The organism is Pseudomonas fulva NBRC 16637 = DSM 17717 (assembly GCF_000730565.1).
GTDB lineage: Bacteria > Pseudomonadota > Gammaproteobacteria > Pseudomonadales > Pseudomonadaceae > Aquipseudomonas > Aquipseudomonas fulva.
In genome coordinates this window covers 1-43,528 of record NZ_BBIQ01000029.1, presented here as the reverse complement: position 1 = coordinate 43,528, position 43,528 = coordinate 1, and the positions used below count along the sequence as shown (strand labels likewise).

At 63.8% G+C, this 43,528-nt stretch carries 26 protein-coding genes; 14 read left to right on the top strand and 12 right to left on the bottom strand.

The window, feature by feature from the left end; translation table 11 throughout:
- Positions 1-85: 85 nt before the first annotated feature.
- Complete coding sequence (locus PFU01S_RS20875) at positions 86-310, bottom strand: DUF3820 family protein (RefSeq protein ID WP_027916579.1); 225 nt, start codon at positions 308-310, stop codon at positions 86-88.
- A gap of 191 nt (positions 311-501) precedes the next feature.
- Here PFU01S_RS20875 and PFU01S_RS20870 point away from each other — a divergent pair, with 191 nt between their 5' ends.
- Positions 502-978, top strand: coding sequence for a PA2169 family four-helix-bundle protein (locus tag PFU01S_RS20870; RefSeq protein ID WP_028688224.1), 477 nt, complete (start codon positions 502-504; stop codon positions 976-978).
- Here the strand turns inward: PFU01S_RS20870 and PFU01S_RS20865 are convergent.
- From PFU01S_RS20865 to norR, 11 genes are all read right to left on the bottom strand, one after another.
- Complete coding sequence (locus PFU01S_RS20865) at positions 975-2,471, bottom strand: sensor domain-containing diguanylate cyclase (RefSeq protein WP_028688223.1); 1,497 nt, start codon at positions 2,469-2,471, stop codon at positions 975-977. The genes PFU01S_RS20870 and PFU01S_RS20865 overlap by 4 nt on opposite strands.
- Positions 2,472-2,607: 136 nt before the next feature.
- Positions 2,608-3,942 (bottom strand): OprD family porin, encoded by a 1,335-nt coding sequence (locus tag PFU01S_RS20860; RefSeq protein WP_028688222.1) that lies wholly within the window; start codon positions 3,940-3,942, stop codon positions 2,608-2,610.
- 196 nt (positions 3,943-4,138) lie between these two features.
- Entirely contained in the window at positions 4,139-4,363 is a 225-nt protein-coding gene (locus PFU01S_RS20855; protein ID WP_028688221.1) for a hypothetical protein, read from the bottom strand.
- A 351-nt stretch (positions 4,364-4,714) separates the two neighbouring features.
- On the bottom strand, positions 4,715-5,449 hold the full coding sequence (locus PFU01S_RS20850) for a YkgJ family cysteine cluster protein (RefSeq protein WP_028688220.1): 735 nt from the start codon (positions 5,447-5,449) through the stop codon (positions 4,715-4,717).
- Positions 5,446-5,757: a hypothetical protein gene (locus PFU01S_RS20845; RefSeq protein ID WP_028688219.1), complete on the bottom strand. Its 312-nt coding sequence runs from the start codon at positions 5,755-5,757 to the stop codon at positions 5,446-5,448. Before PFU01S_RS20845 ends, PFU01S_RS20850 begins: the two co-directional genes overlap by 4 nt.
- A gap of 85 nt (positions 5,758-5,842) precedes the next feature.
- Positions 5,843-6,742 (bottom strand): chemotaxis protein, encoded by a 900-nt coding sequence (locus tag PFU01S_RS20840; RefSeq protein WP_027916572.1) that lies wholly within the window; start codon positions 6,740-6,742, stop codon positions 5,843-5,845.
- Between the two features lie 72 nt (positions 6,743-6,814).
- Entirely contained in the window at positions 6,815-7,999 is a 1,185-nt protein-coding gene (locus PFU01S_RS20835; protein ID WP_023534727.1) for an HlyD family type I secretion periplasmic adaptor subunit, read from the bottom strand.
- Positions 7,996-10,164, bottom strand: a complete 2,169-nt coding sequence (locus tag PFU01S_RS20830; RefSeq protein ID WP_028688218.1) for a type I secretion system permease/ATPase — start codon at positions 10,162-10,164, stop codon at positions 7,996-7,998. The genes PFU01S_RS20835 and PFU01S_RS20830 overlap by 4 nt, the downstream gene beginning before the upstream one ends.
- Complete coding sequence (locus PFU01S_RS20825; RefSeq protein ID WP_028688217.1) at positions 10,161-11,597, bottom strand: TolC family outer membrane protein; 1,437 nt, start codon at positions 11,595-11,597, stop codon at positions 10,161-10,163. Before PFU01S_RS20825 ends, PFU01S_RS20830 begins: the two co-directional genes overlap by 4 nt.
- Positions 11,598-11,663: 66 nt before the next feature.
- On the bottom strand, positions 11,664-28,829 hold the full coding sequence (locus PFU01S_RS20820; RefSeq protein ID WP_042139893.1) for a BapA/Bap/LapF family large adhesin: 17,166 nt from the start codon (positions 28,827-28,829) through the stop codon (positions 11,664-11,666).
- A gap of 186 nt (positions 28,830-29,015) precedes the next feature.
- Positions 29,016-30,569: a nitric oxide reductase transcriptional regulator NorR gene (gene norR, locus PFU01S_RS20815; protein WP_028688216.1), complete on the bottom strand. Its 1,554-nt coding sequence runs from the start codon at positions 30,567-30,569 to the stop codon at positions 29,016-29,018.
- 153 nt (positions 30,570-30,722) lie between these two features.
- Here norR and hmpA point away from each other — a divergent pair, with 153 nt between their 5' ends.
- From hmpA to PFU01S_RS20750, 13 genes are all read left to right on the top strand, one after another.
- Positions 30,723-31,901 carry an NO-inducible flavohemoprotein gene (gene hmpA, locus PFU01S_RS20810; protein ID WP_028688215.1) on the top strand — a complete coding sequence of 393 codons (1,179 nt, stop codon included), beginning with the start codon at positions 30,723-30,725 and terminating at the stop codon, positions 31,899-31,901.
- Positions 31,902-32,281: 380 nt separating this feature from the next.
- Entirely contained in the window at positions 32,282-32,788 is a 507-nt protein-coding gene (locus tag PFU01S_RS20805) for a disulfide bond formation protein B (protein WP_027916567.1), read from the top strand.
- Between the two features lie 555 nt (positions 32,789-33,343).
- Complete coding sequence (cyoA, locus tag PFU01S_RS20800) at positions 33,344-34,288, top strand: ubiquinol oxidase subunit II (RefSeq protein WP_023533467.1); 945 nt, start codon at positions 33,344-33,346, stop codon at positions 34,286-34,288.
- A 3-nt stretch (positions 34,289-34,291) separates the two neighbouring features.
- Positions 34,292-36,310 carry a cytochrome o ubiquinol oxidase subunit I gene (gene cyoB, locus PFU01S_RS20795; protein WP_023533473.1) on the top strand — a complete coding sequence of 673 codons (2,019 nt, stop codon included), beginning with the start codon at positions 34,292-34,294 and terminating at the stop codon, positions 36,308-36,310.
- A gap of 3 nt (positions 36,311-36,313) precedes the next feature.
- Positions 36,314-36,934 carry a cytochrome o ubiquinol oxidase subunit III gene (gene cyoC, locus PFU01S_RS20790; RefSeq protein WP_023533465.1) on the top strand — a complete coding sequence of 207 codons (621 nt, stop codon included), beginning with the start codon at positions 36,314-36,316 and terminating at the stop codon, positions 36,932-36,934.
- Complete coding sequence (gene cyoD / locus PFU01S_RS20785; RefSeq protein ID WP_023533459.1) at positions 36,934-37,266, top strand: cytochrome o ubiquinol oxidase subunit IV; 333 nt, start codon at positions 36,934-36,936, stop codon at positions 37,264-37,266. The genes cyoC and cyoD overlap by 1 nt, the downstream gene beginning before the upstream one ends.
- Before the next feature lie 11 nt (positions 37,267-37,277).
- Positions 37,278-38,165 carry a heme o synthase gene (cyoE, locus tag PFU01S_RS20780; RefSeq protein ID WP_023533464.1) on the top strand — a complete coding sequence of 296 codons (888 nt, stop codon included), beginning with the start codon at positions 37,278-37,280 and terminating at the stop codon, positions 38,163-38,165.
- Between the two features lie 308 nt (positions 38,166-38,473).
- Positions 38,474-39,682 carry an alanine transaminase gene (gene alaC, locus PFU01S_RS20775; protein WP_028688214.1) on the top strand — a complete coding sequence of 403 codons (1,209 nt, stop codon included), beginning with the start codon at positions 38,474-38,476 and terminating at the stop codon, positions 39,680-39,682.
- A gap of 131 nt (positions 39,683-39,813) precedes the next feature.
- The gene (locus tag PFU01S_RS20770; RefSeq protein ID WP_028688213.1) at positions 39,814-40,941 is read left to right on the top strand and encodes a hypothetical protein; all 1,128 of its coding nucleotides are present in this window, start codon (positions 39,814-39,816) and stop codon (positions 40,939-40,941) included.
- A 147-nt stretch (positions 40,942-41,088) separates the two neighbouring features.
- Positions 41,089-41,472 carry a YkgJ family cysteine cluster protein gene (locus tag PFU01S_RS20765; RefSeq protein WP_027916564.1) on the top strand — a complete coding sequence of 128 codons (384 nt, stop codon included), beginning with the start codon at positions 41,089-41,091 and terminating at the stop codon, positions 41,470-41,472.
- 207 nt (positions 41,473-41,679) lie between these two features.
- The gene (locus tag PFU01S_RS20760; RefSeq protein WP_028688212.1) at positions 41,680-42,243 is read left to right on the top strand and encodes a GNAT family N-acetyltransferase; all 564 of its coding nucleotides are present in this window, start codon (positions 41,680-41,682) and stop codon (positions 42,241-42,243) included.
- A 79-nt stretch (positions 42,244-42,322) separates the two neighbouring features.
- Positions 42,323-42,862 carry a hypothetical protein gene (locus tag PFU01S_RS20755; protein ID WP_027916562.1) on the top strand — a complete coding sequence of 180 codons (540 nt, stop codon included), beginning with the start codon at positions 42,323-42,325 and terminating at the stop codon, positions 42,860-42,862.
- Positions 42,863-42,880: 18 nt separating this feature from the next.
- Complete coding sequence (locus PFU01S_RS20750; protein ID WP_028688211.1) at positions 42,881-43,267, top strand: lysozyme inhibitor LprI family protein; 387 nt, start codon at positions 42,881-42,883, stop codon at positions 43,265-43,267.
- Positions 43,268-43,528: the final 261 nt, after the last annotated feature.

The following is a 43,528-nucleotide window of genomic DNA, read 5'->3' as shown; positions in this document are numbered from 1 at the left end:
AAGCGGCCTTGCCGGGGCGCTCCTACAGGGAGCGGAGTCAGCGCTACACCGTGCCGTCCCGTGAGGGCGCGGTCGGCCAACCCGCTCAACAGCCATGCTTGCGCCGCAACGGCGCCAGCAGGTCAGCCAGGCCGTTATGGTCGACCTCATGCATCAACGCCAGCAACTCCCCTAGCTCTCCCGTGGGAAAGCCCTTGCGCGCAAACCACGCCAGGTAATCGCCCGGCAGGTCGGCAATGATCCTGCCTTGGTATTTGCCGAACGGCATGCTGCGGGTCACCAGCAGTTCGAGACGTTCCGGGTTGAACATTTTCGTACTCGTCATAAAGACGCCCACCATACTGCAAACTGCACGACCCACCTAAGCGGATCATGCAGAACGCGATGCATAGCAATTTGCCTTTATCTTTTAAGGTAATGATTTACAAGGGTTTATTTTTTTTGGAAAGCTGGCACGAAGGCTGCTCCTGTCTACTCATCAACCCTCAAGGAGTTTGAGTCATGAGCGATACCAACAAAGACGTGATCGATATTCTCAACGACCTGATCGAATACAGCAAAGACGGCCAGAAAGGCTTTCTGAAATCGGCAGAAGACGTCAAGAATCAATACCTCAAAGGCTTCCTGACCGAGCGCGCCACTGGTTGCGGCGAAGCTGTTAAGGAGCTTCAGGACGAGGTCCGTAAATTGGGCGGTGACCCGGAGACGTCCACCAGCTTCACCGGTGACCTGCACCGTGCCTGGATCGAACTTAAGACAGCCTTCACCAGCCATGATGACGAGGCGGTGATGAACGAGACCGAGCGTGGCCAGGACTATGCCCTGAAGGCGTACCGTCAAGCCCGTGAAAAGCTCGTCAAGCTCAACGTCCCTGCCGCAGCAAGCAGCCTGGAACTGGTCGATCGTCAGCTCCAAGGCGTGCAGAAAAATCATGATGAAGTAAAGGAGCTGCGTGACAAGGTCCGCGCTCAGTCCTAAGTGACCGGGCCTTCTACCCGGTTGCGGCCGTTGGCCTTGGCCCGGTAGAGCGCTTCATCCGCCCCACCCAGCATGGCTGCAAGGTCTTGCTGGGTGTGTGCGTTGAGGCTGCCAATACCGATGCTCACCGTGACCGGTTGGGTATCGTCACCAAAAGGTGCGAGTCGTGCGACGCTGCGGCATATTCGTTCCGCCAGCATCCGTGCCCCTTCCACGTCGGTTTCCGGCAGTACCACCTGAAATTCCTCCCCGCCATACCGGGCGGCCAGATCGGCCGGCCGACGGATACAGGCCTCGATGGCCTTGGCCACTTCGCGCAGTACATGGTCACCGCCCGCATGGCCGTGGCGCTGATTGAACGCCTTGAAATGATCCACATCCACCATCAGCACCGTCAGTGGTTGGCGCGTACGCTGTGCACGTGCCCATTCAAGGCGCAGCACTTGGTCCAGGTGCCGACGGTTGGCCAGGCCGGTCAGGCTGTCGGTCGCGGCCAAGGTCGCCAGGCGCTGTTCAGCCTGGAAGCGGCGACGCAGCTCGCGACTGAGCAGCCAGGTCAACCAGATGATGCCCGCACACAGCAGCCCGGTGGCAACGCTGACCAGCAGTGCCGTACGGCGCCATGACGCGAACACCTCGTCGGTGGCATGCACCACCAGCACGATCAGCGGCAAGTCGCCCACGCGGGCAAAGGTATACATGCGCTCGCCGTCATCCCCGGCGGAGGCCGCGACGAAGCTGCCACTCTGCTGCCCGAGTATTCGCTGGAAATTGGGTTTGCCGGCATGCTGGCTACCGACCGATGGATCGGAGGGGCCCATGGGCTGGCGGGCCAGAAGCTGGCCTTCGACGTTGAGCAGGTTCACGCTGCTGTTGGCGCCGATATCCAGGCGTTTGAACAGATCGGTAACGTAGCCAAGGCGCAGCGCGCCAGCCGCGATGCCTGCGAAATCACCGTTCGGGTCGGTGATGCGCCGGCTGAAACTGATGCACCAGTCCAGGTCGCCCAATCGGGCCTTGAACGGCGGCCCCACCAGCAGGGTGGTGTTGGGGTTGTGCAAATGGGTCTGGAACACGCCTGTGTCCCGGAAGTTGGCCTTGCGCGGTACGCTGCTGGTCGAATCGCCTACCACGTCACCGTTGCTGTTCAGCCACAGTACATCCCCACGCTTGCGGTCGGCGAAGGTGTCATCGAACAGCAGCCGCTGGCGCAGGGGGCCGGGTACGGAGGGCAGCTCCTTGCGGCCTACCGCCCAGATCAGCCTTTGCAGGGCCTGATCGTAAAGCTCGACATTGCGCAAAATGTCACTTTCGATCAATTGCACGATGTTGTTGGCCGAGCGTACGGCCGATTGCTCCACGCTTTCACGCTCGCGCATCAGCAAGTAGCTGACGATGGCCACGATGGCGAACACGGCCAGGCAACTGCCCAGCACGAGAGCAAGTTCGGGGTGCGACCGGGAGGGGGGGAGGCGTAACGGTGAGGTAGGCATGGTCGCGACTGCTGGGGGCCATTTGCGGCGGCGACATTCTAGGCAAGTGAAGATTGTCGGACAAGTTCGTCCGACGGAATTACCGTGCGGCAGGGGTTCCCCTGCCGCGCTGATCAGCCAGTGATTGCAGTGACTGTCAGAACACGTTCAAGGGATAGTCGACAATCACGCGCATCTCGTCGTTGTTGCTGTTGCCGTCAATCGAGGCGTAGCCCTGGCCGCCGCGGTGCGTGGCATACCGTACCAGTACCGAGAGGTCTTTGAGGTCGCCTTCCTGGAACACGTACTTGATGTCCAGGTCGCGTTCCCAGTGCTGGGCATCCTTGCCATCGGCCCGGTAGTAATCGTAGTGGCTGTTGCCCTGGGCGGCCTTGGTCAGGTCGGCCTTGCCCCGCGAGTAAGACAGCGATGCGCTCAAGCCGGGCAAGTCGAGGCCGGCGAAGTCGTACCCGTACTGAAGTTTCCAGGACCGCTCGTTCGGCGCGTTGAAGTCCGAATACATGCGCGAGTTGTCCAGGTAGACGCTGTCACCGAGGTTGATGTAGTCGAACGGGGTATCGCCGTTGACCCGCTGATAGGCGGCCGTCACGGTATGGGCGCCCGCATTGAGTGTCAGGTGAAGGCTGTAGGTATTGTTGTCGATGCTGCCCAGCAAGGCCCGGCCTGTGTCTTGCGTGTGATAAAAGTGGGCGCCAGGGTTGAGGCTGACCTGCTCGTTGACCACGTAGGTGTAGTCGAAGTCGGCGTAGTACTGGTTCCAGATATCCTTCAGTTCGGCCGCATACACGCTGGTAGTGATGTTGGGTGTACCGCTCCAGGCTGCGCCCGCCCAGCTCAGGTGCTTGCTCTTGCCGCGCTCATCCAGCGAGCCATAGTAGGTATCGATACGGCGGTGGCCGCTTTGGTTGTAGGGCTTGGTGAAACTGACCTTGCCACCCTCAAGCAGCAGCCCCTCGACGCTGGTGTTGATCAGGCTGATACCCCGGAACGTTTGCGGCAGCATGCGGGTTTCGCCACCGGCGATCACGGGGTTGGTCAAGAACAGGTCGCCGGCCTTGAACTCGGTGTCCAGCGCCTTGAGCTTGAGCGCCGCGCCTGCTGTGGAAAACGAATGCGGGGCAGCGCCCAGTTCGCCGTCGCCTTTCACATGTGTAGGCAGAATGCTGGTGCCTGCATGACCACCGCCACCGTCCAGCTTAACCCCCAGCATGGCGTGCGCGTCGAGACCGAAACCGACGATGCCTGGCGTGTAACCGGATTCGAAGCGCGCCACTGCCCCTTGACCCCATTCCCGCGTATCGCGTGCACCCTGATTGTGGGAGTCGCGGTTGAAATAAGCATTGCGCAGGTGCAGGTTCAACGATGAACCCGCTACAAAACCTTCGGCATTGTCATCGGTGGCCTGGGCCGTGACGGGAATACTTGCACTGAGCGCAATGAAAAGCGGGGTGAAGCGAAACGCGAAAGACACCGGTATTGACTCCTTGATCGGTAGGCGGGGCAGTGCTTGTTGTAGGAGATGGTCATGCTTGCTGCATGACGAATCTGCCAGGGGAAAACCCAGCGCATACGAAAAAAAGCCGCTGATAGGGCAGCGGCTTTTTAGAGGCTAACATATTGAAACAGATGAATCCCATGGCGGATGTTGAACGCGCCGAGGCGTAGGCTCAGCTGTCGGCGTCGGTATCGACAACCGCTTTGGACGCTGTCTGCTGCGAGGCTTTGACCGTCTCGGCATGCTGGGCGGCCACTGTTTCGCGGGCGTCCTGATGGGCCGCTGCGAACTCGGCGTTGCGGGCCACGAATGCGGGCGACTCTTCGGCCATGGCCAGGGGGGACAACAACAGGGACGACAGGACGAACACGCTGGCAATACCCATACTGTTGGACATTTCTAACTACCTTCTTGCGGTGCAAGTGCTAATGAGGACAGGGGTAAAGTTAGTCGTGTGAAGGCAGTTTAAACAGAGCGAAGTTGGATAAGCACTGTTGCGTAAAAGGTAAGTATCGGGGCTGGAATGGCGCAGATTGTCGTTGAAATGCCCGGTTTAGAGCCTTGTAGCGTGACGAAAGACAAGGCGCTCAGTGGGCGGTGTGAACACACCCTGTGAAAGGATCACCGAACCTTGTGAGTCGCGAAGCTGCGTGGCACGGCCACTGCGTAGGCCACTACAGCCGCAGCGGCGCCCCTGACCGGGTAAAACGGGCTGACGGTGTTCAAGCCAACATCACCCGTCCTGCCCCTAGAACCCGATAAAGGCGTAATAAACCGGTGGCTGGTCAGTCACCTGCACCCCAAGTGCCTGTAACTGGGCCTGCAATACAGCGTCTTCGACATGCAGAGCCCAAGACCCCCCTGTGTCCTGAGGATGCTCTGCAAGGGCTGTGGCAAATGCCTGCATGTCAGGCAGGTAGGCCGTGAAGCCGTTGCCCTTGAGCGCGCTGGTGGTCATGCCCAGTGCTTGGCAGACCGCCACCTTGGCCGCAATGTCTTCCCTGTCTGCCTGCCGAGAGGCCTGCACCAGCGCCTGCAACTCGGCATCGACCAGCTGTGTGCCGTGAATCAGCTCAGGCCCCTGTTGCCAGGCCTCGGGTGGGCAATCCTTGCTCTCGGGCCGCAAGGGAATGTGCGGGTTGATTTCAACCGGATAGATCCTGCACACCAGTGGGCGCTGGTCGTAAATGGCGCACAGGTCGTTGTCGTCCAGGTAGCGGCAACGGCCAGGGTTGAAGGCCGCGAAGGTCACCGACACCCGAACCTGGCCGTCGGCACTGGGCACGGCATGAGAGCGCAACAGCACATGTTCGCGTTGCTCAGGGGGCATGCCAGGGCCGTCCACCACGAATGCCTCTATCAGCACTATCACCTGCCCGCCGTCACGGGCCCAGCGCTGCGACTCGGCCAGGGTCAGGGGCACATGGTGGCCGCTGCAGCACTTGCCGCAGCCGGTGCAGGCGAAACGCAGGCTATCGCTCACTTGGTTTGCGGGCTCCATTCACTCACATACGCCCGCTGTTGCTTGCGGTCATACAGGCACAACTCGGTACCGGTTCGCTGCTTCATGTGCTTTTGCGGGTACAGGCCTTCGACCAGCAGGGCGCTCATGCCGGTCTGGTCGTCGAATTCGGCGGGCTTGCTACGGGCATAGGCGTTCTTGAACTGGCTGGCAGCCAGGCAGGCCTTGAGCATTTGCTGGCGGTGCTCGTTCCAGGCCTGGCTGCTGGAAGCCTGGACGAGGCCGCTGAACAGGGCGCAACTGATCAGGATGAGGCTGATACGTTTCATGCGTGGCTTCCTGTTGGTTGCGAAAGGGGGTATGGAAGTATGCCCCAGTCAGTCCGAGGGGCAAACCCGCCGCCGTGTGGGCAGGTCAGCGCTCGGCGAAGACCACCGCCCGCGCCGCCACCACCAGGCAGTCGGTCAACTCCGGGGACGAGAACTTGGTCAAGATGGCATTGGCCCCGGCCTGGGTCGCCTTTTCGCTGCTCATGGCGCTGTCCAGCGAGGTGTGCAGCAGCACATACACGTGCTGGAAATCCGGGCTTTCGCGCAGGCTGCGGGTGAAGGCATAGCCGTCCATCTCGCTCATCTCGATGTCCGAGACGATGACATTGATCTCCTGCGCCGTGCCTTGCAGCTCCAGCAGAATGCCGATGGCGTCCTTGGCACTGCGGGCGGTGCGGCATTCGATCCCCAGGTTGCGCAGGGTATGCACCGACTGTTGCAGGGCGACGTTGCTGTCGTCGACCACCAGGATGTTGGCGGCAGCCAGCAGGCTGGCGTCCTCGACGCTCAGGCCACTGGCGGGCAATTCGACGGGGGGCGGGGCGATGCCGTGAATGACCTTCTCGATGTCGAGCACCTGCACCAGGGTGTTGTCCACGCGGGTGACGCCCGTGATGAACGACTGTTTGCCCGCACCGTACGGCGGCGGTTTGATGTCGGTGCTCAGGCAGTGCACGATGCGGCTGACCGCTTGCACGTGCAGGCCCTGGCGTGAGCGGCTGATCTCGGTGACGATCAAACACCCGCCGTTGGGGTCGGCCAGCGGTTGCTCGCCAATGGCGCGGGACAGGTCGATCACCGACAGCGGATGCCCGCGCAAGGTCGCCACGCCTTTGACATGCGGGTGGGACTCGGGAAGCTTGGTCAGCGCCGGGCACGGAATGATTTCGCTGACCTTGAGCAGGTTGATTGCCATCAGCTTGCCGCTGCGCAGGGTGAACAACAGCAGGGACAACGCGTCCGCGCGGGCATTTTGCTTGGCCATGGTGACCTTCGGTGGGGAACAGGGGATGACAGGTTATCGGCCTGTTCCGTAAAGGCTTTAGGGGCGCTTGCGCTAACGCTCGCGCAAGGCTTCCTTGGCTCGGTTCAGGGGTTTGATGAGGTAGTCGAGTATCGTCTTCTCCCCGGTGCGAATATCCACCGTGGCGATCATCCCTGGCACGATTGCAAACTGCTTGCCGGCCTTGTTCTGCAGGCTGTCCTGTTCGGTGCGAATGAACACCCGGTAATAGTAGATTTCAGGTTTGACCTCGTCTTGCAGAGTATCCGGCGAAATCCCCACCACCTTGCCGTCCAAGCCGCCATACACCGAGTAGTCGTAGGCGCTGATCTTCACTTTGGCGGCCTGATCGGGGTGAATGAAGGCAATGTCCCGTGGCGCGATGCGGGTCTCGATCAGCAGGCGCTCATCCATCGGCACGATCTTCATCACCTGGCCACCTGGCTGCACCACACCGCCCAGGGTGTTGACCTCGATGTCCTTGACGATACCCCGCACCGGCGAGCGCAAGGTCAGGCGCGTCAATGAGTCGCTGCGGCCACGGATTACCTCCGACAGGCTGTCGGCCTCGGCACTGGCCTTGGCCAGTTCCTCCCTGGCCCGCACCAGATACTCCGAGCGTGCCTCGGTGGCCTTGAGCTCCAGTTCCGAGCGCTGGCGGTTCAGGCGGATGACCTCGACGCGGCTGGAAGCGCCCATCTTCGCCAGGTTTTCGGTGATCTTGAGCTCGCTGCGCACCAGCCGCAGCGAGTCCTCGATACCGGCCAGCGTCTGCTCAAGACCACGGCGGCGGGTGGTGTACAGCGCCGTCTCCGCCTCGATCAGCTCGGGCGACTCGCGCAGGCTGGCCGGGAATTTCAACGGCTTGCCCGTGACCTCTGCCTGCAGGCGCGCCTGGCTGGCCTTGGCGGCGCGGTACTTGGCTTCGCTTTCGCCCACGCTTGATGATGTCTTGGTCGGATCGAGCTGGGCCAGGACCTGGCCGCGCTCGACCAGATCTCCTTCGGCCACGCTCATCTGCGCGACGATCCCACCTTCGAACGACTGGATCACCTGCTCACGGGAGCTGGGGATGACCTTGCCCGTGCCGGTGGACACCTCGGTCACCTCGAACCAGGCCGCCCAGGCCAGGAATGCCGCCAGCATCACCGCGCACAGGGTGATCAGGCGCCCAGCCCGAAACACCGCCTGGTCATCCTGACCATCGAGGTAAGAGGCGGGAAGTTCATGGTTGCTCATGCCTGCGCTCCTTGCAGTTTGGCCAACGCGGCGTCGCGTGCGTCGTCGATCACGATACGGCCGCCGTCGAGCACCAGGATGCGGTCCACCCGTTGCAGCACGCTCAACCGGTGGGTGGCGATCACCAAGGTGCGGCCCTGGCAGAAGCGATCCAGGTTATCCAGCAACCGGCGCTCGGTGATGTCATCGAGCGAAGCGGTGGGCTCGTCCAGCAGCAGCACCTGCGGCTGACGCACCAGCAGCCGCGACAGCACCAGGGCCTGGCGCTGCCCACCGGACAGGCCCAGGCCGCCTTCGAGGATCAGGTGATCCATGCCTTTGGGCAGGCGACGCACGAAGTCCAGCGCACCGGTGGCCGACAGCGCCGCCACCAGCTCCTGATCGCTGGCCTGGCCGGCGCCCAGGGTCAGGTTCTCGCGCAGGGTGCCGTGGAACAGCCTGGCGTACTGGGACAGCAAGCCCACGTCACGGCGCAGGTCGGCCGGGTCCAGGTGCGCCATGGCGATACCGTCCAGGCTCACCTCCCCCTGCATCAGGTCCATGCTACCGGCCAGCGCCTGCAGCAAGGTCGACTTGCCAGCGCCGTTGCGGCCGAGCACGGCAATGCGCTCGCCCGGGCGAATGTCCAGCTGCGCGATGTTGAGCACAGGCGGCGCCTCTTCGCTGTAGCGGAAGGTGGCCTGGCGCAAGCGGTATTCACCACGCAGGGCAGGCATGTGCACCCGTGCCTCGCCTTCGGGGTGGTCCACTGGCGACTGCATCAGCTTGTCCAGCCCTTGCAGGGCCACCTTGGCCTGCTGCCAGCGGGTCAGTACATGGGTCAGTTGGGCCAGCGGCGCCATCATGCGCGAGGCCAGCATGGAGGCGGCCACCAGGCTGCCGGTGGTCAGGTCGCCGGCGATCACCATGGGCGCGCCGATCACGATGACCACGGCGAACACGGCCCCTTGCACATTCTGCGTCCAGGCCACCAGCCCGTTGGTGAGGGTGCGCAGGCGCAGGTTGGTGTGGGCGCAGGCGGCGTTGTACTGGTTCCATTGCCGCTCGAAACGCGCTTCGGCTTGCAGGGCCTTGATCTCGTCCAGGCCCTGGATGCTCTCGACCAGCATGGCATTGCGCAACGAGGACTCACGCATCGAGGCATTGGCCAACCGTGCCAGGCGCCGCTGCGCGAGCAAGCCCGGCACCACCATCGCCACCAGGGCCACGATCGGCACGAACACCAGCACGCCGCCGATCAGCCAGAACACGAACAGGAACAGCAGGAAGAAGGGCAGGTCGGCCAGTGCCGTCGCGGTGCTGGAGGTGATCAGGTCGCGGATCGACTCCAGCTCGCGCAACTGCGAAATGAACGAGCCGGTGGACTTGGGCCGCACCGAGTTGCGCAGGCGCAGGGCGTGGCCATAGACCAGGTCGCTGACGCGCAGGTCGGCACGCTTGCCCAACAGGTCGGTGACCTTGAGACGCAGCAGGCGCATGCTGAAGTCGAACACCAACGCCAGCACCACGCCGCCAAACAGCACATACAAGGTCGGCAGTGATTCAGCCGGAATCACGCGGTCGTAGACCTGCATCGAGAACAGCACCCCGGCCAGCGCCAGTACGTTGGCGACCAGTGAGGCGATCATCACTTGCCCGTACGGGCGCAGATCGCGCAGTACGATACGGGCGAACCAGTGCCGGTCGTACGGGGCGGTGTAGTCATCGGTGCGCACATCGCGCAGTGGCCGTGCGGGGCGCAGCAGTGCAACGCGGGTGATCCTGCCTTGCAGCGCATCGCGGGGCAGGCGCGAGGTCAACCCTTGATCGCCTGCGAAGACCACCGCCAGGTCGTCCTCCTGGGTCACCGACTCGACCACCGCCAGTTGGCCGTCATCGAGCTCCAACACCAGCGGCGTGCGCCATTGCCGCAAACCTTTTGCGTCGAAACGCACGAAGCGCAAGGCCAGGCCGGCTTGGCGGGCCATGTGGCGCAGGATTTCGTCCAGGGGCCGGGCATCCTCATCGGCGGCCAGGCGGATGCGCTGGGGTGACACGTCCAGACGATAATGGTGCGCGACCTGCAGCATCACCTCCAGCCAAGGGCCGAGGTCAGCGCGCGCGCTGGTGGCAGGCGCCGGGGCCTGGGCCGGTTCGGGCAGCGTCACATTGACCGGATCGCTCATGGCTGAATCTCCACACCTTGCAGGTTACGCCCCTCGAGGCCGAAGGCCGCCCGCAGGGCGCCCGTGTTGTAGAGGCAGTCCACGTCCAGACGCAGCAGGTCGGAACGGGTGCCGGCCAGTTCGAAGCGCGACTGGTAGATTTCCTGCTCGGCATTGAGCAAGTCGAGCAGGGGGCGCGTGCCCAGGTCCAGGTACTGGCGGCCATAAAGCATTCGCGCTTCCTGGATGCTGTCCTGGCGGGCCTCGAGCGAGTTCAGGCGGCGCCCCAGGCCCGCTGTTTGTGCGGTGGCCTCGGCCAGGCCGCGACGGGCCTGCAGGCGCGCGGCATCCTCGGCCGAATCGGCGGCCGTCAGGGCATAGCCGGCCGCGCGGCTGCGGGCACTGATGGAGCCGCCCTGGTAGATGGGTACCTCCACGTTGAGGTAGATACCGGCCTGGGTACGGTCCAGGCGCGAGTTGTCACGGTTGTAGTCGTTGTCCAGGTAATGGTTGACCTGCGGCTGCAACGACACGGTGGGGTAGGCCTCGGCCTTTGCCTGGGCCAGTTCGGCCTGGCCCTGGGCACGTTGGGCAAGCGCCATCAGTACCGCTGGCAGGCGCTCGTCGCCCTGGCTCGGGCGCTTGCAGGCCTGGGCCAGTTCCCGAGGCGTTCGTTCGTCCAGAGAGACCGGCGTGGCGCGTCCGAGCAAGGCCGCCAGGGTCGAGCGCCAGCGTTCGTACTGGGCGCTGTATTCCTCCAGCACGGCGCGGGCGCTTTGTACCCGCGATTCGGCCTGGACCACGTCAGAGCGGGTGCTGGCGCCCATGTCGCTGCGCTGGCGAGCCATGTTGGCAATGTCGCCCACCCCGCGGATCTGGTCACGGGCAATGCCGATCAGCTGCTCATAGCGGCGCGTTTCGATCCAGGCATAGGCCGTGTCCCGGGCCAGGTCATCGACCACCAGCAAAATATTGGCCTGGGCCCGGGCGGCTGCGGCCTGGGCAGCGCTGACCGCATGATCGACCTTGCCGAAGTCGTACAGCATCTGCTTGAGCGACAGGTTGATGGCCTGGCTGCTGCGGTCACCGCCGTACCCGGTGTCATAGCCGGTACGCAGGCCACCGGAGATCTGCGGGTAATAACCTGCACGGGCGACGTTGATACCTTCGCCTTGCTTGTACAGGTTACCGATGGCCTCGGCGATGCTGGGGTGCCATTGCGCGGCTTGCAACACGGCCTCGGACAGCCCCAAGGCCTGCGCGCCGGCTACCGGCGCCATGCCCACGGCAGGCCTTGCCGGTACCGCTTCAGGCGCGTCCCTGAGCAGGGACGGCCCGATCTGGCGTAATGCGGGGTCTATGTCATCGGCGGCCTGGGCCGCCGGTTGAAAATTCAAGACCAGGAGCCCGAAGGCTCCCAGCAACCACGGTGACAGCGTACTGCTTGGTTTCACAGAGTGTCCTTACTGCTGGTCATCGTCCTTGCCCCCGGGGATGTACCCGGCGGGTTTGCAGCGGCCTCAGACCACATGGATACCGCTTTGCACCCACAAGTGGTGACTCGGATCCTCCTGAGCCGTGTACTGGTTATAGTCGATACCGTCGGCAGTTTGGTTCCCCACCTTGCTCCAGGTGTCGGTCATGTGAACCGAGTCACTGTCATCCCCCTTGATGATCAGCGTGTCGCTGGCGCTGTCGGTAACCGCCACCACGTCGGCCAGGGTCAATGTGAGAGTCACTGCGCTGGTGTCGTTGAGGTCGATGGTGTCGATCTCGTGCACCCGACCGACCAGGTTGCCCAGGTCGATGCTGGCATCACCGCCATTCCAGAGCAGCGTGTCGCTACCGCTTCCCCCGTTGATGCTGGCAAAGCCCTGGTCGCTGATCACCAGGGTATCGTTACCGGCGCCCCCGTCGAGCGTGACCGCGCTACCGGCGCTGGCCACCAGCGTGTCATCGCCATCGGTGCCGGCGATCACCTCACTGGCAGCGACCGTGGCGACACCGGCCAGCGCCGCGCCCTCGTCACCGGTGTCCGCCATGATCGCAGCGGTGGCGGCAAAGCCTGTGACCGGGTCGAGGTTGATGGTGAGCGTGGCGGTGTCGGTAGTGCCGTTGGGGTGGGTCAGCTCGTAAGTGAACACCTCTTGTTGCCCGATCACCGACGAACTGAGGCCGGCATCAAGGGTATAGGCGTAGCTGCCATCGGCCTGCACCACCAAGGTCCCGTAGCTGCCCTGGACGATGGCCCCGTTGTAGCCCGGGATGGTGAAGGTGTTCGCCGCCGTCAGCACGCTCAGCACCGTCAGGGGCGAGCCCAGGTTGTCGGCGCCCGCGCCGTCGGTCAGCAGGTTGCCGGTGACCGGCGTATAGCTGCCTACCACGAACTCATTGAGGTGAGTGGCCGTGGCATTGACCGTGGTGGTCAGCGAGCTGAGTAGTCCAATGCCGCCTGCGGTGACCCGCACGTGGTAGGTGCCGGCGCCCTGGTTCTGGAAGGTGTAGCCCGCTCCCCCGCCCAGCAGAGTGACCAGTGAACCACCGCCGACGGTCTGCACCGTCACGTACTGCCCTGTGGCCGGGTTGAGCTTGAGCAGCTCGAGCGTGGTGCCGTTGAGCAGGGTCAGCAGGTTGGCAGAATTGAGCACTACCTGTACATCAGCGGTGGTGTTGGCTGCCACGGTAGTGGTGTACGTGGCCGAGCGGGTACCGAGCACCGGCAAGGACAGCGGTGAGAACGTGGTGGTGCTGCTGGTTTGCAGGTTCACCAGGCTGATGTTGGTGTTGTCGACGTCATTCACCGCGTCCACTACGGTGGCGGGCGCTGCATAGTTGGTGTTGCTCCACACCTCGGTGGCTTGTGGGCTGTCGATGCGCACGTACAGGTTGGCCGTGTCGGACTTGCCGTTCGGATGCACCAGCTGATAGCTGAACACATCCACCTTGCCGACGCTGCTCGGGCTGCCGTTGGGGGTATAGGTGTAGCTGCCATCGCCCCGTATTACCAGGGTCCCGTACTGGCCCTGCACGGTGGTAGCGCTGCCAGCGGTCACGTAGCTCCCGCCCTTGAGCACTTGCAGCACCGCGTCGCTGTCCGGCCCACGCGCATCGGTCGTGCCGTCGATACCCACATCGGTGACGACGTTGCCGGACGTCGCTGCGCCCGTACCGGTGAACTGGGTCAGGCTGGTGGTATCGACCTGCAACGTGGTGTTGACCGTGGTCAGCAGGCCGATACCGCCGCTGCCCACGGTCAGCCGGTAGTCACCGGCACGCAGCTCGCCGATGTCCACGCGCAGGCCTTGGCCCAGCGGCAGCAATACCAGGTCGAGCAAGCCCTGGCTGTTACCGGTCGCCAGCGTCACCCAGGTGCCGCTGGCATTTTTCACCTGCAAGGTGAAGGTGGCGTTGTCCAGCAGGGCCAGGGCACTGCCCGTGTTGAGCGTCAGCGTTGGATCCGCCGTTGTGCCTGCTCCCACTGTCCAGGTAAAGGTCTTGCTGAAGCCCGCCAGCAGGGTGCTGAACGAGTCCTGGTAGGTACGGCTGCTGACGACGGGCGCAAGGTTGACCACGGCGGTTGCCAGGTTGTCGCTGGCGATGACCGGCGCATCGGCGTCCACATCGGGCGCGGTGACGGTGACGTTGCCCGACACGTTGCCGCGTGGGTCGCTCAGGGTGATCGACAGCAGCTGGCCATTGTCCTGTGGTGGGTTCAAGGCCACGGTGAAGCTGCCGTTAGGCTGCACGGTACCGGTTTGCAGCACCGTGCCGGTTGCGCTGCGCACGGTGACGGTGGCGCCGGGCTCGCCGGTACCGGTCAGGCTGGTGCCGTCGGCATTGACCTGCAGGTTGCCGGCGACCGCTGGCGGGGTGAAGTCCGGCGCGGTCAACGCGGTGGGCGTCGAAACGTTGCCTGCTGCGTCCGTGAGCGTGACCGACAACGCCTGGTTGTCGATCTGCGCGGCCGCCAGGCTGACCACGAACAGGCCGTTGCTGCCGACCGTGGCGGTGCCCAGCACCGTACCGGCGCCGTTGCGCACTTGTACCGTGCTGCCGACCTGGCCCGAGCCGCTGACGGCGGTGCCGGTGGGGTTGATGGTGGCAATCGGCGCGGCAGGCGGCGTGGTATCGGGTGCGAACACACTGGCGCTGCCGGACAGGTTGCCGGCGGCATCGGTCTGGCGCACCACCAGCAGTTGCCCATCGTTCTGCGGCGAGGTCAGGGCGATGGTGAAGGTGCCGTTGGCCTGCACCACACCGGTACCGACCTGGCCACCTGGGCCTTGCACGGTAACGGTAGCGCCTGCTTCGCCGTTGCCGGTCAGCACGGTGCCTGCACCGTTGACCGTCACGTTGGTCGGCGCAGCCGGTGGTTGGAGGTCAGGCGCGGTGAAGGCCGTGCTGCCAGAGGCGTTGCCCGCCCCGTCGGTCTGGCTGACGTTCAGCACCTGGCCATTCAACTGCGGTGCATTGAGGTTGATGCTGAACTCGCCTGCGGCGTTGACCTGCCCGGTGCCCAGCACCGCATTGCCGGCGCTGCGCACGGTCACGGTTGCGCCCGCTTCGCCGGTGCCGGTCAGTACCAGGCCATTGGTCGACAGCGCGGCGATGACAGGGTTTGCAGGCGGGGTGATGTCTGCCGCCACCACGAAGGTCGGCTGCGATTCGCCGCCAACCAAGGCAACGGCCGTGACGGTCAGTTGCTGCCCGTTGAGCTGTGCAGTCGTCAGTTGCAGGCTGAACGTACCGTTCAAGGTGGCGCCGCCGACACCAATCTGATTGCCTGCCGCGTCATATACCCGAATGCCTGTTCCCGAAGGCGCATTGCCCGACAAAGTCAGGCCATCGCTGGCCAGCACGACATTGGTAGGTGGTACAGGAGGGGGTGCCAACGGCGTGACAAAGGTGATGCTGGCAGACGTATTGGCCGCCGCATCGGTCTGGTAGACCACCAGCGACGCCACCGAGCCGGCAGGCGGACTGGTGACGATCTGGAAGGTCCCGGCCTCGCTGACTTCACCGGTACCGATCACCGTCCCGTTTTTGCTGATGGTAACGGTTGCGCCTGGCTCGCCACGGCCCGTGATCACGGTGAAGGTGTTGTCCACCGCCAGGTCTGTGACGGCATCGGGCGGCGAGGTATCCCGGGCCAGCAAGGTGGCCGGGAGTGAGGTGTTGCCTGCTGCGTCGATGGAGACGACGGTCAGAAGCTGGCCGTTGTCCTGGGCTGGATCCAGGGCGATCGTGAAGGCACCGCCCGCCGCCACCTGCACAGTGCCGACTTCGACACCGTCCGGCCCGCGCACGCTGATGGTGGTGCCGGCTTCGGCCGTGCCGGTGAGGGTCTGGCCGGTGGCATCGAGCACCAGGTCGCCCGGCTGCACCGGTGGGGTGAGGTCAGGCGCTTGCAATTGCACCCCCGGCGATGGGTTGCCGGTGGCGTCCTGGGCGATGAGGGTCAGCACTTCACCGTTGATCTGTGCCGGCGTCAGTGCCACCACGAAACGGCCGTCAGCGGCGACGACAACCTGGCCTACCAGATCGCCCTGGCTGTTGAGCACCGTCACGCGCGCCCCGACTTCGGCTGTGCCGACCAATTGGGTGCCGCTGCTGTTGATGGTCGCCACCACTGCTTCAGGGGGCGTGATGTCCAGTGCGGTCAGGGTGCTGACCGGCGAGACGTTCTGGGCAGCATCGGTCAGGGTCACCTGCAAGCGCTCGCCATTGAGCTGCGGGGTTTGCAGGGCGATGGTGAAGGTGCCTGCGGCGCTCACCACACCCGTGCCGATCTGTGTCGTGCCCACGAACACCCGCACGGTGGCGCCCACTTCACCGACGCCACCGAGGGTGTCGCCGGCCGCATTGAGCCGCAACTCGGTCGCCGCTGCTGGCGGCGTCAGGTCTGGCGCCTGCACCGTGACCGCCTCGCTGACGTTGCCGGGTGGGTCGGCCTGCAGCACGGAAAGCACTTGGTTATCGATCTGAGCCGGCGACAGGTCCACACGGAAGCTGCCGTCGGCCAGGACCGTGCCCGTACCCAGCGTCACGCCCGCTGCATCCCTGACGGTTACCGTTGATCCCGACTCACCAAAGCCGGTGACCACGCTGCCATCGGCGTTGATCACTACCTGCGTCAATGGCTCTGGTGGGGTGAAATCAGGCGTTTGCAAGGTGGCGACCGGCGAGACATTACCGGCCGCATCGGCCTGGGTGAAGCTCAGCACTTCGGCGTTGGTGAGCGGCGGGTCGAGGGTCAGCGTGAAGTTGCCGCTGGCATCGACAATGGCGCTGCCGATGTCCTCACCCGCTGCATTGGTGACGGTCACTGCTGCGCCGGCTTCGCCGCGCCCTGTGATGGTGACGCCGTCACTGGAAACCGCCAGCTCTGCCGGTGCGGTTGGCGGCGTGGTATCGGGCGCGGTGATGACGCTGGCGCCCGATTGGTTGCCGGCGGCGTCGGTCAGCAGCACCTGCACCTGTTGCCCGTTGGCCTGAGGCGCAGAGAGGTTGACCTGGAAGGTGCCATCGACACGCACGGTGTCGGTGCCCAGCACACTGCCGTCGGCAGCGATCACCCGCACGGTGACGCCTGGCTCGCCTGTCCCGTTGAGCAGGCTGCCACCGCCAGCGAAGGCCAAGTCCTGTGCAGGTGTTGGCGCGGTGCGGTCTGGCGCGGTAAGGCTGACGCTGTTCGATTCGTTACCGGCCACATCGGCCTGGCTGGCATTGAGCAGCTCGCCGTCCAGTTGTGCCGTGGCCAGCGTGGCGCTGAAGTTGCCAGCGGCATCGACCACGGCGGTGCCGAGTTCGACACCACCTTCGCCAGTGATGGTCACGGTAGCGCCCGGTTCGCCGCGGCCGGTCACGACCAGGCCGTCGCCAGACAGCACCAGGCCGGTGAGCAGCAGCGGCGCCGTGGTATCCGGCGCCTGCAGCGTGGCAGGTAGCGATACCGCGCCGTCGGTGCCAGTAGCGGCGATCAGCAGCACTTCGCCGTTGGCCTGCGGGCTGCCAAGGTTGACCGTGAAACTGCCGTCATTGGCCACCGGGCTGCTGCCCAGGAGTTGCCCATTGGTGCCGTACACGTTGACGGTGGTGCCGCTGGCTGCCGTTCCCGAGACCGACAGGCCGTCGGCGGCCAGGACCAAGTCTGCCGGGGTTGCCGGTGCCAAAGGCCCAGGGGCGTTGATCGATTGGGCAGGCGAGACGTTCTGTGCTGCGTCGGCTTGCACCACGCTCAAGGTTTCACCCACCAGTGCCGCAGGGCTGAGGCTGACGTTGAAGCGACCGTCGGCTGCGACCACTGCTGTGCCCAACAGGCTGCCATCGGCTGCACTGACGCGCACTGTGGCACCGGCCTCACCGCTACCCACCAGGCTTGCGCCGTCGGCGGACACGGCCAGGTTGCTGACGGCGGCTGGCGGCGTGGTGTCCGCTGCGGTATAGGGCGCAGCGGTCGAAACGTTGCCGGCAGCGTCGGTGGCGGTCACCTGCAGGGCCTGCCCGTTGGTTTGGGGCGCGTTGAGGGTTACCTGGAAGGTACCATTGGCGGCGGCGACTGCCGTGCCCAGCACGTTGCCGGCGTTGTCACGCACGGTCACCGTGCTGTTTGCTTCGGCGCTGCCGGTCATCTGCAGGCCCGACGGGGCGAGCAGCAGGTTGACCGGCGCGTCGGGGGCGGTGAAGTCCGGCGCAGTCACGGCAACCGCCACCGATGTGTTGTTGCCCGCATCGGTCTGGGTGACGCTCAGGCGCTGCGCGTTGAGCTGGGCGCTGTTCAGGGTCAGGGTAAAGCTGCCATTGGCCGCGACCAGTCCTGTACCGAGGATAGTGCCGTCGACCCCGCGCACGCTGACGGTGGCGCCTGCTTCGCCCAAGCCGGTCAGGGTCAGGCCGTTGTTGTTAAGCACCACGTTGGTCAGGGCGGCAGGGGGCGTGAGGTCTGGCGTGGTGAGGTTGACGGCGACCGAGGTATTGCCGGCGGCATCGACCTGGGTGACGCCGATGGCCTGGCCATTGGCCTGGGGCGTATCGAACACCACGGTAAAGCGGCCATCCACACCCACCGTCGCGGTTCCCAGCACGGTGCCGGAAGCGTTGCGCACCTGCACGGTGGCGCCGGGTTCACCGCTGCCGGACAGCTGCCGGCCATCGCCGCTCAACTGCGCGTCGATCACTGCCGCTGGCGGTGTGCGGTCTGGGGTCGCGAGGCTGGCCGGCGCCGACACGTTGCCGGCTGCGTCGCTGAGGGTGACCTGCAGCGCGCTGCCGGTGGTCTGGGCACTGGGCAGGGTGATCTGGAACTGGCCACTCTGGTTGACGGTGCCGGTGGCCAGTACCGCGCCGCTGGCATCGCGAATCGTCACCAGCGCCCCGGCTTCACCCTGGCCGCTGACGACCGTGGCTGCGTTGTTCAAGCTCAGGTTGTTGGCAGCCAGAGGCGCCTGCAGATCGGGGGCCTGCAAGGTCGCAGCCAATGACACATTACCGGCCGCGTCCGCCTGGGTCACGATGAGGTTCTGGGCGTTGGCCACTGCCGGGACGAAGTTGACCGTGAACAAGCCATTGCTGCCTACGGTCGCGCTGCCCAGGAAGTTGCCCAAGCTATCGCTGACACGCACGGTAGCGCCCACTTCGCCCTGGCCGGTCAAGGTGCTGCCGATACGGTCGATGGCCACGCCTGTCGGTGCATCAGGCGGCGTGGTGTCTTCGGCAACCACGGTGGCTGGCACCGAGGGTTGGCCGCCTGCCGTGGCTCGCGCGGTGACCTGCAATTTCTGCGCATTGAGCTGGGCATTGAGGAAGAACACGCGGAAGATGCCGTCGGTGCCAACCGTCGCCGTGCCCAATGTGGTACCGGCGGATGTCACGGTAATCAAGGTACCGACGGTGCCCTGGCCGGTCAGGAGGAAGCCGTCTTCGCTGATCGCCAGGTTGCTTGGGGCCGCCACTTCGTTACCGGTCGGGCCCTGCAGCTGCACGTCGGTGGAGGCGTTGCCGGACGGGTCGATCACGACCACGTCGACCGTTTCGCCCGTGCTCAGGGGCGGGTCGACCGGGATCACGAAGGTGCCGTCCGGGCCGGCCGTATCACTGCCGCGCTCGGAGCCATCCGGGTTGCGGATGACCACCGTGCTGCCAGGTTCGGCCGTGCCGCCGACCGTCGTACCATCGGGGCTCACGCTGACATTGGTAGCTGGCAGCGGATCGGTGTTGTCCGGTGCTGTCACGCTGATCGGCACCGATGCATTGCCGGTCGGGTCGGTGACCACGACGGTGACGGTCTCCCCATTGTTTTGCGCGGTGGGCAGCGTCACGCTGAAGCCGCCGTCGGCGTCTACCGGGACAGTGACTTCACCGCCGGCACTGTCGCGTACCGTGACGGTCTGGGCGCCAGGCGCGTTACCGGTCACAGTGGTGCCGTCTTCGCTGACCACCACGCCGGTGGGTTGCGCAGGTGGGGTGATGTCCGGCGCGGTGACCCGTCCTGGCGAGGAGGCGTTGCCGGCGCCGTCGATCAGTACGACATCCAGCACCTGGCCATCGAGCTGCGCAGGTGACACGGGTACGGTGAAATTACCACCCTCAGGCACCACGATACTGCCCAGCACGGCGCCGCCAGCGCCCCGTACTTCCACCGTGGCGCCGGGCTCGCCAACGCCCTGGATGGCAGTGCCGCCCGGGGTGATGACAAGACCCGTAGCGGTTGCCGGTGGTGTGCTGTCGTCAGCCGTGAGCGTGGTTGCAGGCGACAGGTTGCCCTGTGCGTCGATGAGGATCACCGACAGCACTTCGCCATTGGTTTGCGCTGGGGTGAGAGGGACTTCGAAGTTGCCATCTACCCCTACTTCGACGCTGCCCAGCACATTGCCAGCGGCATCGCGCACCTCGACAGTGGTCCCGGCCTCACCTTGACCGCTCAGTACGTTCCCGGCGTCATTGAGCGAGAGGCCAACAGCCGCCAGAGGCGGTGCGAGGTCGGGCGCCGTCACGGTGCCCGCCGGGGACGGGTTGCCGGCAGGGTCGGTCTGTATGATCGACAGGTCCTGGCCACCGAGCTGCGCGGGTACCAGGGTGACGCTGAAATTGCCATCGGCTTGAACCTCGGCAGTGCCCAGCACGATGCCAGCCACACCGGTCACCGTGACTTGTGCGCCAGGCTCGCCCGTGCCGGTCACGAGGGTGCCATCGGCTGATACCAGCAGGGTGCCGGGTAGGGCAGGCGGTTCGTTGTCCGGTGCAGTCAGATCGACGGCTTGGGACAGGTTGCCGGCAGCATCACGCTGTTCGACACTCAGCACTTGGCCATTGGTCTGCGCGGGGTCGAGCGTGACCGAGAAGGCGCCATTGCTGCCTACCTGGGCGAAGCCCAGCACGGCGCCGTTCGGCGCGCGTACGGTCACCGTGGCGCCGGCTTCGCCAGTACCGCTCACCACGCTGCCTGCGCCGTTGATGACCGCATCGGTAACCTGCTGAGGTGGCGTGGTATCCGGCGCCGTGAAGGGTACAGGCCCTGCGCTGTTGCCCAGGTTGTCGGTGGCTTCCACGCTCAAGCTTTCGCCGTTGCGCTGGGCAGCGGACAGGGTGACGTCGAAGCGTCCGTCAGCGCCCACGGTTGCGCTGCCCAACACAGCGCCGCCTGCGTCGCGGACGGTGATGATCGAGCCGACCTGACCCACGCCGGTGAGGTGGATACCCGCCGTGTCGATGGCCAACGCAGAAGGCTGCAGCGGGCCGTCCAGATCAGGCGCCGTGAGGGTGGAGCTGGAGGTGTTGCCGGCGCCATCGCGCACGGTGACTTCCAGGGTCTGGCCATCGGTTTGTGGTGGCGTCAGCTGCACGCTGATAACGCCGTTGGCACCGATTTGAGCCGTGCCGAGCACGTTGCCATCGGCATCGGTGACCTGCACCGTGGCCCCTGCCTCGCCCCGTCCGGTCAATACGCTGCCATTGGTGTTCAACTGCAGATCGGTAGGTTCATTGGGGGCCGTGATGTCGGGAGCGACGATCTGCACGGGCAGCGAGGGGGTGCCGTCGCCGTCGACGGCGACCACATCCAGGGTTTCGCCGTTCGCCTGGGCCGGTGTGAGCCCCACGGTGAAGCTGCCGTCAGGGTTGGCCTGAACGGTGCCGATGACATTGCCCTGGGCATCGCGTACTTCAACCTGAGCGTTGCCCGGTGCGGTGCCACTGACCGAGGTGCCGTCCCCAGCCACCACGATATCGGTCGGGCTGGCCGGTACAGGGGCTTGCGAAACGGTGACGTCTATCACCGTGGAGGTATTGCCAGCTGCGTCGGTCTGCACCAGCGAGATGGCCTGGCCGGCCGCCAGCGGCGCATCGAGGTTGACGACGAAGGTGCCGTTGACCGCGACAGTCCCCGTGCCGATGACCAAGCCCTCATCATTGCGCACCTGTACGGTGGCGCCCGGTTCACCCCTGCCTGCGACGGCGAGGCTTCCCGCACCTGCTTGCACGTTGCTGACCGGCACTGGCGGCGTGATGTCGGGGGCGACATAGCCCAGCGGCACCGAGCTGTTACCCGCAGCGTCGGTCACGGTCACGGACAGGGCCTGACCGTTGGCCTGCGGCGGGTCGAGTGTGAGGTTGAAGGTGCCGCCGGGCTGGGCGATGGCGCTACCGATCAGGGTGCCAGCGGCGTCGCGCACTTCAACGCGCGCGCCGGCCTCGGCAGTACCGCTCAAGGTCACGCCGTTTTCCAGCGCCAGATTGGCAGGCTGCAGCGGCGCCACCTGGTCAGGCGCGGCCAGCGAGCTTGGCGCCGAGACGTTGCCCGCTGCATCGGTAAGGGTGACCTGGAGCGCCGAGCCGTCAATCACCGGCGTCTGCAACTGCACCACGAAGGTGCCGTCGGCTTGTACCGTGCCGCTTGCCAGCAGCTGCCCCTGATCATTGCGCACTTGCACGGTGGTGCCGACTTCGCCGCGCCCGGAAACGGTGGCGCCATTGGCACTGATCACAAGGTCGGTGGCAGGTTGTGGCGGCGTGGTGTCGCCCCCGTTGTCAATCACAGGCGCAGTGACCGAGCCTGGCAACGAGGCATTGCCGGCGGCATCGGTGGCATTGACCTGCAAGACCTCGCCGTCGACCTGTGGCGGATTCAGGGTGATGCTGAAGACACCGGTTGCACCCACCACGGCTGACCCCAGCACAGTGACCCCGTCAGCGGCCAGCACACGCACGGTGCTGCCTGCTTCGGCGCGCCCCGTGACCACGCTGCCGTCGCCATTGACCTGCAACTCGCCGGGGATGGCTGGTGGCGTGATGTCCGGCGCCGTCACCTGCACGGGCAGGGAGGCGTTTGCTGCGCCATCGATGGCCACCACGTCGAGCAGTTCGCCGTTGGCCTGAGCCGGGTTGAGCACCACGGTGAACGTGCCACCGGCACCTACCACCACACTGCCGACTACGTTGCCATTGGCATCACGTACCTGCACCTGGCTGCCTGCCGGGGCCGTGCCGCTGATGCTGGTGCCGTCGTCGGCCACCACCAGACCGCTCGGGCTGGCCGGGGCCGGAACAAGGGGGACGTCGAACAGCAGCGGTTCGGACGCATTGCCGCTGGGGTCGGTCTGCACGAGATTCAGGCGTGCGCCGGGCTGGGCGGGTGGGGTGAGTTCGAGCAGGAAGGTCCCGTTGCCACTCACGGTGCCGCTGCCGATCACAGTGCCGGTCGCATCGCGCACTTCCACGCGCGCGCCCGCTTCGCCTCGACCGGCCACGGTCAAGCCGGCGTTACCCACCACGACATTGCTTACCGCAGCCGGAGGCGTGATGTCCGGTGCTTCGAACTGCAGCGGGGTCGAGGCGTTGCCGGCGGCGTCCACCAGGCGTACATCGAGTGCTTCGCCGTTGGCCTGCGCGGGTGCCAGGGTGAGACTGAAGTTGCCGTTTGCATCCACCAGGCCGGTGCCGATCACGGCCCCACCAGCGGTGCGTACTTGCACCGTTGCGCCAGGCTCGCCACGACCGGTAAGCGTGATGCCGCCTTCAAGGGCAAGCTCGGTTGGCTGGGCGGGCGCCAGCAGGTCGGGGCTGACCACGGTGGCGGGGGTGGAGGCGTTGCCGGCGGCATCGGTGAGCACGACTTGCAGGGTGCTGCCGTCCTTGACCGCAGGGTCCAGGTTGACCTGGAAGGTGCCGTCGGCATTGACGGTTCCGCTGGCCAGCAGATTGCCTTGGCCATCGCGTACCTGCACCGTAGCGCCAGCTTCACCGCGCCCGTTCAGTTGCGCGCCGGCAAGGTTGATGGCCAGGCCCGTGGCAGGTGCAGGCGGGGTGTTGTCCACGGCATCGATATCCGGCGCGGTGACATTACCCCCAGCAGAGGTGTTGCCCGCTGCGTCGGTGGCCGTGACCTGCAAGACCTCGCCGTCGACCTGTGGCGGGTTCAATGTGATGCTGAAGCGGCCAGTGGCGCCGACCACTGCGCTGCCCAATACCGTGGTGCCATCGGCAGCCAGCACACGCACGGTGCTGCCGGGCTCGCCACGTCCGCTGAGCCCCGTGCCGTCGGCATTGATGGCCAGTTCGCTTGGCGTTGCAGGCGCAGTGATGTCCGGGGCGATGATCTGGGTGGGCAGGGAAGAAAGCCCTGCACTGTCGATCGCGACCACATCGAGCAATTCGCCGTTGGCTTGTGCGGGTGCCAGCTCGACGGTGAAGCTGCCGTCAGGGCCTGCGACTGCGCTGCCAAGCAACGCACCGTCCGCCCCGCGCACTTCCACCCGAGTGCCTGCCGGGGCGGTGCCGGTGAGGGTGGTACCGTCTTCGGACAGTGCCAGCTCAGCAGGGCTGGCGGGTGGATTGGTCGCCGGCACCGCGATTGTCACGGGGATAGAAGCATTGCCGCTGGGGTCTACCTGAATCAGCCTCAGTTGCTCACCGGCCTGCGCGGCAGGGTCGAGGTTTACCAGGAATGTGCCGTTGGCGGTGACTACGCCGCGACCTAGCAGATTGCCATCGATGTCACGCACTTCAACTGTGGCACCGGCTTCGCCACGACCACTGAGTGCGGTCCCCCCTTGGCCGACCAGAAGATTGGTCACGGCTTCGGGTGGGGTGATGTCCGGGGCATCGAACTGCAACGGGTCAGACGTGTTGCCAGCTGCGTCTACCAGGCGCACGTCCAGCGCCTGGCCGTTGGCCTGGGCAGGAGAGAGGGTGACCGTGAACAGGCCGTCGTCACCCACGATTGCCGAGCCGATCACGGTACCGGTTGCGGTACGGACCTGCACGATGGCACCCGCTTCACCGCGACCGGTCAGGGTCACGCCGCCAGCCAAGGCCAGGTCGGTTGGCTGCGCCGGGCCAATCAGGTCAGGGGAGGTAACGGTCGCGGGCTGGGACACGTTCCCCGCGGCATCGGTGAGCGTGACCTGCAGGTCGCTGCCGTCCTTGACGGCGGGGTCCAGGTTGACAGTGAAGGTGCCATCGGCGGCCACGGTGCCTGTTGCAATCAGGTCACCGGTCGCATTGCGCACTTGGACGGTAGCTCCGGCTTCACCGCGACCGCTCAACTGAGTACCCGCCACACCCACGACCAGGTTGGAAGCCGCTTCAGGCGGCGTTGTATCGCCACCGCCATCGATATCCGGTGCGGTGACCGAACTGGCCTGGGATGCATTGCCCGCGGCATCGGTGGCAGTGGCTTGCAGCACTTCGCCGTCTACCTGAGCAGGGTTCAAGGTGATGCTGAATACGCCGGTAGCGCCGACGACCGCCGAGCCCAGCTCGGTGCCGTCAGCGGCCAGAATACGCACGGTGCTCCCCGGCTCGGCGCGGCCCGTGACCACGGTGCCGTCGGCGCTCACCGCCAGCTCCGCGGGGGAGGCAGGCGCTGTGATATCGGGGGCGGTGATTTGAGCGGGCAGTGACGACACATCGTCGGCGATGGCCACCACATCCAGCAGTTCGCCATTGGCCTGAGCGGGGTTCAGGTCGATGCTGAAGCTGCCGTCGGCATTGGCGATGGCGCTGCCGATCAACGCGCCGCTGGCATCGCGCACCTCGACGCGCGAGCCCGCCGGAGCAGTACCGGTGAGCACGGTGCCGTCGGCGTTTACCGCCAGGTTGGCAGGGCTTTCCAGGGCTGGCGTCAGGGGCACTTCGTAGTCGACTGCGGGCGAGGCGTTGCCGCTAGGGTCTGTCTGCACCAGACTCAGTTGCTCGCCGGGTTGCACGGCGGGGTCGAGGTTGACCAGGAAGGTGCCGTTGGCGGTAACCACGGTGCTGCCCAGCAAGGTACCGTTCGCATCGCGCACCTCGACCGTCGCACCTGGCTCGCCTCGGCCACCGATCACGTTACCGCCAGGGCCGACCAGCACATTGGTGACCGCCTCTGGCGGGGTGATGTCAGGGGCATCGAACTGCAAGGGTGCCGAGGCATTGCCTGCCGCATCGACCAGGCGTACGTCCAATGCCTGGCCGTTGGCCTGGGCAGGTGAGAGGGTGATGCTGAAGGCGCCGTCTGCGCCCACGGTGCCTGTGCCAATCACGGTGCCGGCAGCATCGCGCACTTGCACGGTAGCGCCTGGCTCACCGCGCCCGGTGAAGGTGACACCATCGGCCAGGGCCAGGTCGGTGGGTTGCGCAGGCCCCACAAGATCTGGAGATGCCACGCTGGCGGCTGGCGAAATGTTGCCTGCCGCGTCGGTCAGGGTGACTTGGAGGCTGCTGCCATCCTTGACGGCGGGGTCCAGGTTGACGGTGAAAGTGCCATCGGCGCCGACAGTGCCCGTGGCGAGCAGGTTGCCTGCCGCGTCGCGCACTTGCACGGTGGTGCCGGCTTCGCCGCGACCGGTCAGTTGGCTGCCTGCCAGTCCGATGACCAAGTTCACGGGCGCGTCTGGCGGGGTGACATCACCGCCACCATCGATGTCCGGTGCTGTGACTGCGCTGGCTTGGGATACGTTGCCCGCAGCATCGGCGGCAGTGGCTTGCAGCACTTCGCCGTCTACTTGGGCAGGGTTCAAGGTAATGCTGAACACGCCGGTGGCGCCGACGACCGCCGAGCCCAACTCGGTGCCGTCAGCGGCCAGAATACGCACGGTGCTGCCCGGCTCCGCGCGGCCGGTGACCACGGTGCCGTCGGCGCTCACCGCCAGCTCTGTGGGGGCGGTGGGCGCCGTGATGTCAGGGGCGGTGACTTGGGCGGGCAGCGATGACACATCGTCGGCGATGGCCACTACATCCAGCAGTTCGCCATTGGCCTGAGCGGGGTTCAGGTCGATGCTGAAGCTGCCGTCGGCATTGGCGATGGCGCTGCCGATCAACACACCGCTGGCATCGCGCACCTCGACGCGCGAGCCCGCCGGAGCAGTACCGCTGAGTACGGTGCCGTCGGCGTTTACCGCCAGGTTGGCAGGGCTTTCCAGGGCTGGCGTCAGGGGCACTTCGTAGTCGACTGCGGGCGAGGCGTTGCCGCTAGGGTCTGTCTGCACCAGGCTCAGTTGCTCGCCGGGTTGCACGGCGGGGTCGAGGTTGACCAGGAAGGTGCCGTTGGCGGTAACCACAGCGCTGCCCAGCAGGGTACCGTTCGCATCGCGCACCTCGACCGTCGCACCCGGCTCGCCTCGGCCACCGATCACGGTGCCGCCCGGGCCAACCAGCACATTGGTGACCGCCTCTGGCGGGGTGATGTCAGGGGCATCGAACTGCAAGGGTGCCGAGGCATTGCCTGCCGCATCGACCAGGCGTACGTCCAGTGCCTGGCCGTTGGCCTGGGCAGGGGAGAGAGTGACGCTGAAGGCGCCGTCTGCGCCCACGGTGCCTGTGCCGATCACGGTGCCGGCAGCATCGCGCACTTGCACGGTAGCGCCTGGCTCACCGCGCCCGGTGAAGGTGACACCATCGGCCAGGGCCAGGTCGGTGGGTTGCTCAGGCCCCACAAGATCTGGAGATGCCACGCTGGCGGCTGGCGAAATGTTGCCTGCCGCGTCGGTCAGGGTGACTTGGAGGCTGCTGCCGGCCTTGACGGCGGGGTCCAGGCTCACGGTGAAGGTGCCATCAGCACCCACGGTGCCCGTGGCGAGCAGGTTGCCTGCCGCGTCGCGCACTCGCACGGTGGTGCCGGCTTCGCCGCGGCCGGTCAGTTGGGTGCCAGCCAGGCCTACCGCCAGATCCACAGGTGCATCCGGCGGCGTGGTGTCACCGCCATCGACCAAGGGCGCGGTGATGTTGGCTGCCGGCGACGTATTGCCTGCCGCGTCGGTGGCGCTCACGGCCAAGGCCTGGCCAGTGGTCTGCGGGGGTTGTAGCGTGATGCTGAACAGGCCGTCAGCGCCCGCGATGGCGGTGCCCAGCAACGCGCCGCCGGGGCCGCGTACCGAAACGGTAGACCCGGGCTCGGCCCGCCCGGTCAGGGTGGCACCCTGGGCATCGACGGCCAGGTTGGTCGGTGCGAGCGGCGCCGTGAGGTCTGGCGCTACGACAGCGCCCGGTGCAGAGACGTTGCCAGCGGCATCGGTAAGGGTAACTTGCAGGTTCTGGCTATCGAGCTGCGCGGGTGTGAGCACCACCTCGAAGGCACCATTGGCCCCCACCACGCCGCTGCCGATCACATTGCCGGCAGCGTCGCGAACATTGACCGTAGTGCCGGGCTCGCCACGGCCCGAAAGGCGCGTGCCATCAGCGGACACAGCGAGCGCCACGGGTGCATCAGGAGGGGTGGTATCGGTGCCATCGACCACTGGAGCGGCAATACCGGCTGCGGCGGACGTGTTGCCCGCCGCATCCTCGGCCGTGACCTGTAAGGCCTGGCCGGCGGTCTGTGCCGGTTGCAGGGTAACGCTGAACAATCCATCCGCCCCTGCCGTGGCCGAGCCCAGCAGCACGCCGTCGGCCCCTCTGACCGACACCGTGGAACCTGGCTCGGCACGGCCGGTGAGCGTTGTACCCTGAGCGTCGATCGCCAGTTCGGTTGGCGCCAGCGGAGCGGTCGCATCCGGTGCGGTCACGGTGCCTGGTGCAGACACATTGCCGGCTGCATCGGTCAAGGTCACTTGCAGGCTTTCGCTGTTGATCTGGGGGGCGTTGAGCGCTACATCGAAGCTGCCATCGGCCCCGACCGTACCGGTACCGAGCAGGTTGCCAGCCGCACCGCGGATGTTCACGATCGCACCCGCTTCACCGCGCCCCGACAGGCGCAGGCCATCCGGGGAAACCAGCAGGTCGATGGGGGTCGCCGGGGCCGTGGTGTCAGGCACTGCACCGCCACCACCGCCGCCGCCGCCACTACCGCCGCCTACCGCCGCCGCGCCGCCGCCCACGCCGAGCAACCCCAGGCCTGCGATGGCCCACGTCGGCATGGCATCGCCCGCCGTACCGATGCCTGCAACCAGTTCGTCCAGAGAAGCCACTTCGTTGAAGGTGAAGCCGGTGAACGCCTGGGCGTCGTATTCGGCTTGCCAGAGGGTACCGTCTTCGCCGACGAACACCATGTCGCTGCCAACGCCAGCCTGATTCACCGCGAAGAAATTGCCGATGGTGACCTTCTCGCCGGACTTGAGCGTGACGATCAAATCCTGCCCGCGTTGGGTGACGGTGGCGACCTGGTCGGGGGCGACGGGCATCTGCACGACGCCTGGGCCATTGAGACTGATATTGCCCCAGGCATTCTGGGTGGCGACGGCGGACTGCTTATCGGCGACGACGATGTTTTCCATGAAGTGCTCCCTGCTGGTCGACTGATCCCCCCCGGCCTGAATGTGGCCGGCATTGCTGCACCAGGTCCTCTGGAACGCGATGCGGCGGCCTCGACCGGTGGGTCGAGGCGTGGGCGTTTAGGAGATATAGCAGCCGTGTTCAGACCAACCAGAGGCTTTCTGGGTTAATCCTTTTGTGAGGCATCCCTAGCGGATACCTAGCCGCCGGGCCAGGCGGCTGAGGTTCGCGCGGTCGAGTTCGAGCGCTCTTGCGGTGGCTGCCCAGTTGCCCTGATGTTGATCCAGGCAGGCTTGGATCAGCTGGCGTTGGTAGATGTCCAGCGCCTGGCGCAGGCCTCCAGCACCCAGGTCGGGTACCGTCGTCTCAGGGGCTGGAGCGGGCTGCGAATGGAGTGAGGTAGGTGGTTGCAGATCCAGATCGGCAGCGGTCAAGGACAAGATCCTGGGGCGTACCGTTTGTCGGCCCAACGCCTTGAGCGCCGAGCGGCCTATCAGATGCTCCAGTTCACGCACGTTGCCCGGCCAGTCGTAGGCCAGGAGTGCAGCTTGAGCGTCCGCGCCCAGTCGTAGGCTGCTCAGGCCCAAGCGTGAGCGATTCTGTTCGAGGAAGTAGCCTGCCAGCAGCAACACGTCGCGTGCGCGTTCCCGCAGAGGAGGGACATGCAACGGATAGACGCTCAGACGGTGGTAGAAATCGGCACGCAAGCGCCCGTTGCGCACCTCGGCGGCCAGATCACGGTTGGTGGCGGCGATCAGGCGCACATCGACGTGGTGTTCGCGGTCTGAACCCAGCCGCTGCAACTGTCCGCTTTGCAACACGCGCAGCAGCTTGGCTTGTACCGCCAGCGGCAACTCGCCCACCTCGTCGAGAAACAAGGTGCCCCCATGGGCCAGTTCGAACTTGCCCCGGCGGTCTGCATGGGCGCCGGTGAAGGCCCCGCGCACGTGGCCGAACAGCTCGCTTTCCACCAGCGTGTCGGGCAGCGCTGCGCAGTTCAGGCTGATCAGCGGCTTGTGGGCCCGGCTGCTCGCCTGGTGCAGGGCCTGGGCCACCAACTCCTTGCCCACCCCGGTCTCGCCGGTGATCAGCACGGTGAGATCGCTGCTGCCCACCAGTCGGATTTCCTCCACCATGCGCTGGTGGGCCGGGCTCTGGCCGATCAGCTCTCGGTCCTGACCACTGGCCTGGCGGTACACCTCCGCCCGCTGATGCTCATTTTCCGCACGCAGGGCCAGGCGTTCGATCCGCTCGGCCACGGTCACCGTCGCAGCGGCCAGGCTGGCAAAGGCTTGCAAGGCGTCGAGCTCCAGGCTCTGGAACTGGCCGGGCGTCAGGGCATCGAGGGTGACCAGCCCCCACGGGCGCTCATCGACCATCAAAGGGCAACCCATGCAGTCGTGAACCTCCAAGTCCACATCCGGCGTATTGACCAGGCCATCGTAAGGGTCTGGCAGCTCGGAGTCGCTGGCAAAGCGGGTAGGGGAGGGGCTGCTCAACAGAATCTGAAAACGTGGATGCTCACTGACCTTGAAGCGACGGCCAAGGGTGTCTGGGCTTAGGCCGTCCACGGCCAAGGGCACCAGCCATTCGCCATCGAGCCGGAGCAAGGCGGCAGCGTCACAGGGCAACAGACTCCGCATGGCTTGCAGTAAACGGCGATAGCGTTCCTGATCAGGCAGGTCGCGAGACAGGTCGCTGACCAGTGGCAGCAAGGCGGTAAGCAGTGGCTTGGCAGTCATAGGGACTCCTGTGGGTCTAATTGACTATACGCCGCCCTGAGTCATTTAGACATGCTGCGGCTTGAAGGCCGCGGATTCGCTGCGCGCTGGACTTGGCACGAATGATGAAAAGACTGAGCATCATTCGAAGCCCCAGGCTCAGGAGTTGCTGCAATGCTCAATGCCGAACAACGTGCGATCATCAAGGCCACCGTTCCATTGCTGGAAACAGGCGGCGAGGCACTGACCACTCATTTTTACCAGATGATGCTCAACGAGTATCCCGAGGTACGCCCACTGTTCAACCAGGCGCATCAGGCCAGCGGTGATCAGCCCCGTGCCTTGGCCAATGGCGTGCTGATGTATGCCCGTCATATCGACCAGCTCGAACAGCTGGGCGGTCTGGTGGGCCAGATCATCAACAAGCATGTGGCGCTGCAGATCCTGCCCGAGCATTACCCGATCGTTGGCCGCTGTTTACTGCGGGCCATCGAGGAAGTGTTGGGCACAGACATTGCCACGGCCGAGGTAATCGATGCCTGGGGCGCAGCCTATGGCCAGTTGGCAGACATACTCATTGGTGCTGAAGAAAACCTTTACAAGCAAAAGGAAGAGGCCGACGGCGGGTGGCGAGGGGCTCGCGAATTCCGACTGGCACGGCGGGTGGAAGAAAGCCTCGAGATCGTCTCCTTCTACTTCGCACCGGTGGACGGCAAGCCGGTGCTCAAGGCTGAACCAGGGCAGTACATCGGCCTGAGGCTGATGATCGATGGTGCAGAGCAACGCCGCAACTATTCGCTCTCCGCCTTGTGCGACGGGCGTGAATATCGGATCAGCGTCAAACGCGAATCCGATGGCAAGGTCTCCAACTACCTGCATGACCACCTGAGGGTAGGTGACACCCTCGAATTGTTCCCGCCAGCCGGTGATTTCACACTGGCCGCCAGTGACAGACCGTTAGTGCTGATCAGTGGGGGCGTGGGCATTACGCCTACCTTGGCCATGCTAGAAGCAGCCTTGCCGACCGGGCGGCCGGTGCACTTCATTCACTGCGCGCGCAATGGACAGGTGCATGCATTTCGCGAGTGGCTCGACACTCAGGCAGCGCGGCATCCGCAGCTCAAGCGTTTCTACTGCTACGCCGAAGCGGATGAAGCAGCCCACGCCGATGCCGTGGGCCTGCTGGACCAGCATCTGCTGGGCGAATGGCTCCCTCGCGAGCGCGATGTGGACGCCTACTTCCTCGGACCGAAGCCCTTCATGGCCGCCGTTAAACGCCAGCTTCTGGCCTTGGGCGTACCCGAGCAACAGACCCGCTACGAGTTCTTCGGGCCGGCCGCAGCGCTGGCGTAAGCGCATTAGCGCCTAGTGACTATATATAAAGAAGCGTAACGGCCAGGCGCAAGGTCGGCCGTCTCTGGGGCTGCAAGGCAGCCCCTTCCTGCGAAGACGAGATCGCCAGGGCGATACGTGTCTGAGCGTTAATCCTGCATTAACCCAGCTGCCATTCACTCCTGCTGAGCGAGAAGCAGGCGGCAACGGCGGCCTGTTCGGTAGCTTCAATTTTCGCTGCCCCTCGTTGAACCGTCCTGCCAATGCCCGGTCTGAGCCACACCCCATTGCCGCCTGGAATATGTATCCATGAAAGGCGGGGCGCCCAGGCAACCGGCGTCTGTGTAGAATTACGCCGGGCTGGCGGAATACGCTGCGACTATCCATCCAAGGAACCGGCAATGAATGATCAAACATCGCGCCTGAATCGGGAACGGCGCTTTCTGGTACTGTTGGGCCTGATCTGCGTTTCGCTGATCGGTGGCGCTCTCTACATGCAGGTAGTGCTGGGCGAGGCGCCATGCCCGTTGTGCATCCTTCAGCGCTATGCGCTCCTGTTCATCGCCGTCTTTGCATTCCTGGCCGCAGCCATGCCCGGGCGACGCAGCCTGACCTTCTTCGAGGCACTGGTGGTGGTCAGCGCCATTGGCGGAATCATTGCAGCCGGCAACCATGTGTATATACTCGCCAACCCCATGGTCAGTTGTGGCATCGATACCCTGCAGCCCATCGTCGATGACTTGCCCTTGGCCAAGCTCTGGCCGCTGGCGTTTCAAGTGGACGGCTTCTGCAGCACGCCTTACCCACCGGTGCTGGGCCTTTCGCTGGCGCAATGGGCATTGATTGCCTTCGTCCTGACGGCGTTGCTGGTGCCACTTGGCATCTACCGCAACCGTCGCCGCCCTTAGACAAAAGTCCCTGAATCCAACAAGGTTTTCAGGCGCTCGATCAAGGTCGGGAAACCCCTGGGAAGTTGATCCAGATCAAGCTGTAGCCCTTGCTGAATGCGGGTTGCAGGGCTATAGCCAGGAGTGCGACAAAGTGTCGCGAAGTTGAATTTATCGGCGTTATTGTTACAGATCCTGTAAAGGACTGTTGCTCAATAAGTCATAGTCAAGGGTTGGCGACCTATCTACAATCGCCCCCAATTTCCGTTCGGCACTGCTTGCAAGTCGCAGGATTGAAGGAAGCCCCAGCGCTCCTTTTTGCTGACTTCGTCAAGTTTCGCCCAACGGCGATACCGGGCGGACCCCCCTCCGCGTTTTCCGCACCAAATGGAATTGGTCTGCTATACAGGCCTTTGCCTACGAAACCAAAAGCACCGCTAACTCGCTTGAAGCCAAGGTCCTGCAGTCGGGCCCAGGCAGGAGCGGGTACGGGCGCGCAATGCCTCACTTGGTTGGACGAAGTGTTGGCTACCAAACACCAATTGCATTGAAGCAAGCTGATCTAGAGGTCGTGAGATGAGTAAAAAGCGTTACCCCAGACTGTTTGGCATATTGCCCTTTTTAGGCATGCTTTTACTCAGTGGGTGCAACTGGACCCTGCTCGACCCGAAGGGACAGGTCGGCATTGAGCAAAAGAACCTGATCCTGATCGCAATCGGCCTGATGCTGCTGGTCGTCGTGCCAGTCATCATCATGACCGTGGTGTTCGCCTGGAAGTATCGCGCTTCCAACAAGGCAGCCACCTACACCCCGGACTGGTCTCACTCGACCAAGATCGAGGCTGCGGTGTGGATCATCCCGATTCTGATCATCATCGTGCTGGGTTACGTGACCTACAAGTCCACCCACAGGCTCGACCCGTACCGTCCTCTGGATTCCGACGTGAAGCCCGTGCAGATCGACGTCGTCGCGCTAGACTGGAAGTGGCTGTTCATCTACCCGGAACAAGGTATCGCCACGGTCAACAAGATCGTCTTCCCGGCCAATACCCCGGTCAACTTCCGCGTCACCTCCGACGCCGTGATGAACTCGTTCTTCATCCCGGGCCTGGGCGGCCAGATCTACGCCATGGCGGGCATGACCACCAAGCTGCACCTGATCGCCAACGAGAACGGCGTGTTTGACGGTATCAGCGCCAACTACAGCGGTGCTGGCTTCACCGGCATGAAATTCAAGGCTACTGCCACGTCCCAGGAAGACTTCGAGAAGTGGGTCGCCGAAGTCAAGCAGTCGCCGAAGAAGCTGGGCAAGGCCGAATACGAAGCCTTGGCCAAACCAAGCGAAAACAACCCAGTCACGCTGTATAGCGAGGCCTCGCCTGACCAGTTCCAGCTGATCGTCGACAAGTACGAAGGCATGAACCGCGGTCGTTCGAGCCACGAAGAAGCTGGCAGCAAAGACCTGGCCACTACCAAGGGTGTGGAATCGAGTATGCAACCAGCTGCCGGTGCAGAGGAGTAAGAGATGTTCGGTAAATTAAGCCTGGAGGCGATACCCTATCACGAGCCGATAGTCATGGTGACACTCGCCATTATCGCGCTCGGTGGTATCGCTGTCGTTGGTGCGGTCACCTACTTCCGCAAGTGGTCCTACTTGTGGACCGAGTGGTTGACGACCGTCGACCACAAGAAAATCGGGGTGATGTACATCATCGTCGCGATGGTCATGCTGCTGCGCGGCTTTGCCGACGCCATCATGATGCGGACCCAGCTGGCTGTTGCCACCGGTGGTTCCGAAGGCTACCTGCCGCCTGAACACTATGACCAGATCTTCACCGCCCACGGTGTGATCATGATCATCTTCATGGCGATGCCATTCTTCACCGGCCTGATGAACCTCGCGGTTCCTCTGCAGATCGGTGCGCGTGACGTGGCCTTCCCGTTCCTGAACTCCCTGAGCTTCTACCTGCTGCTGGCAGGCGTGCTGCTGGTGAACATCTCGCTGGGCGTTGGTGAATTCGCCAAGACCGGTTGGGTTGCCTATCCGCCGCTCGCGGGTATTCAGTACAGTCCGGGCGTGGGTGTCGACTACTACATCTGGGCGCTACAGCTCTCAGGATTGGGTACGACGCTGACAGGCGTGAACTTCCTCGTCACCGTGATGAAGATGCGCGCACCTGGCATGAAGCTGATGGACATGCCCATCTTCACCTGGACCTGCACCTGGGCAAACGTCCTGATCGTGGCTTCGTTCCCGATCCTGACCGCTGCACTGGCACTGCTGACCGTTGACCGTTATCTGGACTTCCACATCTTCACCAACGAGCTTGGTGGGAACCCGATGATGTACGTCAACCTGTTCTGGGCCTGGGGTCACCCTGAGGTATACATTCTGATCCTGCCGGCCTTCGGCGTGTTCTCGGAAGTGACCTCCACCTTCTCCGGCAAGCGCCTGTTCGGCCACCACGCGATGATCTACGCATCGGGTGCGATCGCTGTACTGGGCTTTGCGGTTTGGCTGCACCACTTCTTCACCATGGGTGCCGGCGCCAGCGTCAACACCTTCTTCGGCCTGGCGACGATGCTGATCTCCATTCCGACGGGTGTGAAGCTGTTCAACTGGCTGTTCACCATCTACCAGGGCCGTCTGCGCTTCACTGCGCCGATCCTCTGGACCCTGGGCTTCATGATCACCTTCTCCATCGGTGGCATGACTGGCGTTCTGCTGGCTGTACCGGGTGCTGACTTCGTGCTGCACAACAGCCTGTTCGTGATCGCCCACTTCCACAACGTGATCATCGGTGGTGCGGTATTCGGCTACATCGCCGGCTTCGCCTACTGGTTCCCGAAAGCCTTCGGTTTCACCCTGAACGAGAAGTGGGGCAAAGCTGCCTTCTGGTTCTGGATCTCGGGCTTCTACGTGGCATTCATGCCGCTGTACGCACTGGGCTTCATGGGTATGACCCGTCGTCTGAACCACTCGGACAACCCACTGTGGGAACCCTACCTGTACGTTGCCGTGGTCGGTGCCGTGCTGATCCTGTTCGGTATCGCCTGCCAGCTGATCCAGCTGTTCGTATCGGTTCGCGATCGTCACCAGAACCTGGACGTGACCGGCGACCCATGGGGCGGCCGTACCCTGGAATGGTCGACTTCGTCGCCACCTCCGTTCTACAACTTCGCCCACATGCCTGAGAAGGTTGGCCTGGATGCCTGGCACGAAGCCAAGGAAGCCGGTGTTGCCTACAAGGTGCCGGGCAAGTACGAAGCGATCCACATGCCGAGCAATACCTCTACCGGTTTGTTCATGGGTCTGTTCCTGACCATCTTCGGCTTCGCTTTCATCTGGCACATCTGGTGGCTGGTCGGCGCAAGCCTGGTTGCAACCATCGCTGTCTTCGTTCGCCACGCTGCGCGTGACGACCAGGGCTTCATGGTTCCGGCCGAAGAAGTGGCGCGCATCGAAGGCGAGCGCATGAAAGCGTTGGCCAATGCAGGTGCTCTGCCTGCCGGCGCACGTGTCGAATCGTTTGAGCGGGTGTAATCAATGTCCAGTCAAGTAATGCACGGTGCTCATGGTCACGACCATGGGCACGACGATCACCACCACGACTCGGGCCAGATGACCGTACTGGGCTTCTGGCTGTACCTGATGACCGACTGCATCCTGTTTGCGTCGCTCTTCGCCACCTACGCGGTGCTGTCCGGGAGTTTTGCCGGCGGCCCGTCGGGTCATGACATCTTCGAGCTCAAGTTCGTAGCTGTCGAAACGCTGTTCCTGCTGCTGTCCTCGATCACCTTCGGCTTCGCCATGCTGAAGATGTTCGCCGGTAACAAGGCAGGCGTACTGGGCTGGTTGGCTGTGACCTTCCTGTTCGGTGCGGGCTTCATCGCGATGGAAATCTACGAGTTCCATCACCTGATCGGCGAAGGCTTCGGCCCGAACCGCAGTGGCTTCCTGTCGGGCTTCTTCGCGCTGGTAGGCACCCACGGTCTGCACGTGACGGCTGGTCTGATCTGGATGGCAATCATGATGTACCAGATCAACAAGCACGGCATCACGCCGACCGCCAAGACCCGCATGAGCTGCCTGAGCCTGTTCTGGCACTTCCTGGACGTGGTCTGGATCTGCGTATTCACCGTCGTCTACCTGCTGGGGGTTCTGTAATGGCTAACGCACACGACACTCATCACGAAGGCAGCCACGGCAGCGTCAAGTCGTACATGATCGGTTTCGTCCTGTCGATCATCCTGACCGCGATTCCGTTCGGCCTGGTGATGTACCCAAGCCTGCCGAAGAACCTGACCGTTCTGATCGTTGTGGCCATGGCCGTGATTCAGGTAGTGGTACACCTGGTGTACTTCCTGCACATGGACCGCTCGAAAGAGCAACGCAACAACGTATCGACGTTCCTGTTCACCGCCATGGTGATCGCGCTGCTGGTTGGCCTGTCGCTGTGGATCATGTTCAGCATCCACGTCGAAATGCTGGCCAAGTGAGGTAAGACTGCATGTCCGTTAAGCACTTTATCCAAATCACCAAACCGGGGATCATTTTCGGTAACGTGCTTTCCGTGGCAGGCGGTTTCTTCCTTGCCGCGAAGGGCCATGTGGACTTCGCCCTGCTGCTGGCAGTGGTCGTTGGTACTTCCCTGGTGGTGGCGTCCGGTTGTGCATTCAACAACTGCATCGACCGCGACATCGACCAGAAAATGGAGCGCACCAAGAACCGCGTGATGGTACAGGGTGGCATGTCACTGCCCCTCGCGCTGATCTACGCCACCCTGCTTGGGGTGGCGGGTTTCAGCTTGCTGTACGTGCAGGCCAACCCCTTGTCCGCGTACTGCGCACTGATCGGCTTCGTGGTCTATGTAGGCTTCTATAGCCTGTGGCTCAAGCGTAAATCGGTGCACGGCACCTTGGTCGGCAGCCTGTCCGGTGCCATGCCGCCTGTCATTGGCTACTGCGCTGTCAGCAATAGCTTCGACCTGGCGGCTGTGACCCTGCTGGTGATGTTCAGCCTGTGGCAGATGCCGCACAGCTTTGCCATCGCCATCTTCCGCTTCAAGGACTACAGCGCCGCAAACATTCCGGTATTGCCGGTGGCGCGTGGCATCCTGGCTGCGAAGAAGCAGATCGTGCTGTATGTGCTGGCGTTCGTGCTTGCGACCTTGATGCTCACCCTCGGCGGTTACGCTGGCCTCGGCTACATGGCCGTGGCAGCTGCCATGGGCCTTTACTGGCTGTACATGGCCTGGGGTGGCTACAAGGCCGAAGACGACAGCAAATGGGCGCGCAAAGTGTTCGGCTTTTCCATCCTCACCGTCATGGCCCTGAGCCTGATGATGGGGGTGGACAGCCAGACGGCTGCTGACGTGCTGATGACCTACGCACGCTGAAACCACGCCTGCTTCACGAAAACCCCGGCCTGAGCGCCGGGGTTTTTTATGTCTATTTGGGGCCTGTGGCGGGTGAGCCAGACCCCTCGCTTGGTTTGTAGAGCTTTTTTGGAACAGGCCTACCAGCGATGGTGAGGCGCACCACTGCGCGCTTTGGCGCTACAAAAAATGCCCCTGTTTAGATAATAAAAAACAGCAGATTACCCTTTACAAGACACCTATATCGGCACTATCTTCTGAATCAGGTCGCCGCATGCGGCCAGCGTCGCTCGGACGGTTCCGGGCGCTTACGTTTTTTAGAGGAAACCATGGCCACTCCAGGTTTGCCGCGCCGTTTTGCGCGCATCGATCGTCTCCCGCCCTACGTCTTCAACATCACTGCCGAGCTCAAGATGGCTGCCCGCCGCCGTGGCGAGGACATCATCGACCTGAGCATGGGTAACCCCGATGGCGCCACGCCGCCGCATATCGTCGAGAAGCTGGTGCAGGTCGCTCAGCGCGAGGATACCCACGGCTACTCCACATCCCGCGGCATCCCGCGCCTGCGTCGCGCTATCTCGAACTGGTACAAGGAACGGTACGAGGTCGACATCGACCCCGAAGATGAGGCCATCGTCACCATTGGTTCGAAAGAGGGCCTGGCGCACCTGATGCTGGCCACACTGGACCAAGGCGATACGGTACTGGTACCCAACCCCAGCTACCCGATCCATATATACGGGGCTGTCATCGCCGGGGCCCAGGTGCGTTCTGTCCCGCTTGTGCCGGGCGTGGACTTCTTCAACGAGCTTGAACGGGCCATTCGCGAGTCGATCCCCAAGCCCAAGATGATGATTCTCGGCTTCCCGTCCAACCCGACTGCCCAGTGCGTGGAGCTGGACTTCTTCGAACGCGTGGTGGCATTGGCCAAGCAATATGGCGTGCTGGTGGTCCACGACCTGGCGTATGCCGACATCGTGTACGACGGCTGGAAGGCGCCATCGATCATGCAGGTGCCTGGCGCCAAGGACATTGCGGTGGAGTTCTTCACCTTGTCCAAGAGCTACAACATGGCTGGCTGGCGGATCGGCTTCATGGTCGGCAACCCCGAACTGGTCAATGCCCTGGCGCGCATCAAGAGCTACCACGACTACGGCACGTTCACGCCTTTGCAGGTGGCTGCCATTGCAGCGCTGGAAGGGGATCAGCAGTGCGTACGGGATATTGCCGAGCAGTACCGCCAGCGTCGCAATTTGCTGGTCAAGGGTTTGCACGAGTTGGGCTGGATGGTCGAGAACCCCAAGGCGTCCATGTACGTCTGGGCCAAGATCCCGCCTGAGTACGCACACCTGGGTTCGCTCGAGTTTTCCAAGAAGCTGCTTGCCGAGGCCAAGGTATGTGTCTCGCCAGGCATCGGCTTTGGGGACTATGGTGATGACCATGTGCGCTTTGCCCTGATCGAAAACCAGGACCGGATCCGTCAGGCCATCCGCGGTATCCGCCAGATGTTCCGGGCTGACGGGCTGGCGCGCAAGTAATCCGTGACGCCCTGCCGCTGGCGTTGCCGGCGGCAGGTGCGCTGCGCTCAATGGTGGGGTGGGCTTCCGAATGTGCCTTGCCTCGCTGACTGATTACCTTCGGCACTCATTTCTCGCACGATGATAGTGACATGAGTGTTTTTACCGCCTATTTCTGTGGGACAGGGTCCCATCGCTTCGACGACACCAACACCAACTTCTGGAACGGCGAACTGGTCTCGACCCTGGCAAGCCATGATCAAGGCCGCGAATTTGCCCACTGGGTCGCTGTCGACGGTCCGGGCAGCGGCAATCTCCAGGACGACAGCCTGTTCGTCGATCCCGGCGGCTACTACAACTGGACAGGGCAGTTGTTTGGCCGTGGCTGGGAAGAAAACGTCAGCCATGTGCTGCAGATCATCAAGGGCGAAAGCCGCTGGCAGCGCACCAAGCTAAGCGAAGCCGAGTACAAACGCCTCAAGGATGCCGGCGTCCCTGTGCCAGAGGTGGCTTCGACCGCTTCGTGGTTCTGGAGAACCTATGACTACGGCGATCGCCACCCCACGCCGCAAGAGCTGCAAGAGCGCATCATTCATCTGTTCCGCAAGCCGCGCGTGCCTACCCAGGTCAACCTGGTCGGCTGGAGCCGCGGCGGCATCAGCTGCCACATGCTGGCCAATGCCATGGCCAAGGACCCTGAACTGTGCGATGTCCCGGTCAACATTTTTACCATTGACCCGGTTCCAGGCATTGGCAATGTGCAGCCAGAGCGCGTGATGCTGCCGGGCAATGTGCGCGAGTATGTGGGCTTCTACTCCCGTGACGAACGCTCCAAAGGGTTCGCCTGTGTGGTGCCAGGCGTGCAACCCGGTACCCGGATAAGCGTGTTTCCCATGCCGGGTCGGCACGCGACGTTGGTGGGGAATGCGTCGGTTGACGGTGCGGGCAGCGGCGAAGTGCTCGTCGAGCCGGGTTTGGTGGTCAGGCACTACGCCGAAGTATGCCTGAGGCGCTGGGGTGTCGAATTGGCCAAGTGCCTGAACTTGAGTGACGGACAAGTGATGGCCTATCACAAGGCAATGGCAGACTGTGAGGACCGGTACCAAGCAATGCGTCGTGCGTCCTACACCCTTGTGACCGAAGGTAGCCCTGACGACCGGCTGTTACACCAGGGCACCCGGCAAACGACCTTCAGCCATGTGCGCGGTGATCCCTATCGCCCAGCCGCGGGCCTTGGCCTGAATCAATGCGATGGCGATACCTATAAAGCGCTGCGCTAACTGAAGTCGAGGGGCGAACAGGGTGTCTGGTGAAAGCCAAGCGCCTGCGGTTATTTTTTTCTGCCCCTCTATTCAATCACCCCCGCTTGGACCGAGAATGGCTGCTCGGGCCAGCCCCGATCTCAACCACCTTTCTTCCGTGCAATCATGTCCGAATATAACCCTTGCCTTGACTGCGGCGCTTGCTGCGGGTACTTCCGTGTGTCCTTCTTCTGGGGTGAATGCCAGTCCTCCGGCGGTGTGGTGCCTGACGATCTGGTGGTGCAAGTGAGTCCGTCTCGGGTGGCCATGATTGGCACCGACGCCAAGCCCTGCCGCTGCATTAGCCTGCAGGGCGAGGTGGGGCAGGGTGTGGCCTGCGCCATCTACGCCAACCGTTCCAGTCCCTGCCGCGAGTTCGAGGCGTCGTGGGAAGGGGGCGTACACAACCCACGCTGTGATACCGCCCGGGCTGCCTACGGGCTACCGCCATTGACCCCGCCTGGGGCGAATGAGCCGCATTGGCCCGATGATGGGGCTGAGGTCGCCTAAGCCCGTATCTAAGCGTGCGCGCACGAGCGTCTTGGACCTGAATCGTTGACATGGAAGTCGGTAGGATTCGCCATCTCTGACAGAGTCGCGATGCGAAGCTGAATGCGTTGGCTGTCGACTGTGGCCCGCCGTGCAGTTTTGCACTGCCTGAAGGTCGCGCTTGACGCTAAACTGTCATCTTACCCAGCAATGGACAGGTGAGCCGGCGTGACCCCACCCCGAAGTTTCCCGAGTGATCTGTGTCTCGATAGCCCGCGCCTTTACCTGCGCCCCATGCGCCACGCCGATGCGGCGAAGTGGTTGGCGATCATGGCCGACCCTGAGGTCATGCGGTACTGGCACCACGCGCCCTGGCAGAATCTGGCTGAAGCCCAGAGCGCGCTGGCAGCTGACCGTGAAGCGTACGCCAATAGCGAGCAACTCAAGTTGGGTATGTACCGCCGGGACAACGGCGAACTGATCGGTATGGTTCAACTGTTCAACATCGACGACACCTCCCGGCGAGGTGAGATCGGCTATTGCCTGGCCAGCGCTGTGCAGGGCAGGGGATACATGGATGAAGCGTTGACGTGCTTTATCGACTACATCGCCAATACCCTGCACATGCGCCGCCTGGAAGGCGAGATCGACCCTCGCAACCAGGGCTCGGCGCGTACGTTGGAGCGCCAGGGGTTCGTGCTGGAGGGCACCCTGCGAGCGCGCTGGTGCGTGGGCGGTGAGCTGTCGGACTCGGGTATCTACGGGCTGCTGCTGGAACCTCCGGTGGCGTGAGAGGCTGCGATCACCCAGTTTGGAAGCGGGGGATGACATGGGTTATGGTCATCCCCTGTGCCGACCTTCCAGGTGTCCTTTGCCCGCTTTTTACCTCAGCATTACCCTCCTGTTGTACCTGGTCGCCCTGTGTCTCGATGGCGCCTCGATGAGTGACGGCCACCACATGCCCGCCCTGCAGATGCTGCTGTACGGGCCTTGGGGCATACCATTCGGCCTGCACCAGTGGTTTGCCAACCCGTTGCTCGCCCTGGCCATCCTGGCGCATCGGCGCTTTCGCCGTTTGGCCCTGCTGCTGGGGCTTTGTGCGCTGTATCTGGCAGGGACCAGCCTGGGTATCGACCGCCTGCCTGACAACCAGAGTTATGAGTTCCACGACCTGACGGGCTTGGCGGCAGGCTTCTACGTGTGGGTGGCAGCGATGCTGGTGTTTTGCTTTGGTCAGGGCTGGTACTGTCTGAAAGCGCGCCAAGCCGCTGATATGCCTGGGTGGAATTGGGCGGACGTTACCCTGATTGCAGCATTGGCGGTGATGTTGTATGCCGCCACACAGATGCCGTCGCTGCGCTTCGAGCCGAGCAGGGTGTTGATGCCGCCGGAGCAACCTCAAACGCTTTGACCTTCACGGAGAGTTCGCATGATCAAGCACTATCTGGCTGGGCTGGCATTGGCGTGCTGCACGCCGCTGGCCATGGCCGACGATCCGTCGCCCGCTTATGCCCGCTGTATGGACAATGCCTCCAGTACCCTGGCCATGGGTGAATGCCTCAAGGCCGAGACGCAGGTACAGGACCAGCGTCTGAACGGCGTCTACAAACAGCTGCTGGGTAAACTGCCGGCGGATCAGCAAAAGAGCCTGCGCGATGTGCAGCGCAAGTGGCTGGCTTATCGGGATGCCAACTGCCAGTTTCATCGCACGGCCAGTGGCGGCACCATGGCGCAGCTTGAGGGCGGGACCTGCCTGATGGACATGACCCGAGAGCGGGCGGCGGAGCTTGAGCGCGTATTGGATCCGCAGCGGTGATGGTGGCTTGTGCGGGTGTAGTTGAGGCTATGTTGTAATTGCGTGGGCGTTCTTACGCCCATACGCAAAGTTGGCCACTCGTTACAACTTGGGTAACAGTGCCTTGTCATGATTCTGTAAGTGCATCTTATTTGTCCCTTCTCATTCATACTAATCCGGTTCAGTATTGCAGGCACTCCTGCCTACTCTAAGTAAAACTGCTGTTGCTGTTGTTGCTTCTAAGCGCGCGGTAGTCCAGGCAACACAGATCGCGACTTCAGG

Excerpts from the sequence above, each read along its gene's own strand:
- PFU01S_RS20835 (WP_023534727.1), bottom strand. The coding sequence starts at position 7,999 with ATGAGCAACCATGAACTTCCCGCCTCTTACCTCGATGGTCAGGATGAC.
- PFU01S_RS20765 (WP_027916564.1), top strand. The coding sequence starts at position 41,089 with ATGTCCGAATATAACCCTTGCCTTGACTGCGGCGCTTGCTGCGGGTAC.
- PFU01S_RS20830 (WP_028688218.1), bottom strand. The coding sequence starts at position 10,164 with ATGAGCGATCCGGTCAATGTGACGCTGCCCGAACCGGCCCAGGCCCCG.
- hmpA (WP_028688215.1), top strand. The coding sequence starts at position 30,723 with ATGCTCAATGCCGAACAACGTGCGATCATCAAGGCCACCGTTCCATTG.
- PFU01S_RS20770 (WP_028688213.1), top strand. The coding sequence starts at position 39,814 with ATGAGTGTTTTTACCGCCTATTTCTGTGGGACAGGGTCCCATCGCTTC.
- alaC (WP_028688214.1), top strand. The coding sequence starts at position 38,474 with ATGGCCACTCCAGGTTTGCCGCGCCGTTTTGCGCGCATCGATCGTCTC.
- PFU01S_RS20805 (WP_027916567.1), top strand. The coding sequence starts at position 32,282 with ATGAATGATCAAACATCGCGCCTGAATCGGGAACGGCGCTTTCTGGTA.
- PFU01S_RS20840 (WP_027916572.1), bottom strand. The coding sequence starts at position 6,742 with ATGGCCAAGCAAAATGCCCGCGCGGACGCGTTGTCCCTGCTGTTGTTC.
- cyoE (WP_023533464.1), top strand. The coding sequence starts at position 37,278 with ATGTCCGTTAAGCACTTTATCCAAATCACCAAACCGGGGATCATTTTC.
- PFU01S_RS20820 (WP_042139893.1), bottom strand. The coding sequence starts at position 28,829 with ATGGAAAACATCGTCGTCGCCGATAAGCAGTCCGCCGTCGCCACCCAG.
- cyoC (WP_023533465.1), top strand. The coding sequence starts at position 36,314 with ATGTCCAGTCAAGTAATGCACGGTGCTCATGGTCACGACCATGGGCAC.
- cyoB (WP_023533473.1), top strand. The coding sequence starts at position 34,292 with ATGTTCGGTAAATTAAGCCTGGAGGCGATACCCTATCACGAGCCGATA.
- PFU01S_RS20865 (WP_028688223.1), bottom strand. The coding sequence starts at position 2,471 with ATGCCTACCTCACCGTTACGCCTCCCCCCCTCCCGGTCGCACCCCGAA.
- norR (WP_028688216.1), bottom strand. The coding sequence starts at position 30,569 with ATGACTGCCAAGCCACTGCTTACCGCCTTGCTGCCACTGGTCAGCGAC.
- PFU01S_RS20870 (WP_028688224.1), top strand. The coding sequence starts at position 502 with ATGAGCGATACCAACAAAGACGTGATCGATATTCTCAACGACCTGATC.
- PFU01S_RS20875 (WP_027916579.1), bottom strand. The coding sequence starts at position 310 with ATGTTCAACCCGGAACGTCTCGAACTGCTGGTGACCCGCAGCATGCCG.
- cyoA (WP_023533467.1), top strand. The coding sequence starts at position 33,344 with ATGAGTAAAAAGCGTTACCCCAGACTGTTTGGCATATTGCCCTTTTTA.
- PFU01S_RS20855 (WP_028688221.1), bottom strand. The coding sequence starts at position 4,363 with ATGTCCAACAGTATGGGTATTGCCAGCGTGTTCGTCCTGTCGTCCCTG.
- PFU01S_RS20750 (WP_028688211.1), top strand. The coding sequence starts at position 42,881 with ATGATCAAGCACTATCTGGCTGGGCTGGCATTGGCGTGCTGCACGCCG.
- PFU01S_RS20845 (WP_028688219.1), bottom strand. The coding sequence starts at position 5,757 with ATGAAACGTATCAGCCTCATCCTGATCAGTTGCGCCCTGTTCAGCGGC.
- cyoD (WP_023533459.1), top strand. The coding sequence starts at position 36,934 with ATGGCTAACGCACACGACACTCATCACGAAGGCAGCCACGGCAGCGTC.